Below are 57,671 nucleotides of genomic sequence, written 5' to 3'. Positions count from 1 at the left end.
TTCAGAGATGGGTAGTTTCCCCCAGAAGTCAGGTTCTTTGAACTTTACGAACCATATTCAGGGCATGGCCGTGGACGGAGGAACAGCGCGCCTCACTGATAAGCTCAACGGCGGTTTCATTCCGACATCTGGCATTATCGAACATACGCAAATATACGGTTCTAACTCTGAATGGACCAAAATGGGTTTTTACGTCCAGATGAATTCTGCTCCCGGTGTCCCTGACGGATGGCTTCTCCAATGGATTGATGGAAAACGAATTCTCAATATCAGAGATATTATGTGGGTGCCCTCAGTTGAGCCCGGTCAGTCAATGCCAAAGTGGAACTTTTTCTCTATCGGAGGAAATGATTATTTCAAGAGTTATTCTGAGGCAGAGAAGCGCCAAGAGTGGTATTCGATCGACGATTTAGTTGTCAGGACCGACATTCCGGACAATATGGGAAGCGAAATAGCGAAGCCTCAACCACCTGTTGATTTGAGGGTCGAGTGACTCACGGAGACGCCTTAGGGCGTCTCACACGTAGATCTATTTCACTCGCTCGAGAGCTATTCTTAAAAGGCCCCATGCTCTGCCAGTAAGATACAGGGCGTCCAGATAATAGGAACATAATGCCTCCTTAATGTTGTGGGGGCCTCGGTTCGTCCTGAAATACCTCTTAACGGTAAGTGCGGACGGCGCCACGGCAAGGAGGATAATGCCAAGAAAGGTTTTGGTGGAACCAATTGGAAGCAAGACAAGCGTAGCTACAGTCGAGGTGCAGAAAACTAAAGCCAATAGAAAAATAGGATCTTTGATATTGGATCGCCAGCTTTTCTTGTATTGCTCAGCATGCCAAGCTTGTCTATTAAAGAAGTCGAATTGGGTTTTTGCGTTACCCCAGTGGGTGACGTTTAGGCATCGCGTCATGTTAACTATGTAACCCGCAGATTTCAGTCTTGCCGAAAGCTCGCTATCCTCCCCAGAGGCCATGCACTCATCGAAACCACCGATATCTTTAAACACTTTTCGTGGGGTAACGATTGAGCAACCAATTAACTCTTTGGGAAGAGTGTTCCCGTCGCGCCCCTCTAAAAGCCAGCACTTTTCAATCCAGCTGGCGTTGGGAGGAAGCAAGCAGCCACCTCCAAACGCCGTGTTTGCATCGCGGCTAAGAAGCTTCAGAGCACGATTCAGCCAGTCATTGTCCAATGTGCAGTCGGCATCTATGAAAACGAGGTTTTGGCCTTTTGCTTCTGATGCTCCTTTGTTCCTGACCGCTCCGACTTTACCATCGGGATACACAATGGTTCTATCAGCCAAAGCCTGGCTTATTTCTACAGATGCATCTTCGGACCCATTGTCGACAACAATAATCTCAAACTGGTTTCTCGGAAAATTCTGATTGTTTAGCGATGAAAGGCACATGCCGATATGCTCTGCCTCGTTGAAGCAGGGGATAACTATGGTAAAAATGGTCATGTTCGACTATGCCTTCGCTGCCCGAACAACACTTTTGAATTTCCCGTTTGCAGCCCTTGGGATTTGACCGGTGTATTCAATAAAGAGCTTCATTTCCGGACCTATTCGAGCGTGGAAGTTTTCCTGGAGAACGTGCTCGTTTAATGATGATTCCGCAGATTCTTTTACAATAAGTATTCGGCAATATTCATTGGTCTCCTGAATAACCTGAGCCTCCTTAATGCCAGTTAGCCCCTTGAAAATATGGTCAATTCGACCAATTCTTCGACCATCCGGCGTCTCAATATAGTCATCTAGCCGACCGTTTATCCCTGCGAACCTGGTCTGAACGTTTCCTTCACTCTCACTGATCAGTGTCGCAGAATCACCTACTCGGTAGCGTAGTAGTGGCATGCAATAGTTAGTAAGAGAGGTTGCAATAATATCGCCTTGTAGCTTGTTTCTTTCATCCGTTAGCACTTCGGTGATTCCCAAAGTTGGATTTACTCGATAAAGACCTTCTCCGTCCTGTCCCGCAAAAACAACGTACTCTGCGGTTCCATAATAATCTCGTACCGGGCACTGGAAGACGTTCTCTATTCTCTCTCGCTGCCAGGAAAGAAGGGTTTCGGAGTTTGTAATAATGGCTTTGGGTCTGAACTGCGGCCTGGTTTCAGTCAACTCGTAGTATCCTGCAATGTCCGAAATGGCGGACGGGTACCCGATTAACTCGAGCGGAGCAAATGAATCGAGATCCTTTTGATAGAACGGGAACGTGGCCCTGTTCAGGTGGTAACTGGAGTAAAGCCGTTGGTTTTCGGCGCGATTGAAGCGCCAGAACGGTGGGGAAAGGTCATCGGATCTCTGGACCATTCTGCCGGCGAAGGTGGCTCTGCGGGCACCAAACGGAACCCCATGGAACTCTTCATGATCCACTACTAACGCCATGGCCATTTTATATGTCGTTTCGTCCACTGCAAGGGTTAGCGGCGTACCTGTACTTCCACTGGTATTCTGTAGGATATAGGGCTTTGAGCCCACAGCTCTGAAATTCCCTTGGTCCTTGCGTAGGGTATCTTTGTCCAGAACCGGGATTTTGTGGAGATCGTCAATGTGGGTGATGTCCTGGTCACGCAGTCCGTGTTCGGCAAACAGTTTTTGGTAGTAGGGCACGTTCTGTTTACAGAAACGAACCATCTCATAGAGCCTTTCATTTTGGTAGGCGAGCCGTTGGCTCGCAGTCCAGTGACGCGCCTCCGAGAGAAGGGCGCGGATCTGATGATAGCGGCCAGTGTACCGTTTCATGTAGAGGCGATAGCCGAGTGCGCTGACAAGCATGTTTTGCAACCACACCGGGCTTGAATAATAGAGGCTTTCGATTCGACCACCCATGTCAGTTTTCATTCTCCCCTTGTGAACCGGATGGCTGTTCACTGAAGCGTGAACGTACCTTTTTTGCCGGATTGCCTGCGACAATACATCCAGGCGGTGTTGCCCTGGTCACAATAGCGCCGGCCGCCACAATACTGTGGTCGCCGATGTCACTCATCACAACGGACGTGTTTCCAAGCCAACAATCCCGTCCAATCCTGATTTTTGTAAAGGTCCCACCCTGTTCCTGAATGGGACGTTGGGGATCGTTGAATTCGTGTTGCTTGCTGCCGCTGAGCACATGTACTCCGCTGCCCAGCAGGGTGTTCTCTCCAATGAAACACTTCCCAATGTTGCATTGAGGGCCCACGTAGACCCCTCGTTCGATAGTCGTGTCCCAGTGGGACAAAACGGTCAGAAAACCAATAGAAATCTCGCTGGATGTGTTGGGGCAGGCGAGGCTGTAAAAACTGGCTCTCAAATAGATTCCCGGTTTTCCTGGAACCAGGCTCAATAACTGGGAAACGGACTGAAACACTGAATCCTGGTTGCCTATGATCGAAAAACCGCGATAGACCAGCCATAAAGGTGAAGCCAACAGTGTGAATATGATTCGTGCCAAGGTCTTGATCTGCGATTTCATGTCAACGCTCCAAACGTATCTTTAACCAGGAACTCTCTCTGGAGGGACGAAACTGCAGCAAACCGCGGCCAATTCGACGGCCTATCTGGATAAGAACTCTCAGGGTAGATCTGGCTTTCGTTAAGGCCATCCGGTTGGTGTTTGGCGATGACAGAAGCTGCCCCTTCTCTGGTATCGGCGTTTGGAAACTGTGCGGGCCGTAATTTTGAAGCAGTATAATAAGGATTCTGGTAAAGAATCGCTCCTCACTGGCCTGGAGTTTTTGAGTCACATAGCGAGACCATTCAGATGCCTTTTCTTCGTATATTTTCCGGTGGGCGGTATCAAATAGTGCCGCCTGCTTCATTAACACTGCTTTCCTGAAATCTTGTGCGACCCAGGTGTCGTTTGGAAATTCAAGGTTTTCAGAATCATCCTTAAACGGACGTTCATTTTTAACCATCCAACGCCAGTAGTGCCGGAGGCTGGCCAGGGTGTAGTGATAAGGTTCGTCTATCGTGTTGTTGTCCAGTTTCATCCAGAGGTAGCGCGTCATTGCCGAAAGCAACACAAGGTAGTGCCAGCCCGTTTCTGCGTCCAGTAGGCCACGCTCTTCAATGTTATCCATTGGGCCAATAGTGCTGCGAATCACGCTTTCGGCAAGATCAAGCCAGCCTTCATCTGGTTCCAGCATACTGGCGTCCAGCAATGTGTTTATGTAGTTTCCCGTGCCGCGTGTGAACGGATACCGATAAACCCCGTTCGTATTGCCTCCCAGAACCTTTTTTAACCGTGGGAGGTCCGTTTTCTTTACAGCGAGCACCTGCGCCAGAAGACCTTTTGATCCCTCATGAGCATTTCTCATCCAGGTCGCGAGTTCAATAACGGCCGAACGCGACGATTCAGACCCGGTCATCCAGAAATGGTAGAGCAATCCCGTGCTGTAACAATGTTCCGCCGCGGGTCCTCCGCCGGTTTGGCCTGGTATTGAGCTGGTTGAATTAAACCTTGAATAGGTGCGGTGCGTGGCGGTGTGGGCATCAAGGTAGTGATCTGTGTGCCAGAACATACCATGGTTGTATTCAGTGCGGTCTTCGTCTGTGTGATAAATGTCGATATCTGCCACGTGTTTTGCGAGATCATCCATTAACTCGAACCAACGTCGATCTCCCGTCAAGGCAAACTGGCGTGCGAAGCCGTAGATGGCGTCGTACTGATTATTGTAATGGGTAATAAACCTTGGATGATCTGATGGCAGGTACATGCATTCATGATCAGCATAGAGGTCGCCAAAGTTTCGCCATCCGTATTCGTCAATGATCTCCCGTTTTTTCAGGAAGCCTTCTTCCGGGGAGAGCGCCAGCCCTATGAGCGAATCAACCTCGTCGGTCTCCTCCGGAGGAGAAAAGCACGAGAATGCTTTGGTGTTGGCATAGTGTTCGGCCGGAATCACGGGCGTCACGGGTGACTGGAGGTTCAACAAGGTTTCTCCAGCGGGTGTCAATTGGATCCAGCCTGTTTGACACTTTTGTTCGCCTCCCTGGAGCTCGTAATCCTGGGCGGTCTCAGGAAAGAAGCCGATAGTCACACAACCTCTGTCGGCCTTGATTGACGACGGGAAGTTTTGCCAAAACCCGGACAGCAGCGCACAGGTGCCGGAGTTTTCTCCGGTTACCCCTGCGACCGGAGATGCACGATATCCATCGTCTATTACTTCAGATTTTCGGAAAAGCCTGAAGCCCCGGTACCTGGTTGTCACCACGCCATCCCGATTGAGATGGTTGTTGCTGTTCCAATTCTCTCCGCCGCTGGACTCCTGGTGGAGGATAAGCGCTTCATTCTCGCTGAAAATCGGCTCGACACCAGGCTGGGGCCTGATCCACTGGGAACGGCTGTCCATTTGTCGAACACTAAGCGAGAATGATTTGAAATAAACTGAACCAGGGTCGCCAAGATCCCACAAGCCGCCCTTGTGAACAGCCCTACGGGGATTATGAAGACCTGCGTCGACACGAATCAGTTCGCCTACTTTAAAGAATTGGATATCAATAAAGAACCGGACGAGATCGGTTCCCGCTGACGTCAGGAAAACGCCTTCTGAACGGCTACGTGAGAAGTAGGTGCCGTCTTCGACAACAGCCCACTTCTTCTCGAATTGTACCGAACACGAGGTGTTCAACGGATCCTTCAGATCGAACTCCAGGTCGCGATAGTCGCCGTTTGGCAGCATAATCCTGATGCCAAGGCCGTTATCAGCTGGCTGAACAGGTGGAGCGACCTGGGAATTTGGATAATTGAGAGAGGGCTCTTCCTTGAAAAGCTCGACGACGCGAGTTTGGTTCGGGGCAAGGTCGGCCGGAAAGGCAACCTGAAGCCAACGCACGCTGTTATCTGGCCAATAACTGAGCGGGCGGGTCTGAAAAGGTATAACCAATTCCCCGTCAGAATACTTCAGGAAATGAGGTTGCTTATCCTGCAGATACCCTTTGGCAAGCGGAATTCCAAGTTGGATCGGTTCAGAGGTCCTCGAAAAACCGTGGTTTTCTCGGAGTACAACGCTGGGCCTCGGCATGCTTACTGCTGGTCTCCTTTGACCGCCAGGGCAGCGATATTTCTATACTGTTCGTCAAGCGCCTGGATGTATCGTGAGTGCTCCTCAGAAAGCGTGAGAGAGCCGGAAGAAATTCGTGTGGTCAAGGCCTTATACTTTTGGCGTAAGGTCTCATCATCGAAATCATCAATGTTGACGAAGTAATCGCCCAGCCCCACATCCACAAGAAGCTCTGCGGCTTTTCGGTAATAGCAAATACCCAGCACGGGAATGCCAAGTTGTAGTGGTAATACGGTGGCGTGGAACCGGGTGGCAACTACGCAGTCTGATTGACTGAGCGTCTCCATCAGTTCGGCGACCGTTCTGCTGCGGGCAATCGAGGGCGGAGCGGCAACCCCCATGGCTTCGATCACATCGTCGATAACGTCCTCATCTTTTAATTGTGTGCTGAATAACGTGAGATGAGCTCCCTCCTGGACAATGTGTTCACAGAGTCTTGCCAGTTTCTGGACATAGTCTCTATATAGGGTGTCGTCCGGATGGTGCCAGTAACGCCTGTCAAAGACCGGCATCGGGTTGACAGCAACCCGCAGCCTGTCGCTTCGCTCTGCTCGACTTGGCCTGGCCCCACTTTCATAAAGACTGTGGGCCAGGTCTGGAAAGACTGCCCCCTCTATACCTACCTTTTCACGAATCAGTGCTTGCGAGCCTTCGTCCCTCAATGAGAGGTAATCGGCCCGCTTCAACGCCCTGCCAAGCATCCAGTAACTGAGAGGGTGAGTGAGCGGGCCGGCACCTATGCTCAAAAAGGCCACCTTTGTGCCTGAACGCTTTGCGAGCCACGTCCACTTCAGCAAAGTGTATGGGAACCCCCATGGCCCACCAAAATTGTCCAGGAACTGGTTTGAGCCGGTGATCAGAAGCAGGTCGACGGTTTCCAGTCTCATGCTGGCGGCTCGAAGAAACACAACTTCCTGCTTCAACGTGTGGCGGAACTCGACTACGTTCTGGCCTGTGCGGAGTAGGCTGCCCAAAAGTGGGAAAGACTTGAGCCTGGTCTTCCAAGATTTTGCTAATGGAGTGGCTACTTCATTTACAGCCGCTGGTGCAGGGGTGTCTTCCTGTGCAGGCGTTTGGGTCCGGGGCGGATTGAAATAATCGGCACGATACCGGATCGGGAATGAATCGACACCGTGTCTGCTGGCGCTGTCCAAAGGATTAATGGAAAAGCAGGAGAGTTCCGCATTGGGTAGGTGGTGACGAAGATTCTTCAATACAGCTTCGATAATGGCCTCATCACCAAGGTTCTGGTTCCCATAGTGACCAAAGACAGCGATTCTGGGGGAAGGGGAGCGCGTTGACATCAGACCGACAGGACCAGTTTGCGAGAGTAAAACGCTTCTGCGATGCTCTCAGACGCATTCGCTTCCATACCCCGGATTCTCATCAGGCTCCAGAACAGGTCCTGACTAAACCACGCCTTTTCTACCTGCGAGGCGTAAGCCTCGTGCAACAGGCGGATCTTTTTCTCACCAGTAGCCCTGGAAATTGGCAAGAACACGTTCGGTTGGCCAATGTCTCCATCCCATTTTGGAATTTCATACTCCAGAATCAGATGGTCTCTGAATGTGTTCCAGGTGAGGTCTGAAACCGCGCGATGATCCTGGTGGAGGTCGTGTCGATAGTGAGTGAAAATGACATCAGGCTGTGGGATCTCATGCTTTAGTTTTTCAAAGGCCTCCTTTAAACGAACGGGTTCTGTCGGGAGGAAACCGTCCCTGAAATCATGAATCTTCAAGTCTAGAGATCTGGCGCCCTCGCTAAACATTGTTGCGCCGGCTTCTGCCTCTTGTCGACGGACAGGGTTGGACGCAAATACCACCCAGTTAACGTTTACGTTGCTTCTTTCTCCAAGGATATGAAGCAAGCTACCACCGCAGCCAATTTCAATATCATCGCAGTGGGCGCCGAGGCACAATATGTTCAGTGGTTTCTTTGCGTCACCAAGCACACTATTTAACACGGCTGCTACACCTTTTCCCGCCAAACCTGCCATGGGCAGTCGCCAGTTGCATTAAGCTCGTCAAAGGCCTGCTTGTCCTTGAACGTGTCCATGCATTTCCAGAAACCATCGTATCGGTAAGCCACCAGCTCATTTTCCGCAATTAGTCGCTCAAACGGCTCGTGAACGAGCTCTTCTCCATCCTGTATGTACTCATAGATGCGTTTCTTGAAGATGAAAAAGCCGCCGTTGACTGTCAGTCCGGTATTGGTCGTGTCCTGGATGCTGTGCACTGTGCCGTCGTCGTTAAGCCGCACGTAATGAAATGACTGCTGTGGCTGCACGCAAAGAAAGCAGGCTGTTTTTCCGCTTTTCTTGAAGAACTCGAGCATTTCGTCGAGTGGGACATCCGACAGGCCATCCGCATAGTTGGCCATGAACATGTCGTCAGGGCCGAGATCATCAAGATACTTCTCAACCGCTTTCAGGCGCATTCCGATGTTCGATTTGAGCCCGGTATCGGCAAACGTGATTTTCCAGTCGTGGATGTCGGTTTTGGTCAGATGGGGTTTGCCACCCTCAAGCACGAAATCGTTGGTAAGGCACTCGTCATATTTCAGAAAATACTGTTTGATTACATGGGCGTTGTGGCCAAGGCAGATAACGAAATCCTTGTGTCCGTAATGGGAGTAGAACTTCATTAGGTTCCAGACAATCGGCCTGTGGCCAATGGGAACCATCGGCTTGGGAATGTTTTCTGAGAATTCACGCAGGCGCATTCCAAGTCCGCCACAAAAGAGTACAACCTTCATAACTCTGACTCCCTTCAACTGCCGCTATGAGCAAAGTGTAGCAATCATTTCTTCTCTGAGTTGGTCAATCAGGCGTCCGCCGGGCAACTCAACATCATCGTAGGTAAGTGCCTGGTCCATAGGCACGTGGCGCTTTACTTTGCAGTTCTGGGCAACGCCCATTGGTAACAGATTGTCCCGCAGGCTGGTTTCAAAGTTGTCGATCAGGGCGTAGTTGGTGAAGCCTCCTATGCCATCAAGAATGTCGCCTTCATTGAGGTCTTTTTTAGCGATTGCGACAGCTTCGCAATAAGGCTTATCAAGGGGAGTAACGGCAGCATCATTACATAGAACGCCACGACAAACCGTGATGGGTATTTCCAGCTGGGGGAGATGGAAGGGGGTATAGAACACGTAGAAAGGGCCTTCGCCCATCTTCAGATACTTAAGGTATTCCTGCTTCATCGGGTTGTCAGTGTAACCGACAATAAATGCGCCGGTGTAGGGAGAGGCGCCGAGAAGAAAGTCTACGATACCTTTGCCGGGCGAGAAGGCATCCTCGGGGAAATGGCTAAGGCAGGTTCGTACATCGTCACATGCGGGCCCGTACATGCCACGCTTGCCCACACCAAAGCCAAGTGCGTTCGCAGTAACCGTAAGCTCCATGGATAGTTTGGTGCCGTCCACGAAAGAGGTCATCATGTGCGGTTTCTGGTTGTTGGCATCTGCAAACGCTTTTTGGGTTTCGGGCGTTCTGTGAACATCGTAGAAGCCTTTGAGATTGCCTGCGCCCACAACCTCCAGCCCCATGGTGCGAACGTGGCGGGCCAGGTTGGACGCTACACCGGGTTCGTCGCCGTCTGAGTTTGAATAGACTACGCCATTCTGCTTGGCATAGTGCTTCATCAGAGGACCAACGGTTGCGTCCATTTCGCAGTTTAGTACGAAGGTGTGCTTGCCGGCCTTGATGGACTCCAGGGCGACCCATGCGCCATACTCCACTTCGCCAGTCGTCTCCAGAACAGCGTCGATGGTAGTGGCGTCAAACGCAACTCTGGCGTCGTCAGCAATACAGGGGTTGCGGGTCTCAATTGCTTGTTCCAGTTCGGCGCTTGTAGAAACAAACTGAGTGTTTTCGACGCCCGCATTGCGAAAAACCGCCTCGGCGTTCTCGGGGGTTCGGTTGACAATTACCGCCAACTGAATCGCCGGGAATGAACTTTCGATTTGTGCGGCGATATGCTTCGCGCTGTAACCCGCGCCGACCATGGCCAGTCTGATCGGGCGGTCTTCCTGTACCCGCTTTGCAATCTCTGTGTCGACTATGATCATTTTGCTTCCCTGTCTTTCTATTTATTGTCAGAAATTTTTCCAGTTCTTGTCGTTATCCGAGATCGCTGCGATGGGTAGCGGCCACTCAATGCCAAAGGCTGGGTCATCGTGGCGAACGCCCGTTGCGGATTCCGGATGGTAAAACTCACTAGTGTGGTAATAGATCTCGGTGTCGTCTACCAACGTCTGATAACCCGTAGCGCAGCCTTCGGGGACGTAGAGCATCCGGCTGTTTTCCGCTGTCAGTTCTACTGCAAACCATTTTTTGAAAGTAGGTGAATCAGGGCGCAGATCTACAATGACATCGTAAATGGCGCCGCGCGGACAGCGAATAATTTTCACTTCCTGATGTGGGGCTGTTTGGTAATGAAGCCCTCTGAGAGTGCCTTTCAGAGGGCTTACACCGATGTTGGATTGCTTAATTGAGGATACGAGGCCCATCTCTTCCATTTCTCGCTCGCACCACAGACGGCCGAAGAAACCTCTATCATCGCCAATGCGCTTGACGTCTATCAGGTAGGAGCCCGAAATTTCCGTTTCAGTAAAGATCATCTGTTCGACCCCTAGATCTGCCATACCAGGTTGCGATCGAGTTTGCCTTCCTCAATCAAATTCATGATGTGAGCAATACGTTTGTAACGAATGCCCTCGTAGTCGTCTTTACTGAGTCCGAACCGAAGATAGGATTCATAACACTGCTCAACACCCTTGCGCGCCGTCCACCTGGTTTTGAATTCCGGAAACACCCGATGAATCTTGTCAAAATTGACGCGGTAGGAGCGTGGGTCCGGACCGGCATCTTCTGCGTATTCAACCTCGCAGTTCGGTACGGTTTCCTTAACGAACTGCGCCAGATCCCGCATCTGGTAATTTTCTTCGTTACTGCCGACGTTTACTGCGAGGTTATGTATCACATCGCGTTCGGCTTTTAGGGCACAGATTACCGCCTGGGTGATGTCTTCAATATGAACGAGAGGGCGCCAGGGTGTGCCATCGCTCTTCAGGAGAATCTTGCCGGTTGTGTGGGCCCAGGCGACGAGGTTGTTGATGACAAGGTCGAACCGGATCCGCGGCGATACCCCGTAGGCGGTTGCATTGCGAAGAAACACCGGGCTGAAACTCTCACTGGCCAACTTGGAAACGTCTTCTTCTACCAGCACCTTGGACTTGGCGTAGGGAGTAACCGGGTTGAACTGGGCAGTTTCATCAAGAACGTCTTGTCCCGCTTTTCCGTACATGCTGCATGAGGACGCGAACAGGAAACGTTGCACACCAACAGAACGCGCCAGCTCTGCGATTCTTACAGAAGCGTGGTAGTTGATGTCATACGTCAGATCGGGATTGATATTTCCGAGAGGATCGTTTGAAAGTGCTGCCAGATGCACAATAGCGTCAAAGCCCTCAAGGTCTTTGGCTGTAACGTCCCGCACATCTTTGTAGATGGAGGGCACGTCCATGGGCTCGTCGCCATACGTGCAGTAGCGATAGAGATCGGTATCCAGGCCGGTGACATCGAATCCTTCCTCAAGCAGCATCGGCACCATAACCGTGCCGATAAAACCTCTGTGGCCTGTAACTAATACCTTCATAATCTCTCCTTGCTGATTCAGGGGCGTTTGATGAGCCCGTATTTGATGACATCCATCAGTTCATTCTTCATCGGATCCTTGTTCCAATAGGCCCGTTTAAGAAGAAACATAGACAGCACCCGTTTGTCCTCAAGCGATATAGGCGCCCTCCAGACCGCTTTGTAGTACTCCTTAATGCTTCGCCAGGTCTGCATCACCAGCTTTCGCTTTGCCGGGTCCCAGAAATTCTTCTGGCGCTCGCTATCATCGCGTTTCCAACTGCTTGCCTCTGGATGCATTCGTCTATTGAAAAGATGGACCGGAATCTCTTGGAATTTTCCATAGAGTGATAATTCCCCAACAAGATTAATGTCAGCAGCAAGGTAGTTTCCGAGCAAGGCTGTATGGGCGAGGGAATCCCTTCGAATGAGACCGTAGATTACATTCTGCAGTCCGAGCTTCCTGAGGCAATCTTTAAATCTTATGGATGGCGATTCGGAAATAAGTTCGAGGTTGTCGTCATATTCTTCAGTTAATTCGCCTTTTTCATCTATTATGTGGGTCTTACCGTAAGCTAGAACGACCCCGGGATCCGCTTCCAAAACCTCAAAACATCTCTCGATTAAGGTTGGCTCAATAGGATCATCGGCGTTCTGCCACCGAAAATATCGGGACCGGGCCGGTTCAAAACAGACTGTATAGTTTTTCGACGCACCCAGATTAATGGGATTACGAATATATTGAATTCGCGAATCTCGCCCAGCGTAATCTCGGCAGATTTCTTCGGTACGGTCTGTGGAGGCGTTGTCGGCGATGAAGAGGTCAAAGTTGTTGAAAGTCTGGTTGAGTACGGAACGAAGGGTGTCTTCCAGATATCGTTCGCCATTATAGACAGGCAGGCCGATAGCCACCGGACTGGTTTCGTCGTACTGCTGATTCATGGTGCTATCCCTCGCCGAACCAATGACTTCAACTTAATGTTAATATTAGTACATTATTGTAACGAAGTGTAGCGAGCACCCCGAAGTTTTCCGGCTCTGCGAGGCTACGCTTCCTGCCCCCACACGGACGTTTCTCGGACAACGGATTATGCAGCCTTTACGCATTCTGACACTGGCAGTTTTCGTCGCATTAACCGGGTGCGACTCATCCCATCCAACAGATTCAGGGCCTGAGAACTCGTTTTTCGAACGCGAAACCATCGACCCGCGTGGTCCAAATGCTCCCTGGGGCAAAACGATTGGCGATATTGATGGCGATGGCCTTTTGGACATCGTTATCGGGGGGCATAGGCCAAGGCATCTCACTTTTTTTGAGAGGGTCGGGCGCAAACTCGGCATAACCGATTCTTTAAATCGTTTGGGCGAACTGGTCTGGTATGAAAATCCGACGTGGAAGCGCCACACAATTACCGAATCGCTGGCAATCAGGACAGATCTTGAAGTTTCTGACATTGATGGCGACGGTGCCAACGATATTGTCCTTGTTTCCGACAGTGGCATCGTGTGGTTGAAGAACGGTGACTGGGATAGCCATTTGATTGGTGAGGGAAAATATCACGATGTTGAGGTGACCGACCTGGACCGTGATGGTGCGATTGAAGTAATCGTTCGCAATCAGTCCCTGTTTGGCTACAAGAACGGAAATTTCATAAGGATCTTCACTCAGGAATCCGGTGATCAATGGAGTTATGAAGATCTGTCTGTTCCGCACGGAGAGGGACTTACTCTGGCAGATTTGGATAAGGACGGATTCAGCGACATCGTAGCAAGTGATGTGTGGCTCCGAAATCCGGGTGAATCCGGTAATTCGTGGGCAAAAATGCAGTACACCGGTGCCGGCGAAGGCGGCTGGCACTGGCATGATGTCTACATCGATACCGGAGACATCAATGGTGACGGTTGGCCGGATATTTTGCTTTCCCCATCCGAACCGGTTGGCGCTTTCTATCAGATCGCCTGGCTCGAGAATCCAGGAGGGGAAACGGACCAATACTGGTTGAAGCACGTGATTGTCGAGGACGTTGAAACCGTTCATCACTTTGTAGCAGCGAGGGACGTGGATCTCGATGGCGATATGGATGTACTCACTGCCGAAATGAACCAGGGCGAGGGTGAAAATCCGGTTTCAGTTTACCTGAACGAACCGAACGGTTGGGTTCGACAGACGCTGTCCCTTGGGGGTGGGCATAGTCTCAGAGCTGTGGATATTGACAATGATTTCGATGTTGATCTGATCGGGACGAACTGGCAGATCGAGAATTTCCAAGGTGATTACCCGGTCTGGATTTGGCGGAATCAATTGGATTCCCGCCAGGGTTGGGTGCGGCATGTTATTGATGACGAGAGACCCGGCCAGGCTACTGCCGTTTTTGCGGAGGATCTTGATGGGGATGGTAAGAAAGATCTGGTGAGCGGAGGGTTCTGGTATCGAAATCCAGGCGCTTTGGATGGCCAATGGGAGCGCTCGGAGTTGGGAGCTGGTGCAACAGATGCTGCGCTCATTCATGATTTTGACAGGGATGGAAAGCCCGATGTTCTTGCCACAGGGTGGCGTGCCTATGGTTATCAGACACCCATTTGGGAAAAGTTGGCGAACTGGGTTGCTGGTTCCAGGAATAAAGAAGGTAATCACGGAGAGCGACTTGTTTGGGCCAGGAATCTCGGCAATGGTGAGTTCGAACTTCTCGAGAACATTCAGAGGGCAAGCGGAGACTTCCTGCAGGGTGCCGCAGTACTACCTGCTGTGGGCGACGGGGAAGAACGTGTGCTCTTGTCCTGGCATGCTGCAGGGGAGGGTATCCAATCGATCACTGTTCCGAAAGAGGCTAGACATCAGGAATGGGCGTGGAGTGAGTTCAGTTCCCTGTCATTGGATGAGGCCCTTACCGTCGCAGATTTGGACGACGACCTAAACCCGGACGTCATTCTCGGGACAGTCATATTGTTTGGAAGAGAGGGCGGTGACTGGGAAACCGTCTGGATAGACGACGAGGGTCTGAAGCCAGACCGTCATGTGGTTTCGGATTTGAACAGTGACGGCCTCCCGGACATTGTCGTGGGGTTTGAAGCTGTAAGTGAGACAGGTGATTTGGTGTGGTACCAGCAATTGTCTCAGAAGGGCGGCTGGGAAAAGCATTTGATTGCGCGATTAACAGGGCCAATGAGTCTTGGCGTGGCGGATATGGATGCCGATGGCGATCCCGATGTGATTGTAGGAGAGCATGACCTCCCGAATCCGGAGCGGGCGAGGCTCCTTTGGTTTGAAAACCGGAACAACGGAAAATCGTGGTTGCCGCGGTTGATACATCAGGGTGACGAACACCACGATGGCGCGCTGGTCGTGGATTTGGATGGCGATGGCGATCAGGATGTTGTTTCGATTGGTTGGGGCCATCACAAAGTGATTGTTTATGAAAGTGTCAATGCTTTGGGAGCTACTTCTGACTAGCGCTTGAACTCTTTCAGTATGTATCGAACCTGATGCCACTCTTCGGTTCTCTTCAGGAGTAGTATGGCTGCGCAAATGGCGGTGAGTGCCGAAGTGATCACGAATAAGAACCCACGAATAGCCAATTCCCAGAGTCCTTGAATCTCTCCGAAATGGATAACCATCATCAACCCCGTACCTGCGGCCGTTCCCATTACACCGGGTACTATAAGAAATAGGAATTTCGTTTGGCTGAACCCAGTCCAGTGGTTCAGAAGTATCAGTAATGCGATCGTGGTTGCTATAGCCAGCCCTCCGCGGAACCACGCCATGTTTGTCAAAGAGTCTGTCGCAAAGACAAGCAAGACAGTGATAATGACGACAGTCGAAATCAGATCGAAGGTAAACAGCGCCCGCACTCGCCCAAGCGCAATAATGGCATCGCTGATCAGCGCGAAAAGGCAGAAGGTGAGGAAAAAGAGCCCGAATGGTCGCAACAGGTGGCTGTATGCCTGCCATTGTTCGCCAAGAAGCGTTACCACAATTAGGTCTGGGTACAGCATCAGAAAGGTTGTGAGAGGCGTGAGAACGGTCACCATGATAGCCAGGCTGAATCTGACCCGGTAGGCCAGTGAGTCAGGATCGTCTTTTACCCGGGCAATCGACGCCAGAAGAGGCTCGCTCATTGGAATGATTGCAGACAAAGCTGGTAACAAGCTGATTTCACGGACCAGGTTGTATCCTCCGAGCGCAGAGGTGCTGAAGTGCTTGGAAACAATCAGGTTGTCGATTTGCGAACGCGTAAACCCGACAATGCCCCGCAGCAAAAGCCACTGTGAAAAATTCCATTGTTCCCGCGCTTTCTCAAGGCTCCATTTGGGCCGGTATGGATGAACCCGATAAGAACCGATGGCAAACACGGCTGCGGAGAGCAGGCTTCCCAGAATGATTGCCCAGTAACTCTGGTCGATCCAGGCGATGGTGATTACGGCAACAAAGGATAGTCCCTTTTGCCAGAGAGTAAGTCGAAACAGAGGGCGGTAATTTATCTCTCTGACGGCTTGCATCATTCCCGGGGTACGAAGCGCTCGGAGGGGAAGGGCAAGGGTGGCTATGGCCAGAGCAAAGGCCAATTCCGGTGTTTCGAAAAAAGCGGATAAGAGCGGTGCTGAGCAAATAACGGCGAGCGCGACCAAAGACTTGATCAGAATGTCCATTGTCCAGGCAGTATTAAGATCGCTGTCGTCAAGTGTTTCTTTCTGGACAATGTACTGTTGGTTTCCGATCTCCGCCAGCAGCTCAAAAAACTGTAGGACGATGGTTATTAACGCAATAATCCCGAAATCATCAGGCGTTAAGAGGCGAGCGAGGATCAGGGTGCTGATGATACCCAGTCCGCGCTGAACGACCTGCATACCCAGTAGCAACGCAGCACTCTTGATAACTTTCAGGCTGGCGGACATAGAGGATATTCAATCTGGTAGAGGGTTTGGCGTTTACTATAGGCACAAAAAAAGCCAGCGCAAGCTGGCTTTTCCTGCCTGAGAACTAGGAGTAATCAGGCTTTACGGCGGCGGGCAGCGCCCAGGCCGGCGAGACCAAGACCCAACAGGGCAAGTGTGCCTGGCTCGGGAACAGCTTCGGTAATGACCGTCAGCACTGAACGACCAACGTAAAAGTCACCATAAAGCGATGTCACGGTAACGTCCAGGTAGCCATCAGCATTCAGCGCGCCAAGCGCCTGCGCTTGGAGATTATTGCCGAAATTCGCTGTACCGAACTGAATACCACCGGTGTCAAAATCGAAGGCTTCGATGACAAACAGAATGGTTTCCCCAAAATCCCACCACCTGCTGCTGTCATCTGCAATATCGATACTGAGAGAACCGCTTACTGCGCTACCCAGTACGAAACCATCGTCGTTAATGTTGTGCGTGTATGAATGGCTCCCGTACCAACCAACGTACTGACTCTGGTTGACGGTGTCTGTGATCATTCCCGCATTTGCGCCGGATACAGCCAAAAGCGTACCAGCGACCACCCCTCCAATTGCCTTGTACATAGCATCACCTTCCTGTGTTTAGTGTCGTGTTGCAGTGATTCACTAAGCAATGGTGGGGCCAAAATGAGTAAAGTTATATAAAACAGTAAGTAAGGAATTCATGAGTGAGGCACTAGCCTGTCAGGTGTAAAACGGGTTGACAGGCCAGAACTGGCTTCAGATATCGGTTGCTGCCTCAAAGGCTGCAAGTCGGTCCAAGCCCTCATCACAGGTCGAGGTTTCGCATAGCGTTTGCAGTGATATCAGTGCGAACCGCGTTCTTCCGCTGTAAATTGCTGGTAGCTGCAATAGCTTGGCTTTGACGTAGGAGTCTGTGCGGTACCCGCCAATGGCGTAAATATGCGAGACAACAACCCTCTGGGGTGTGTTGATGCGCCTCCATATTCCCTTGCCTGGGGCTGGTGTAGCCTCCCTGAACCACATGTCGCGATCCACGAGTGGCGGTAAGTAGGGGACGATCTTTTGTTCCGGAGAGTGACGTTGGATCTGTGCCAGAGATACGTAAACTCCCGTGTCTTCCTCCACATAGAATTTTTGTTCCAGCTGATCAGGCACCTGGAGCGGTAATGGAAGAGCCTGAGCACTTATTTCGCTGAAGTCAGAGCTTGTGATCGAGAGTGGAGGCTCCTCTATCTCCCTCGCCTGAACCAGGAAAACCACCCCAGTTCCGGCCACCAGCGCTGTAAGAATAAAACCAAAACCGGAGTGGCTGATCACGTGATCATTACCAGTCTGTAAAGTTTTTCGGCGCCTGACCGGAGCCAGAACAAGCGCCGGTAGAATAAAGGCGGCAAAGACGATCCATCCAAACAACTCGTGTTCACGAACCAGGGAGCTTTCCATATTCGTCCAGTCAGCTATCAGCACCAATGCAATGATGCGGACCCAATTAATAACCAGAGCCAGGACGATGGAGCTGGACATTATTATTGCCCAGCCTCGCCACCGATAGTCGTTCAGGATTGCCGTGAACGCTCCAAGCAGCATTGCGATTGCGAGGAAGCCGATTCCGGAACAACCATCTGCAATAACGAGTCTGCCGTAGGCGAGGGTGATATTGCTGCCTTCAATCAATGCAGTTATCCCCAAGGCGCTGACTGCGTTCCCGACGACGATGGTGGCCATATCCACCAGTATCGGAATGAGGTCAGCCCATATAGGCAGCGATAGACTGAGCAGGAGAAGGTACGGAACGAGCTTCAGCGCACCCCCCAGCCCGAGCAAAGTCCACGTGATTGCAAAGAGGCTGACTGGCAAGCTGAGATAGGCGAGCGTATCTATTCGAACCAGTTCAAGTGCCGCCCACGCGAATGTGACAAGAATGAGCAGTATGCCTCCAACAGGCCGACTCCACAGCCCCCTATCAGACCAGCGGGAGCGGCTACCCAGAGGTGGGTGAATAACAAGAAGAGCGAGATAAGCAATAGCTGTGGGGAGGCCGTGTGACATGGTCTGCTCCCACTTCAGCCAGATTTCAACGAGCCTGGCCCATGAGGGATAGAAAAGTACAACGGATGCGAGGGTGGCCAAGAGAAAGGGCCAAGCATGAGAGAACCGGGGAGCCAGAGTCATCCGTAACCTGAGAATCCTGTTATTGATTTACTGCAAAGAGTATCGCCTTAGGCGTCGTTCGTCATCAGGTCTGTTTGCAAGGCCCCCGCTGCATGTGCGGCGGGGGCGTTCGGCGTTTGCTATTTGGCTTTAGGCTTTGCGGCGTCGAACAACACCGAGGCCGAACAAACCAATACCGAGAAGGGCAAGCGTTCCGGGTTCAGGAACCGGTACGATGTCTTCAACGTAGACCAGCATGTCGTTGTAATCCATGTCTGATCCGTCCTCGAAACCGAGGATGTAGTCATCGTTTTCCCAGAGTACGCATTTTTCAGGAGTCTGCTCAGAGCAGCCGTAAGTTATTTCGCTGCCGAGATTGATCCGTTGCCCCTTGCCCTGAATCGCAACAAAGCGCTCAACGCCGCCATTACGCTCGGCATCCGAGTAGATTACCGGGGCGCCACCGTAGCCCAGGTAAAATCCGAACTCCTCGCTGGCGAAGGTTCCCTTTTTCTGGTTGTTGACGTAAACGCTGTAGCTACCACCAGAGATGTCGAAACTGACTTGGGCGCGGTTGGCGTTGTCAGTTACGGGTCCATTGTAGCCGCCACTTGTTGTGAAGCTGCCTTCGTCCGCGCCGTTAAACAACTCGACATAATCGTCGCCGTTGTAGATGCCGAAAGACTGTTTGGACAGCATGGACGTGATTTCAATCAGAAAAGTTGCTGTGCTGTTGCTTCCGTCCGGGGATGATGTGAAAAAAGGTTCAGTGCTTACATCGTTGTTTTTCGTATCGCCGAGCACATTAACGCTGGGTCCAGAGACAATGAGATTGTCGTTGATAATCTCACTGAGGTTCGCCTCAGAACCGTCGTTAATGAATGCTGCTTGAGCAGACATGGCGCTCAGACACGCTACAGCTAAAGTCGTTCTGGCCAATTTCATTGTACTGATACTCCGTCAAGGTGTAGTGCGTTCCGTGCAACCCGGCTATCTCAGAGAGATCCGTGGCTTTCCGTCCCCCTCTCGCGAGAGGTTTGGCGGCGGGGACGTGTCCCCACCTTTGTAGATATCAACATCTGTGCCAGAACGGGAAAATATATATGAAACAGTGGGGTGGAGAAGCCATTAGGTTGGTTGTGTAAAGCGGCTATGCATGAGATGTAAAAAAACCAGACACGCTTTCGAGTCTGGTTTTTTATCGAAAAGGCGAGACGGCTATGGTTAGAGTGCCCTGCGAACCTCGTCGAGGTGCTTTTTGAATTCCTCGTTATCTGGTGCCATGGCGAGCGCTCGTTGAAGTTGATCCATTGCTGCACGGTGTTGGCCATCAAGGTGAAGAATCCAGCCATAGGTATCGAGAATCGCGGGGTTCTCCGGCTCGATCTCGGCAGCACGAGCTGCGAATTCAAGGGCACGGGCGGTATCTGTATCCCTTAATGCCCAGGCCAGATTGTTCAAAGCCGTTGTATGGAGTGGATCCTGCTGTAAAACCTTTTGATAGTGATTTGCGGCAGCCATGATGTTCCCTTCGGTCATCAATTGATTTCCGCGGGAAAGGTTGGCAGGAACGCTATCAGGGGCGAGATTAACCCATTCTGCCGTGAGTTCGTTGGTCTTCTCATTGGCAACCTGATTGGACAGCTGAACGAGCGCAGGAAGCACTGCAGGGTCTCCGTTGTCACTCCAAAATTCATAGAGGGACTGAAATGCTTCTTCGGCGCGATTTTCAGCCTGCAGGATGGCGGCACGTGCAACGGTCACCGCGGCCGTTGTTCCGAAAACCTGTTCGACATCCAGTACCGCAGTCTGAGCTGCGTCGATATTACCCTGCTGGGTGAGAATTCGTGCCGGTAGCAGAGCAAAAGCCTGGTTTTCGGGGTTCAATGCAAAAGCCTGTTGGGCCTTGTTGACCGCTGAATCCCATTGTTCTGAGAGTGCGAGTTGTTGTGCTTCTGCAGCAAGCAGGCTGGCTTCAGCGGTCTTGAGTGGCGTTGATTCCATTCCCTTTCCGGCTTTTTCGAGACGGGAACGGGCTGTTTCCAGGTTCTCTTCCGATACTAGCCAAAGGATCTCTGTTGCGGCGAGGGCATTGGCCAGTTCCGGGTCAGCCTGACTGACCGATCTGGTCCATTCCGACACGGCTGAATCGCTTTGACTATTGGCGGCATGGAGCCGTGCTGCCCTGAACAGCAGCGGTAGTTTTGGTTCGGTTTGTTTGGCAGCGGCGACAAAGCTGTTGACGGCTTTATCTGGTTGACCCGTCTCTTGGTATAGCTGGGCAAGCGTAACGTGTACCTCAATGCTTTCAGGGTTGCTGTCACGAAGGCCTTCCAACTTATTGATTGCGTCTTCGGTATTGCCAGCGCCTGCTGATGAGATCGCTGCAAGAAGCTGCGCAGAGCGGTTCTGGGGATACCCGTTCTCAAGGGATTGTTGCAGCTCTCTGAGTTCTCCGGTTTGGCCCTCGCGGATAAGTAACCGCACATAGGCCGCTGTGGTGGGCCAGTCGTCCGGTTTGTTTGCAAAGGCAATCCGGAGTTGTCCGAGCGCTTGCTCGGGCATCGCCTGACGTTCGTAATAATTGGCCAAGGCCAGTCGAAGACGAACGTTCTCGGGATTGAGGCTCAGGGCCCGGCTCAGGCTTGCGACACCCTCGGATTGAGTGTCTTCGAGACTCAGCGCCACCATGCCGTGCATGGCCAGCAGTTCCGTGTCATCGGGGCGGGCCTCGATTGCTCGAGCTAGCGTTGCATAGGCTTCCCGACGCTCTCCCTTGTCGATCCGAGCCATTGTTGTGAGTCGAATGAAGCGTGTGGGGGACGTTTCCGGATCAATATTCTGGGAAAGTAGGTCCAGGCCCTCTTGAAGCCTTCCTTGTTGCAGGTTAAGCGCGCCAAGGGTAAGAGCGATTCTTTCGTTATCGGGATTTAACTGGAGCAGATCCTGGAGGGTCTCAGAGGCCTCGTCGAAGCGACCCTCCTTAATCGCAGAAATCGCTGACTTTGCCTGATTCTCAAGATCGGTATCGGTGTTCTCCGCAAGAACCCGATTGTATACCTGTGCTTCGGTAATACGGCCTTGTTCTGTAAGGACGCGGGAGAGCAGGGTCAGAGTCTGTCTTCGCACCGGTAGAAAAAAATCAGAGGTGGGAAGGGCGTTCACAGCCGCCGTTAGCGTCTCTACGGCTGGTTCCAGGCGATTCAGGGTGTAAAGGGCGCGCCCCTTCAGCATCAAGACTTCAGAGCTGGCCGGATGTTCCGCGAGATAGGCATCAGCCTCAGACACCGCTTTCTGAGGATTGTTCAAGTGTAAGTATGTTTTGACAATTCCTGCGGTGGCCTTTTCCAGTTGCCATCCCTCGGTCACTGCTTTTTCGAATTGCTCAATGGCTGCCTGATAGCTGCCAGCGAGTCTCAGCGCTTCGCCCTGCACAACGGCGCCACGACCTTTTTCTTCTGGGGTTTCAAGGTCGGCCTGTGCCAATGTTTCGCGCGCGGATAAATGCTTGCCCTGCCCAATGTAGGATTCCGCCAAGGGGAGGGCGATCTCGCCAGGCTGTTGATCCAGTCTTGGAGCCAGGAGTGTCTCGACTTCTGGATAGGCGCCCACACGAAGATAGAGATCGGAAAGGCGAAGAATGTAGTCCAGATTATCAGGCTCCTGCTGGATGGCATTCCTTATTTCCAGCATGGCGGACCTGTACTGTCCTTGCTCTGCGTAGGTTTCACTGCGGTTAATGTGAGAAAGACCTTCCGGCTCTGTAGAGCCCCCGCCGCACCCCGGCAGCACGAGAGCGGCTGCTAGTCCGATGCCGATACACCGCCCTCTGAATAAGGTAATCAGGCGCGCCTTCGGTTGGCGCCGCTGGATTTGGGCGGATTTTGGTGCATGGTTCATAAATATTCCTACCTTGCTCTCTAGCTCTCTGGTGAAGCTTCAGAGGTTTCGATGTTGTATTTATCGGTAAGGCTATAAATGGTGGGGCGTGTTATGCCAAGTAATCGGGCCGCCTTCGCCATATTGAATCCGCTTACCTGGAGTGCCTGGTTAAGGGCGCGCCGCTCTGCGGTTTCACGAATCTGGCGAAGATTCAGGCATTTCTCATCTTGCGTTGAGCTTGGTTGCAGTGACAGGTCTTCGGCAGTCACTCTTTTGCCTTCTGCCATTATGATCGCCCGCTTAACCTTGTTTATCATCTCTCGCACATTGCCTGGCCAGGGATAGTTATTAACAGCGTTTATGGCGTCTTCGGCAAATGACAGGTGGGGGCGGTCGAGCTCCTTTCCGATACTTTTCAAGAGGGACACGGCGAGAACGAGGGCATCACCATCGCGATCTCTCAAAGCAGGCACGTCAAGCGTGATTTCGCTGATGCGATAATACAGATCCTCGCGGAACTCGCCGCTTTCAATGAGATGGTTCAGATTCCGGTGGGTCGCGCAGATAACGCGTACATCAACTGAAATCGGTTCGATTGCGCCAACGCGATCAATCATCCGTTCCTGGAGAAATCTCAGCAGTTTCGCCTGCAGCGCAAAGGGCATATCACCAATCTCGTCCAGGAAGAGAGTCCCTCCGTTGGCAGATTCGATCTTACCTTTCTTGTTCTGTGTTGCGCCCGTGAACGCGCCTTTCTCGTAACCGAATAGCTCGCTTTCCAGCAGGGTCTCTGGAATCGCTGCGCAGTTAATTGCCGCGAAGGGCTTTGAGGCGCGAGGGCTGAGATCATGCAATGCCCGGGCAAGCAGCTCTTTGCCAGTTCCGGTTTCTCCGTTTATAAGTGTCGTTACATCAGTCGGCGCGATTTTCTCCAACGTTCGGCAAACCTGGAGCATCTGAGGGCTGGCGGCAACAATGCCTTTTATATTGGTGGCACTTTGCTGGCTCGCGAGTTCACGGTTCTCACGCTCCAATTCGTACAGACGGAAGGCACGGTCAACAACAAACGTGAGGATGTCCGCATCAAGGGGCTTCTGGTAGAAGTCAGAGGCGCCCATTCCAATGGCCTTGACAGCATTTTCCTTATCTTCACGACCCGTGACCACAATGACCTTGGTCAGTGGCGCAAGCCGAAGAATCTCTTCCAGCAGGCCGAAGCCTTCAGAGGCTCCCCCCGGGTCGGGTGGCAGGCCAAGATCCAGGGTAACCACGTTGGGCTCTTCACGCCTCAGCACCGCCAGAGCCGATTCTCGGTCCGATGCGACGCTTATTTCAAGGTCATCGCTGAAGCACCAGCGCATCTGGCTTTGGAGTCCGGGATCGTCTTCTACGATCAAGAGTCGTCTAGTCACAACAGCATTAAATCCTTTTCAAACGTTTCCCTTACCGAGATTCTTAACTGAACGTTGGCACTTTGCAATGCTCGAAGGAAACAATCGAAAAAACTGCCGATTAATTGGCGCTTTCTTTCGGCTGCTCAGCGTCATGAATTGGTCGATACGTTTGTTCGGTCATCGACCCCGATCTCTCGGATGCGAGTGGAATCCGCACAGAAAAGCATGAGCCAATCCCGGGTTCGCTTGTAACATCGATACTGCCACCAATTTTCCGGATGTATTCCCTTGCCTGATAGGCCCCAATACCCATGCCTGTCAAACCTTTGGTACTTTCAAAGGGTTTGAACAATTGGTCGCTGATGAATTCCTCGGTCATTCCTGAGCCCGTGTCTTGAATGAACAGAACTACGGAGCCTTTGGATGTCTTGATTGTCAGTGTGATTTCGCCGGAGGGAGGCGTCGCATCCTGCGCGTTTTGAATCAGATGGCCCAAGACGCTGCGAAGTTGTTCAAGATCAGCCTTAACGATCACTTCTGATGGAGCGTCATCGACATGCGGCGCTGGCGCACGGTGTTGGTAATGTGTCACCAACTGCTGCACGAGGTGTGTCAGGTTGATTGGTTCAAGATTGACCTGTTCTTCCGTGTGAGGTTTGCGAATGTGGTCCACCAGGTTCGACATTTTTCTCACAGCGTGTTCAGTCGTATTAATCATGTCGTCGATGAAAGCAGGGTTATTGCGGTGCTTTGGCGCATTCTTCACTAGCAGTGACAATTGGGCGATAACGGTCTTGAGGTCATGAACCATGAAAGAGGAAGCCTTACTTACGGCTTCAAACTGCATTGCGCGGGATAGCCTGTACTGGGCATCTGCCTGGGCGAGCAGGTTGCAGGTTTGCCGAGCCACCACTTTTATCAGGTCAAAATTTTCCCAATTGAGTTCTACTTTGGCGTATGGGTTGCCGACGAGCGCCATGCCATAAAGATCATTACCTAGATAAAGCGGGATGATCAGCCAGCAATCAGGCGTTTTTGCTATTGCGTCAGGAATCTCCAGGAGGTTGTAGCTGACTGGATCAGCCTTGTATTCATGGAGGTCAACAATCCATTCTCGATCCCGAAAAAAGCGAACCAGTTCGGAGTCGCCCTCAATCATGGTGTATTTGGGTGTTGAGAGGTTGACCGAAGCTTTCAGTATGTAGGCGTCCTGCTCGCCTATCAGCCAAATCGCGCCGGCATTACTTTCAACAAGTCCCGCAAGTATCCGAATAACCCGCTGGGGCAGAGGAGGGTCATTGCTCAGGTCGGCCAGTTCCCTCGTCATCTTCAACCATTCGTCGCGGTAGTCATATTTGTAGTCAAAGAAGTTTTGACTGATGAGCACCATCAGTTTGGATCGGATGCGCCTTGAGAGAAGGAGCGTTGTCAGGAACACGAGAGAAATGGTGAAGAACAGTACTTGTAGGGCGTCGCCCCATTCGCCGCCTAGTGTTCGGACGTAGTATCCACCGAGGGCGAGGAACAGAAGGTAGCCGCCGGCGAATATCAGGGTTCCGCCATGAAAAACCGCCGAACGGGATAACTGGAAATCAACAGGCTGCCTGCGTGTGTTGATGACATTGACTGCAAACAATGGCGTCAGGAGTGCATTTACAAAGCCTCGGGCGTTCCAGAAGGAGTCCGCTACATGGCCAAAAAGAAGTGCATCGGCATACATGAAGAAGTCGAACGCGAAAACGGTACCTACGCCAATACACATATACTTGATGCTTGATCGGCCAAAGCTGGGCGAATTGCGCCAAATTTGTTCGATCAGAGACAAACCAAGCAGAGAAAGGCCGATTTGGCCCAGAAGTTTAATCTTCCCGCCGGCTAAATCCAGGTCAGTGAAGTTTTCTACAAGTCCGATTCCAAGCAGAACGAAAAGAAGAACGCCAGCGCTGGCGCCCAGAATCTGTTTTACCTTGCCCGTAAACCTGTTTTCCTTGAAACCATCTTTTAACAGGGCAAATAGCAGATAGATCCAGGCGGCATCCCGGAGGAGTTCAATAAGGTATCGAAGATTAAAGCCCGGGTAGCCCCAAAGACTCTGGCTCACAAGGGAAAGGGCCCAAATGGCTGAAATGGTTGAAGCCAGCGCAAGGGCGCGGTCCACGCCACGCCGGAGGTACCGTGCCGCAACCAATATCGTCAGAAGCCCGAACGTAATCGACGCCAGGGAATAGCTGAGTACGTCCATGTTGCTGAACATGCCAGAGTGCCCCGTTAAGAAGTCCTTTTCCAAGAATAGCTCTGTTTAGCAATGAGCGTAACTTATGTAGCCAGCGTTTACCTAAACTGGCCTCTTATTCTCCCGATAAAACCGGAAAATCTCCTTCAGCGGCCGCTTGGGCTCAAACCCGAACTCCTTCACAAACGCCCGCCCGTCGATTACCACCGGATACTTGAAGAATGCCATCAGGTAGGACGGAAAACTCTTGAGCTTCAGGGTGCCGAGGATCATCTTCGGAACCATCGGCGGAATTGAGGGCACAGGAATCCGTTTGCAGCCGCAGAGCTTCAGCGCGTGCTGGTACGCTACCCAGTCCTGCGGTGCAACGTTGTATACGCCACGTGTCGGTTTTTTATACGCCAGTACAATGGCATCGGCCATGTCATCAATATGGATGAACTGCATCATGGGGGAAAAGCCCGCCAACACCGGTGCCCGTTCACTGGCCAGCAGCGTGCTGATGGTATTACGCACCCCGGGGCCCACGATGTTGCAGGGCCGCAGGATGGTGATGTTCAGCTCCGGGTAGCGCCACAGGTAGATGTTGGCAAGGTTTTCCAGCTCAACCGAGTCGATCAGATCGGCACTGAGCCCCGCACTTTTCAACGGGGCAGATTCATCAATGAGTGCCGGGTTGTAGGCCACGGCGCCGTATACGTGGAAGGTTGAGAGCACCACCACCCGTTTGATGCCGTACTTGTGGCTCAGGTCCAGGAGTTTCTGGGTGCCCAGCACGTTGGCGTTGTAGCGGCGCATCCGGGTGAGCTGGCTGGACATGATCCGGCCCATGTGGATCACGCCATCAAACTGGTAGCGGCGGAACAGATCCTCGAAAACCCTTTTGTTGAAATCGATACAGTAGCTGGGAATGTCGTCGCCCAGGTAGACCTGTTCCCGAAAATCCACGGCGACCAGGTCGCAGGTGTCGCGGAGTTGCTCAATAACCTGCTGGGCGAGGGCGCCGGCGGCACCGGTAATCAGAATGTGCGGTCTGCGTTGTTCGGTCATCAGAAAAGCCTTTTCCTTTCGCTCAGTCCTTTGTCGATCAGCCGGCTGATTTCCGACTTCACCTTCTCCACGCGCTCGGTGACCTGTTCTTCCGGGATTTCCAGATCGTCAAAGTACATGGGGGCTCCGAAATTCAGGTGTACCTTTGCCGGTAGCACCACGGGCATGGCGACCGGGGCGTAAGGGATGCCCAGAGCCTTTGCCAGGGGCTTGATGTTGGCGATGGCCGGGATGGTCTCCTCGCAGCCCACCACACCAACTGGCACGATCGGCGCCTTGTACTTCATGGCCAGGTGCATGAAGCCGTTGCCGAAACGCTTGAGCTGGTAGCGGTCCTGATAGAGTTTTCCGGAACCGCGAACGCCCTCCGGAAACACGATGACCGCTTCATCGTTGGCGAGCATCTTGGCGCAGTTGACCGGGTCTCCAAGAACTGCGCCTACTTCATTCAGCAGGTTTCCCAGCCAGGGCACAGTCGGGAAGAAGCGCTCGATCATTGCTCTTGGAATGCGGGCATCTTTTTCCCGGGAGGCGAGGGCGTAACCGATCAGCAAGCCATCAATGGGTAATTGCCCGCTGTGATTGGCAATAATCAACACCGGACCCTCGGCGGGAATGTTCTCGACGCCGTGAGCCTGCACCCGGAAGTATTTTTCGTAAATCTGTTTGGTAATCGAAAGCCCGTATTTGATGGCTTCGTTGTTATAGCCCCAGGGATCGTAGCCCAGGCTTCCAATGGGTTTGCGGATGCGGTTGATATGTTCGTCCAGCTCCGCGGGAACCAGTCGGGTTTTCAGAAATGATGCCAGGCTCATGATTTCCTTCCGATGAATACGCCTAATGTGTGGCTTTGTCCTTCATTTAGCACCCGATAGTCGCTGGCGGCATTGGCGGTTTCGACGCAAAGCATGGACTGCCAGGCCGTACCAGGAAAGTCCGACAGTTTTGCCGCTTTCGCTGGCCCCGGGTTCCATACGACGGTCGAATCGCTACCCACCGAGGTCAGTTTGCGGCCGGTTCGGGGTGTGACGATGGTCAGGGGCTCGCCGCTCTCATAGATCCGGTCCGTCTCTCCGTCAAAATACACTGGGCCTTCCTGGTTGCGGTATTCCCAGTTATCCAGGGTGTCGATGTACTGGCTGTTTCCGAGGCCCAGTACTCGTGTGCGGCTTATGTCACTCGTTGGCAGATAAGTATGGAATGCCTGGGTAAACGCGAGGGGGTCTTTCCCCAGATTTGTGGTGGTCAGAGCCAGTTGGCAACCCCGAATAGAAAAGCTGAACGTAAAAAGCGCAAGTGCGTGGCCGACCCAGACATCACTGAAGTCCTCGTTGGCATCCAGAGACAGACTGATTTCCACTTCGTGCGCGTTCTCCCGGACATCCTCCAGTTTCCAGAGTGCGGTTCTGGCAAAGCCGTGGGCTTTGTCGGTATGGATCCGCTTTCGGACTTCCGGCGCATTGCGGGCAGGATCCCCGAACCAGGGCCAGCAGACCGGAATGCCACCCCGGATTGCGCGACCAGGTTCGTAGCGAGCGGTTTGGCTCATCCACAGCCAATCGGGCTCATCCTGGGGCTTGAAGCTGGCCAAATGGGCCCCCTGGAGAAACAGGGTTGCCTGAAAAAGAGGGTGGTGTACCTCAAGGGCTTCCAGTTGCCCGATCGTTTTCCAGCGCGTGAAGGACCACTGGCCCGGCGATAGCGAGAGCGGTGGCCTGTTACTGCTTTCTGACATGATTATCTGCTAATGGGAATCTGCTGAGTGAAACCGGTTAAGTGTATTTGCCTACACAGAGAGTAAATTAAAACTGCCGCTCCGGCGAGAATTGCGCCTAAAATACGCTCAAATTAAGCACGAGGCCCGACGATGGAAACGCCGGTAATAGTCCCAATCAACGATCCCCTGAACACCCTCTCGAGTAGCGCCTACGATGCGGTGGCAGGCAGTGATGTTCAGTCAACCGACCTTGCGCCGGATCAACGTGAGCTGTTGTCCGAGGAGTGGCTGGACGAACTGGCTTCGGGACTCAGTGAGCATGGTTGGATGTCGTTCGATGTCCGCTCACGGCTGGGAGAAAACCTGTTGGCGGCGCTGAAGCAGGAAGTGCAGATTCTTGATCGTACTGATGCCATGAAAAAAGCCGGCATTGGCCGTGGCAATGATCTGGTGCGTGACCGCTCGGTTCGACGCGACAAGATTGCATGGTTGCAGGGGGTCACAGCACCCCAGGCTGCGTTGTTTGAATTTTTCGAGACGATTCGCCAGGGGTTGAACCAGAGGCTGTTTCTCGGGTTGAAGCGATTTGAAACCCATTATGCGACCTATCACCCTGGTGATTTCTACAAGCGGCACCTGGACAGCTTCCGGGGCAGGGCGTCTCGCGTTGTCAGTCTGGTGTTGTATCTCAACGAAGATTGGCAAGCAGCCGATGGCGGAGCTCTCCAGGTGTTCAATCGCGACAACGATCAGGAAGTTTGCGGAACCGTATTGCCCGAGGCCGGGCGCATGGCTTTGTTCATGAGCGAGGAAATTCCGCACGAGGTGTTACCTGCAAACCGCACCCGTTACAGTCTGGCTTGCTGGTTCCGCCAGGACGAGGTGCCCTTGCCCCTCTAATGCCGATGCGGAAGGGCGCGCTGATTTGTCATTGTAGTGTGCAAACCCTTTTGTTAATATGCGCGCCGCTTTCAGGGAATTGTTCTGAAACGCCGTTATGGTGGCTCCATTGGTGCCCCCGCAACATGAAACCGTGAACCCGGTCAGGCCCGGAAGGGAGCAGCCGCAGCGGTGGAATTGTGTGCCGGGGTGTCGCTGGTGGAGTCACCCCCAGTTTTCTCTCCCTTTCTCGTTTTTATCTTTCTGATTATCCTTGATTGCCATGAACTTATGTCCGGACCTGGCGTGCCCGTTTCCGAGACCAAGTTTGCTTCTTCTGAAACCTCGTCCGTGCTAAGGTTAAACCCGTTTTCACTGCAGTTGGCGGAACATGAGCTACCAGGTACTTGCCCGTAAATGGCGCCCACGCACCTTCGAGGATATGGTGGGCCAGGAACACGTGCTCCAGGCGTTGATCCACGCCCTGGAAAGCCAACGTCTTCATCACGCCTATCTGTTCACGGGTACCCGTGGGGTAGGCAAGACCACCATTGGTCGGCTTCTCGCCCGCTGCCTGAACTGCGAAACCGGCGTAACCCCGAACCCCTGTGGTGAATGCTCGAGCTGCCAGGAGATTCAGGAAGGCCGGTTTGTGGATCTGATTGAAATCGACGCCGCGTCCCGGACCGGCGTTGATGATATGCGTGAGCTGACGGATAACGTCCAGTATGCGCCCACGCGTGGCCGCTACAAGGTGTACCTCATTGACGAGGTGCACATGCTGACGAACCAATCGTTCAACGCTTTCCTGAAGACCCTTGAAGAACCGCCGGAACACGTCAAGTTCCTGCTGGCAACGACCGATCCCCAGAAACTGCCGGTCACAGTGCTCTCCCGGTGCCTGCAGTTTAATCTCAAACGGATGACGCCGGAGCACATCGCAGGCCACCTGCGTCATGTACTGGGTGCCGAGGAAATTCCATTTGAGGAACCGGCCCTTTGGCTCCTGGCCCGGGCTGCGGACGGCAGTATGCGCGATGCCTTGAGCCTCACCGATCAGGCTATCGCCTTTGGCAACCAGAAGCTGTCCGCCAGTGATGTCAGTAATATGCTGGGGACCATTGATCAGCGGGATATTGAACGCATTGTGAATGCACTCGTTGAAGGCGACGGCCCGGCATTGCTGTCGGAAATCAGCCGGATTTCCGATTTTGCGCCGGATTACAGTGTGATTCTTGCTGATCTGCTGTCGCTCTTCCACCGGGTCACCATGGAGCAGGTGGTTCCGGGCAGTGCCGATAACGCGCTGGGTGATGCCGAGCAAGTCCAGGCCCTGGCTCGCAAGCTCAGTGCCGAGGACGCCCAGCTTTTCTACCAGTCTGCACTGATCGGCCGGAAAGACCTGACCATTACGCCGGATGCACGTATGGGTTTCGAAATGACCCTGCTCCGCATGCTTGCCTTCAGGCCTGGTGCTGACCGGCGAGAGCCGCCCGCTATAAGTTCTGGTGGTCAGTCTGTCGCCTCCGAGCCACGGGATGAGCCCGACCCGGCGCCGAGACCAGAAGCAGAATCAGAACAGCCTGAAACGCAGCAGCCACAGTCTGAGCCGGAGACGGAAGTAGCTGAGGAGCCGGTTCGAGAGGCCAGCCAAGCTCCCGCACAGCCAGAGCCGGAACCGGAACCCACACATGAGCCCGAGCCCGAAATGCCGGCCGCCCCGCCTGTTGCGGAGGAGGATGCATCCTGGCTGGCCAGTCTTGATGCCCAGGCCGAGACAGCTGGAGAATATGAAGAAAACTACCCTCTAAGCGATGACGCGCCGGTGACGGAAGAGCCGCCACCTGACGTCGCCGACGAGCCGGTTGATCAGCCTGCGCCGGCTCCGGAGCCCGCGTTTGTGGAGCCGGAGCCAGCGCCCGAACCAGCGATAGAATCAGCAGTTGAGCAAGAGCCTGTACCGGAGGGCGAATTTGTCTGGCACCGGGATTTCCGGAGTCTGGGCATTGTTGGTATGCCCGGTAATCTCGCCAGTCACGGCGCCATGTCGCGGGATGGGGATGTAATTACCCTGACAATCGACGAGGGCCACGCCCGGCTGCTGAACAGCCGGCACGAGGAAAAGATTCTCGCTGCCTTGAGAAACCGCTTTGGCGACTCCATTCAGTTACGTACCGAGCACGGTAATCCCGGCCCCCATACGCCTGCGGCTTATGAGGAACGCCAGCGGAAGGCCCGCCAGGAAGCGGCGGAGGCGTCCATTCGCCAGGATCCGGTCGTAAAGTCTATTGTTGAACGATTCGAGGCGCGGGTAGTCGAAGAGAGTATCCGACCGGCCGAGACAAGCAGGAGATAAGTTATGATGAACAATATGGGCGATATGATGAAAAAAGCCCAGAAAATGCAGGAAGAGATGCAGAAGGCCCAGGAGGAAATCGCCAAGGCAGAGGTGACTGGCGAAGCCGGTGCCGGTCTGGTCAAGGTTACCATGAATGGCCGCCACGACGTTCGTAAAGTGGACATCGACTCATCGCTGATGTCAGAGGAAAAGGACATCCTGGAAGACCTTCTCGCCGCTGCAGTAAACGATGCCGTTCGCCGCGTTGAGGAAAACCAGAAGGAGAAGATGTCCGGTATGATGTCGGGCATGGGCCTGCCACCCGGCTTCAAAATGCCGTTCTGAATTTTACCCTGCCGTCGTTTGAGGACCTTTCATGGCGTTCAGCCCGCTGGTTGATGAGCTTGTAGAATCCCTTCGTTGCCTCCCCGGTGTTGGTCAGAAAACTGCCCAGCGCATGGCTTTCCATTTGCTCGAGCGTGGCCGCTCGGGCGGTACCCGGCTTTCCGAGGCATTGAGCCAGGCCATGACCGGTGTACGTCGCTGCGAAAGCTGTCAGAACTTTGCGGACACCGAAGTCTGCGGCATCTGTGAAAATCCTCAGCGCCGCACCGGGACGCTGTGTGTGGTGGAAAGTCCCTCGGATTTGCTGGCCATCGAGCAGGCGGGTGATTACCGGGGTGGTTATTTTGTCCTGATGGGACACCTGTCGCCCATCGATGGCGTGGGGCCTGAAGAAATCGGCATCGAACGCCTGCTGAAACGGATCCGCGATGAAGGTGTTACGGAACTGATCCTGGCGACCAACCCGACCGTGGAAGGCGAGGCTACCGCCCACTACATAGCGGATCGTCTTGATGGCCAGGGGATCCTGATTACCCGGCTGGCCCATGGCATTCCGGTGGGTGGCGAGCTGGGCTATGTTGACGGATTTACCCTGACGCACGCATTCCGTGGCCGCAAGCCGCTCTCCGATTGAACCAGAACAAATAATCCTACCAGGCACGTTTATGGATATTTCTGCCCACGCCTCGATGGCTGTTGACGTTCCCCCGGCCCCGGCCAGCATTCATTGGGTCCGGGAGCCGCAGGCGCTGGACCAATGGCTGGAACGATCACCTGGCAAACCTCTGTCTCTGGACACTGAATTCGAGAGGGTAAACACCTTCTATCCGATTCCGGGCCTCGTTCAGCTGGGACTTGGTGGTGAGTTCTGCCTGGTGGACCCTTCCGTTGCGGAGAAATCCCGACGTTTCCGGGAAATACTGGCAGATCCGGGCACCCCTAAGCTCCTGTACGCCATGAGCGAAGACCTGGAATTGTTCCGCCAGTGGCTCAACATTGAGCCTGCCGGTGTGATAGACCTTCAAATTGGTGCTGCAATGGCCGGAGCCGGGTTTTCCCTCGGTTACGCCAGGCTGGTGGAAACTCTTTTTGGCGAGACGCTGGACAAGTCCGCCACCCGCTCCGACTGGCTGGCAAGACCATTGAGCGACGCCCAGCAACGCTATGCGATTGACGATATCCGTTTTCTGGAGCCGATGTACCAGTGGGTTAGCCAATTATTGCGTGATCGCGGGCTAGAGGCGGCCCTCGTGGAGGAGTCGGCTCGTTTTGCCGATGAGCTGGCGGGGCAGGAAGATCCGGACAACCATTACCTGAAGCTGCGCGGAGGCTGGACGCTTTCTGCCCAGCAGCAGGGGGTGCTCAGAGAACTGGTTCGTTGGCGCGAACTGGAATGTCAGCGGCGGGACCGGCCGAGGAACAGGGTGCTGGCTGACCCTCTATTGATTGCCATTGCGGAAAGGCTGCCCGGTTCACTCAAGGAGCTTTCCAACATTCAGGGTGTCCCTTCCGGCGCTGTCCGCCGATACGGTGAAACCATCCTTGAGCTTGTTAGCCGGGGGGCGACCGCGGATAATTCCTCCCTTGAGAGGATCGCGCCACCATTGTCACGGGATCAGCAGGGCTTCTTCAAACAGTTAAAGCGTCTTTTCAGGAAAGCTTCAGAAGATGCTGATATTCCGATGGAATTGCTGGCGCCCAGGAAGCGTCTTGAGAAGGTTGTGCAGCATCCCGATCTGGCGAAACATGAATTTTTCCAGGGCTGGCGGGCGCAAGTTCTCGCGCCGGTTCGCGCTGATATCGAGGAATTGCTGAAGTCATGAAAGAGCGAGAGTTCGTTTCCGTTTTCCGCAGCAGCAAGAAGAACGACACCTACCTTTTCGTTCGCCGCGGCCAGAACTGGGAGGATCTTCCCGAGAGCCTCCGGGGTATCTTCGGGCAGCCGGTCCACTCCATGGACCTCGTGCTGACACCCGACCGTAAGCTGGCACGAACCACTGGAAAGCAGGTTCTGGAAGCGATCGACGAGAAGGACTTTTTTCTGCAGATGCCGGAAGAGCAGGAAAGCTATGTGGTGGACTTCAAGCGTAAGCTGGAGCAGCGCAATCCATGATTGCCCAGGTGCCGTTCTGGCAGCGTAAACGCCTGAATGAGATGACGGCGCAGGAATGGGAGTCTCTCTGTGACGGTTGCGGCAAGTGTTGCCTCAACAAACTGGAAGACGAGGACACCGGTGAGGTTTACCACACCGACCTTGTCTGCCGTTACATGGACGAGGAAACGTGCCAGTGCACCGTTTATGAAGAACGGCTAAAGAAAGTGCCGGGCTGCACAGTGCTGACACCGGATACCGTCAGCGACTACCATTGGTTGCCATATACCTGCGCCTACCGAACGTTGGCTGAAGACCGGCCGCTGGCCGACTGGCATCCTCTGCGAAGCGGGGATCCGGGCTCCGTACACGAGGCAGGTGTTTCGATTCGCCACAAGGTCATCTCAGAGGACCGCGTGCCGGAAGAAGACTGGGAAGAACACATCATTCACTGGATCCTGTAATGATTGATACTGATGCACAACTGGCCTACGGGATATTCTGGGCCGCCTACGCCATCGCCTTTGTCGTATTCTTTTACATGATGAAGAGCCTTGTGCGTTTCCTTCCGTTTTACGGGGTTCGTACCCTGATTCTTGCCGCCCTGGTGGCCTTGCTGCTTACCCCGGTGGAGTCGCCGGAACTGGCCGGCTGGTGGATTCCGGCCTGGCTGTTTGGCGGTTACGAAATGATTCTCGGCGACGCCGACGCTTCAGGCCGGGCGCTGTTCAATCTCGGTCTGGCTGGATTGGTAATGTTGCTGGTCTGGGTACTGGATCTGGTTCGTTACCGCCTGGTTCGCAAGTAAATCGGGAAAACAATAAAAGGATGGATGCCTTGAGAGAGATGACATCGAGATGGTTGGGCCTGTTCGCGGCTTTTCTCGCGCTCAGCTTGTCTGGCGGGCTTGGCGCCCAGGAGAGCGACGACGTTCAACTGCCAGAACAGTCGGACGTGCGGATCATTGTCGATATCTCGGGTTCCATGAAAGAGACCGATCCGGAGAATCTGCGTCAACCTGCCGTTCGTTTGCTCGCCCGGCTGTTGCCAGAGGGAGCCAGTGCCGGTGTCTGGACGTTCGGACAGTACGTCAACATGCTGGTGCCGCACCAGGAGGTGACCGATACCTGGCGGGATATGGCCATCCAGCGTTCCGCGCAGATCAATTCCGTTGCCCTCAGAACCAACCTTGGCGCGGCTATTGAGACGGCAAGCGATGACTATTTCACGGATGGCGATCTGGGGCAGACCCACTTTATCCTGCTAACTGATGGCAAGGTCGATATCTCCGACGATGCCGCCGCCAATACGGCAGAAGAAAAACGGATTCTGGACACGATTGTGACGGATCTCATCGAGCGGGGCGCCACGTTTCACCCTGTAGCCCTGTCAGAGGCTGCCGATACTGACTTTCTGAAGGCGTTGGCGACGGAATCCGGTGGCCGTTTCCAGGTGGCCGATACGGCGGATGCACTGAACCTGGCGTTTCTCCAGGCCCTGAACACCGCGGTACCCCAGGAGCAGATTCCGATTGAGGGCAACGGTTTCACTGTAGACGAGGGAGTCAGTGAATTTACCGCCCTGATTTTCTGGGGCGAGTCCGAGACCTCGGCAACACGGGAGCTTGCCCTGGTGCGCCCGGATGAACAGACCGTCAATCTTTCTGAATTTCCCGATAATGTCCGCTGGGCCAGGGAAGCGGGCTATGACCTGATCACGGTCAATGAGCCGTTGGCCGGGCAATGGCGTATCAATGGCGAGTTGGGCGAGGGCAGCCGGGTAACGGTGGTCAGCGATCTCAGGATGGTGGTTAATCCACTACCACCGTCGTTTACCGCAGAGGACCCGCTGAACATCCGGGTTGGTTTTTTCGAGGAAGGGGAGAGAATCAGCAATTCTGATTTTCTGGGTGTGATTGAGGTCAGCCTCAGTATCACCTCGGAAGATGGCCGCAGCGGAACCAAAGTATTGTCTGGTGAGCAGCCACCGGCAGATGGCACCTATCGGGATACGGTGAGTCGATTGCCAGCTGCTGGCCTCTATACCTTTGATGTCGTTGCCGACGGCCAGACCTTCAGCCGCAAGTTCAGTGCGACTGTCGGCTTCACAGTGCCTGAAGGGACGGAACCTGCCGATCAGCCATTTGAACAGGTGGAGCCCGAGGTAATTGAATCGGAGCCCGCCTCCGAGCAATCTGAGCCGGAGCCGCCCGTATCCGAGCCCGAGCAATCCGAGCCTGAACCTGCGATATCATCGCCCATCGATGTAAGCCAGGCAGAGGAGCCGGTGACGCCGCCGGCACAGGAGCCTGAGCCGGCGCCTGAGCAGTCGGAAGATACGGAAACCGCCTTTGCAGTACCCTTGTGGATGGTCGCAGCAGCTGGCGGTGGTGTGGTTCTGATCGGCGGCCTGGTGTGGTTTGCATTTCGACAGCGGAAGCAACGCCAGCAGGAGCAGGCAGAGGCCGCCGCAGAACGAGAAACGCTTGAGGACCTGCAGGAGGAGCCCCAACCAGAGCCTGAGGAGATAACTGAGCCGGAACCCGAGCCAGAAGCTAGCGTCGATCTGGAGGAGAGCCTTCAGCCGGACGAGGATGCCGAGACCGAGGAGATTCCGGAGGTCACCGAGGAGGCGCCAGAAGATGATATGTCCGAGCTGGAAGCCGTGATTGATGAGCATGAGGCCACTCTGAAAGCGGAAGATGAAGCGCTTTCTGAATCCGGGATGGAATCGGCCGATGACCTGGAAGAGGACATCCCGGTGGCCGATACGCCGGTGGAAGAAGAGCCTGCAGAGACGGATGAGGATATCCCTGAGTTAGAGGATGTCGCCGATCCCTCCGACGCTGATGAGCCGGAAGAAGATGACGAGGAAGAGTTCGGGCTTGAGGATTTCGATTTGTCCGAGTTCGACGATTTACCCGATTATGATCAGGATGAGTCCGGATTGCCCGAAGACGATTCAAAGAAAAAGCCTGATCAGAAAGACCAGAAAAAGTAACCAACAGGAACCAGAGCATGAAGTTTACCGGTACCGAAAAGTACGTAGCCACCGATGACCTGCAAATGGCCGTCAACGCAGCAATTGCGCTTCAGCGCCCGCTGTTGATCAAAGGCGAGCCGGGCACCGGGAAAACCCTGCTGGCGGAGGAAATGGCCGCCGGCCTGGGCATGAAGCTTATTCCCTGGCACATCAAGTCCACCACCAAGGCACAGCAGGGTCTCTACGAATACGATGCGGTTTCCCGTCTGCGGGATTCCCAGCTGGGCGATGAAAAGGTCAAGGACATCAGCAACTACATCGTCAAGGGCAAGCTCTGGGAGGCCTTCGAGGCGGACGAGCAGGTGGTGCTGCTGATCGACGAGATTGACAAGGCCGATATCGAATTCCCCAATGACTTGTTGCTGGAACTCGACCGGATGGAGTTCTTCGTCTACGAGACCCAGCAGTCCGTAAAGGCAAAGAAGCGTCCGATCGTGGTGATCACCAGTAACAACGAGAAGGAATTGCCGGATGCCTTCCTGCGCCGGTGTTTCTTCCACTACATCAGCTTCCCGGACCACGACACCATGCAGAATATCGTGGACGTACATTTCCCGGGCTTGCAGCAGGAAATCGTTCGCGATGCCCTGGAGGTTTTCTTTGATGTGCGTAAGGTGCCGGGCCTGAAGAAGAAACCGTCTACCTCGGAGCTGATTGACTGGCTGAAACTGCTGATGGCGGATGAGCTGTCTGCGAAAATGTTGCAGGAGAAGGATACCAGCTCGGCGCTGCCACCGCTTTACGGGGCCCTGGTGAAGAACGAGCAGGATGTGCACCTGCTGCAGAAGCTCGCTTTCATGGCCCGTCGTCGCAGCTGATTCTCGGCAAGCTCATTGGCAAGAGTCACGTTTTATGTTGATTGATTTTTTTCTTGAAGTCCGGCGCGCGAGAGTGCCTGCCAGCCTGAGAGAGTTTCTGGACCTTCTGGAAGCCCTGCAGAAACGGCTTGCCTTTGCGGATATGGAGGAGTTCTATTACCTGTCCCGTCTTTGCCTCGTCAAGGACGAGCGCCACTTCGACAAGTTTGACCGCGCGTTCCAGGCTTACTTTGAAGGAATCGAGAATCTCGACGACCTGCTTGAAGCCCTGATTCCGGACGACTGGTTGCGGGCCGAGTTCGAGAAGCACCTGTCTGAGGAAGAGAAGGCAAAGATCGATTCTCTCGGAGGCCTGGAGGAGCTGATTGAGACCTTCAAAAAGCGGATGGAGGAGCAGCAGGAGCGTCACGCTGGCGGGAACAAATGGATCGGTACCGGCGGTACTTCACCCTTTGGAGCTAACGGTTACAACCCGGAGGGGTTCCGGATCGGCCAGAAGAATGGTCGTCACGGCAGGGCCGTGAAAGTCTGGGAAAAGCGCGAATTCAAGGATCTCGACGACAGCGTGACCCTGGGCATCCGCAACATCAAGGTGGCGCTGCGCCGACTGCGGAAGTTCGCCCGCCAGGGCGCGGCGGACCAGCTGGATATGGATGACACCATCCGTTCGACTGCTCGCAATGCCGGCTATCTGGACCTGAAAATGGTGCCCGAACGACACAATGCGGTGAAGGTGCTGATCTTCTTTGATGTCGGCGGTTCCATGGACCCCCACGTCCGAGTGTGCGAGGAACTGTTTTCTGCTGCCCGGCTAGAGTTCAAGCATATGGAATATTTTTACTTCCACAATTTCATCTATGAGAGTGTCTGGAAGAACAATATCCGCCGCATGAACGAAACCACCAGCACCTGGGACATCCTTCACAAGTACACGCCCGACTACAAGGTGATCTTTGTGGGTGACGCAACGATGGCTCCCTACGAGATCTCCCACCCCGGTGGCTCCATCGAGCACTGGAATGAGGAAGCGGGCGCCACGTGGTTCCAGCGCATCACCGAACATTTCCGGAAGGTTGTGTGGATTAATCCGCTCCCGGAGAGTTATTGGGGCAATGGGGGATCGTTGGGAATGACGAAGCAACTCGTTAACGACCACATGTACCCGCTAACGGTTGAAGGCCTCGAATCGGCCATGAAGCAACTGAGTAAATAAAAAAAGCCGATGCGGTTGAGGGCATCGGCAAAGCTCGGCATATCAAGCGGGGTTGCCTGAAGGCTTTCCCGCCGCTTTCCAGAGAGCAAATACAGGGCCAGTTGGATTAAAGGCTGTTAAAACAGTCGTTTAAAAATCCAGTTACGCGAATTCCGGGTTCTGATTTTTCTCCCCTCCTGAATACCGTCAAATAACTCGACACTCTTCTCAATTTCGAACTGCCGAACTCGCGTTTTTCATTTGGTGATCTGGATACCGTTCTTGGCGGTTACCAAGTGTTACGCTTTCTGCCGATCTGTTACAGAAGTTTTCATGAGTTACAGAGGCTGCAAAGGCAGGAGGCTTATGTTCGGCACACAACAAACACAAAGGCGCCGGATAGCACATCGAAGGGTAGTGGCCATCGGATCCGTTATTCTTGCATTGCTGACCGCTCCAGCAATACCAGAGGCCGGGCTTGATGAAGAGCTCGAACGCCTGAGCGCCGAGGTCGCCAGTCACTCCGAGCGCGTGTTTGCCCTCGAACAAAAGGTGCTGCACCCAGCCAATACCCGGCTGGCAGTTTTTCTGACACTTCAAAGCCGGGATGCCCTCGATCTCGATTCCGTCGAGCTGTTTGTGAATGGCCAGCCAGTGGCCTCCCACCTGTATTCCGACAGAGAGCGGGCTTCACTTGAACGGGGCGGAATACAGCAGTTGTTCACCGGGAATCTGCAAAACGGCGAGCATGAGTTGAAAACGGTCATTACCGCTCGCTCTGCCGACGATGATTTTGTGCGTCGGGAATCCACGCACCGGTTCAGAAAACGCCCCGGCGTTCTGCGTCTGCAATTGAGCCTTGAAGCCCGGGCTCCCGATTACGAACCCCGGGTTTCTTTCGTGGAGTGGGAGTAGGGCGTCATGGTGTTGCGGGTCCTGCTGGTTCCGGTCCTTCTGACTGTCTGCGGGTTTACCTTGGCGGCTACGTCGTCAATGCCGGACGAACTTCGTTCTGGCCTAACGGAATTCCGACAGGCCGGGGATGTTGGCGTCAACCTTGGTGATGGCCGACAGCAAGCGCTCTTCGAAGCCGCGGAAAAGGCAAGAGCTGAGGGTCGTACCGATGCGGCCGGGCGAATCCTGGCCGGAATGAAAGAAGGCTACTGGGCGGCTCTGGGATACCTCAATCTTGCCAGCGATTACGCGAAAACCGATCTTAACCCGGCCAGGGCGCTGGTTGCTTTGCGGGTAGCGTTAGCCATGTCCGAGGGCGACGACAATTCCGGCCGCAGCGAGCACCTGAAGAATAATCTGCTGGTTCGGGCGGGCTACCTTGCTTACCAGCACGGCGAGTTTGACAAGGCGATAAGCTTCCTGGAGAAGGTCGATCTCGATAGCTTTAACATCCCCAGGGCACTTTATCTTCATGGTCTCGCCCTGGCTGAAAGAGGCAATCATCGGGCCGCGATGCAGAGCTGGCATCGGGCCCGGAAGTATCCTCTGGCGTACCCCGGTGTCGCTGACGCCTGGATTGGCATGGGCAGGGGCTACGACCTTTCCGGCTATCTGGGGCAGGCCGGTGAAGCCTATCTGGCCGCCAACGCCGCCTTTGAGAGTGAACGAGTGACTCTCCGCAAACTGGCGGGGAAGATTCGCGAACAAGGGGCCTACAAAACCCTGGTGGAAGATGCCCGGGAAACCGGGATCGACTGGTTTCTTGCAGACAGCCGCACACTGACCCAGCCGCGGATGGCCTACCTCCTGGGGTTCCTGGAAGAGACGAATGCCCAGACCGCTGCGGGGAGGGTGGCAGCTCTTCGCTTGATGGCCGCGAAACTGGAACGTTATGGGCACGACCTTGAGGTATTTCAGGAAGCGCTGACCGAACAGCTGGTCGGCATTCAGGAGCAGGGCTCCAGGCAACGCACAGCTGATCTGATTGCTAAAGGTGAAGAGCTCGGTGCACGGCTGCAGCGGCTCGCGGATAACGCCAGTCCTGGCGGGCAAGCCCGTATCCAGGCCCTCCGGAAAACCCTCTCGGACGCCCAGACGCGGTTGAATCAGGTCAGGAGCAATGCATCGGGGCAACCTGAAATCCTGGAACGTTTACGTCACACAGCTGCCGTGCTGACAGAGCGCAATGAAGCGCTGGCTTCGTCTATTAACCAGTTGCTCAAGGCATCTGAAGCGGCGCTGGACGACCTGGCTCTGGATTATGTCGAGGCCAGGGACCGGCAGATGGCCTTTGCACTGGACAAAACTGAACAACAGATTGCTCACCTGTATGAATATCTTGCCCTCCAGAATCTGGAGGAAACAAAGCCATGATCCGGCCGATCCAGAGCCTCTGTCTCTCCCTGCTTCTGGTTGCGCCGGCTATGGCTCAGGAGTCCTTCCGTGTGGAGCTGGGCAGGGACGGCGAGACCATCGGGGATATGCGTCCGGTTTTCCTGACCTTTGAAAGCCGGCCCATGCCGGCTATCTCGCCCTCGGAAGTTGCCCGGCGTTATCACCGCCTGTTCCGGACATCTGACGAACCGGAGGTGAGGATTGATGCCCTTAACCGTCTGAGCAATATCCGGGATCGTTCAGGTGAAGATATCGGGTTCTCTCCGGCTGAAGAGGAAAGGGTCTACAGCGAGGCAATCAGCAGTTACGAGTCGATTCTGGAGCGCGGCTCCTATGGTGGCCGGCTGGATGAACTGCTTTACCAGATGGCCAAGGCCCATGCCCTGACAGGACAACAGGATGCGTCTATCCAGAGGCTGAAACAGCTGATCGGGCTATACCCTCAATCGCCTCTGGTACCGGAGGCAAGGTTCCGATTGGCAGAATCCGCCTTTGCCGCTGGCCAATACGCCGAGGCAGAAAACGGCTACCGGCACCTGGTTACATCTGATGACAGCGAAGAGTTCAGCACAACGGCCAGATACATGCTTGGTTGGAGCCAGTTCAAGCAGGGGCCGTCTGCCTGGAACAGGGCTGCCGCAACCTTCGTTGAGGTTCTGGATGAGTTTTTGCCGCAGGAACAGAGCCTGGAGTCGGTCAGTGAGTCCAGCGTTGATACCATCGACGATACCTTTCGTGTCCTGGCATTGATGGCCGCACGAAACAGTGGCCCGGACACCCTGATTTCCTGGCTGGATAGAGAACGGCCGCGTCCCTGGGAGCATCTTCTGTTTGACCGCCTCGCTGACTATTACGCCATCCTTGGAGACACCCGGGGCAGTGTCGCAGCCAACACGGCCTTCATTGAGTATTCTCCCAATCACAACTCGGTTCCAGCCTTCCTGTTGCAGGTGGTGGATGTCTGGCAGACAGCCGGTGACGTTGAGCAGGTTCGCGCTGCCCGGGCTCGATTCGTTGAGACTTATGGGGCGGAATCGGCCTTTGCTGAGCTGAGTGGGGACCAGAGCGACAAATGGCGGAGTTACAGCAAGCGCCTGGCCGACTATCACTATGACCTGGGTGGCCGCGCGGCGGAACAGGGGCAGGTTGCAGCTTCCGGTAAGGCCTTTGCAATTGCCGCTGCCTACTATGAAGGACTGTCGCCCAGGGTAGCTCAGAGTGGAGAGATCCTGCGCCTAGCCGGAGATGCTCGACTTCAGGCAGGGCAGTTTGCGAAGGCGCTGGTGAACTTTCGAAAGGCTGCCTACGAAGCGCCCGGTTACAACGAGGCGGCTGATGCTGCCTGGGCCGCAGTCATCCTGTTAAGAGATGGTGTCGACCAAAAGCTCCCGACTGCTGAATTCAGGCCCGAACTGCAGGATCTATCAAACGAGGCCAATCGCTTTGAAAAGCGTTTCGCCGATGATGCCCGGATTTCAGGCCTCATGGCGGATCTGGGCTCCCGCTGGCTTGCAGTAGGCAACCATGAGCGGGCACTGCATTACGCGTCGCAGGTTCTCACGGCAGCCGGGGCATCGCCGGCGGAGCAATATACAGCCTGGCAGGTGACGGCCCGGATTCGCCAGAAGGAAGGTGAGTATGGGTTGGCAGAGCGGGCCTGGAATCAGGCGCTGGATCTTGCGGAGGGCGATCAGCTAGAAGATGTGACCGACGAACAGCGGGCGGCCGTTCGCCGGCAACTGGCGACGGCGGTCTATCGCCAGGGAGAGATGGCAGCCGCTCGCGGCAGGTTCAGAGAGGCTGTAGGTCACTTCCGGCGGGTTGATTCAGTGTTACCCGGCTCGGAAATCGCCATTCGGGCACGGTACGACGCCGCCAATACCTTGCTGAAGGCATCAGACTGGGCAGCCGCTGTGGCGGACCTGCAGGAGTTTCGTGCCGACCACCCGCAACACGAACTGGCTGCGGGTATCAGTGACAAGCTGGTACATGCCTGGATTCAGTCCGATAAACCAACCCGGGCTGCATCAGAATTACTTCAGGCCGCTGACAATAGCGCCAACCCCTGGGGCCTGCGGATGCGCGCCGCAGAATTGCTGAATGAGGCCGGAAATATTGCCGAACGGAATGCCCTGTACGTGGATTACCTTGCAACGGGTCCGGAAGCTGCCGACGGATCTGAGCATGAGCGGCTTCAGACATTCCGTTATCGCCTGGTAGAGACGGGTGACGATCCGGACTCCTGGCGGGAAGCCCTGGTTCAGGCAGAGCTGGACAGTGCCTGGCACAGTGCAGACACACTTGAGTGGTCATCCCGTGCATCCCTGGTGCTTGGCGCCCGGGCAGCAGCGGTGTTCACCAGTATCAGCCTGAGCCAGCCTCTGGAACAATCATTGGACCGCAAACAGAAGGCCCTGGAAGCGGCCAGACAGCGATTTCTCGATGCCGAAGCCCTCGGTGGAGCGCGCGTTCTGTCTGAGTCTTTGTTCCGCAGGGCAGAGCTCTACCGGGGCCTGGCCAAAGACCTGATGACCTCAACCATCCCTTCGGACCTGAATGAGCTTGAGGCCATGCAGTACCAGATGTTGCTGGAAGAGGAGGCTTACCCTTTCGAAGAAAAGGCGATTCAACTGCACACCGAAAACCACCGCCGGATCGCATCGGAAGGCTACGATGCCTGGATCGGGCGAAGCCTTGGCGTTCTTGCGGAACTGCATCCGGGCCGTTACGAGCGAAGCGTCAAATGGCTCAGTTGGAACATGAGGTCGAAAGATGGCGTTTAATCCATTTCCTAAAACAGCACTGCGCTCAGTACTCCTTTTGCTCTTGGTGCTGGGTGGTTGTGCCGGTCAGGAAATCCGGCAGCCCGAGGAATCCGTCAAGACGGATCCGGAACTGGCCGCAAAGTTTGAAAAAGAAGGTCGCACGGCTTTCGAAGAGGGCCGGAAAGGGACGGCTGTAAAGGCCTGGAAAAAAGCCGTGGAGTTGGACCCGACCAACGCTGTAACCGTGAACAATCTGGCGCTCGTGCTCAAGGACCAGCACCGGTTCGCAGAAGCGGCCAAGTTGTTGAAAGCAGGCCTCGTCCATTCACCAGATGTGGCGGAGCTGCATTTCAATTTGGCGGTAATCGCTGAACTCTATCTGCTGGATCTGGAAACAGCCCTTGTGCATTACAGCCGTTACCGGGAGCTGACGGAAGAAGACGACCAACAAGTGGCCGGCTGGATTGCGGATCTGGAACGGAGGCTGGAATAAATGGTTGAAATCCAAAAAGCCGCCAAAGCTGTCTTTGCCGCACTGGTGTTTGCAGGCCTTCAGATACTGGTTATTACGCCGGTACAGGCGGATCAGGGTGACACGGTCCGGCTCAGTGTTGAAGGCCTGTCTGCAAGTCTTGGCGAAGACGAGCCCCGGGTACTCTACATATTGCCCTGGCAGGCGCCAAGCTTGCCACGGAGACCAAGGGCAGATCTGAATGATGAAGCGCCGGAACTGGTGCGTCCGGCTGATCCGGTCGCCCTGGAGCGACACCGTCTGTTCCGAGAAAACCTCAACCCTCTGATCCTGAGTCCCCTTGGGGGCTCAGCGGTGACTGCGCAGTAATAACGGGAGAATAATCATGCTGGACACCATCGTACGTTTTTTCCAGGAAGGCGGGCCTTTCATGTACCCCATTGCCATCGTACTGGCGTTGGGGCTGGCCATCACTCTGGAACGGTTCTTCTATCTCTCGGCGATGAGACGGCGCAACCGGATTGCCTTCGAGCAAGGCATCCTGCCGCTACTCAGGAAGCGGGATTATCAGCGGGCCATGAAAGCGGCCACTAATTCCGATAGTGCGATTGCCTCGATCATCGGCGCCGGGATCGGCCGGTTGCTTAGCAACAGCCGGCGAGAGGATATTGAATGCGCCATGGAAGAAGGCTTGATGGAAGTACTGCCGCGCCTGGAGAAACGCACCCAATACCTGGCGACCCTTGCCAATATCGCCACTCTGCTTGGCCTGCTGGGAACCATTATTGGTCTTATTGCGGCGTTTACCGCAGTGGCTGCGGCAGACCCTTCCCAGAAAGCCAGCTTGCTGTCCGAGAGTATTTCAGTGGCCATGAATACCACAGCCTTCGGTCTGATGTCGGCTATCCCTCTGCTCATGTTCCATGCAGTACTGCAAACACGGACCAATGAGATTGTGGACAGTTTCGAGATGGCCGGCGTGAAGTTGCTTAACATGGTCTCTGATTCTGGTTCGACCCCTGTTGCGGGCAGTGCCGCCCGGCCATCCGCTGCCTGAGTCGATGCCATGAGACGCCGTCACCGCAGGTTAAGTACATCGCCGGAACTGGATATCACCGCCTTTCTAAATCTCATGATTGTGTTGGTTCCGGTTTTGCTGCTTGGCATGGTGTTCAGCCAGGTCCGGATGATCGAGCTGAATTTTCCGGGTATGGAAGCAGGGCAGACACCGGAGCCAGAGGAGTTACGGCTTGTTGTTACCCTCATTCCGGAAGGTATCGAGATCGCAGATAGCAGTCGAGGTCTGATCCGGGTGCTTCCCGTGGATCAGCAGGGGCAGGATTTCGAGGGTCTCCGAGCGGTTCTACGCCAGATCAAGAATCGGGTGCCGGATAAAACCGACGTGGTGCTGGAGGTAGGACCGGACATCGATTACCAGACACTGGTTACGGCAATGGATACCGTTCGCTCGTATCCCGCCGTTGTTGCGGCTAGCGTGGTGGAGGGGGAGCTGTTTCCTGATGTCTCTCTGATGGATGCGCCTGAAGACAGACAACTTGCGGCAAACGCCAGTGCCCAAGCAGGAGAGGGGGCATGAAAACGTCCCGCAAGGCGAAAAGAATTCATCGGCATTACGGCCGGATGCACAAGCCCGGTGGTCTGAACCTGGTATCGCTGATGGACATCTTCACCATCCTGGTTTTTTTCCTGATGGTGAATTCCTCGGATGTGAAAGTGATGCAGAACACCGCAGATGTGCCATTGCCCAAGTCCACGGCCCAACAGGAGGCTGTTGAGAGCCTGACAGTTCAGGTAACGGGCAATGCCATTCTGGTCCAGGGCAGCGAAGTGGCAAGACTGGAGGGTATCGAGACCGGTGACACCTATATCTCCGGCCTTTCGGAAGAGCTTTCCTGGCGCCGTAATCGCTGGTCCGAAATCCCGGAGGAGGGGCTTGAGGTGACCATTATGGCTGGGCGGGATACCGATTATCGGCTGCTTCGCAAGGTCATGCAGACCTGTGTGGATGAACAATATCGGCGGGTGCGTCTGGCCGTGGAAGGGGAGGTCCGCAATGGCTGAGAACGCACATTCCCCGTTGGCGGGTTCGGGCCTGCCATGGAACAGTGACCTCGGCGAACGTCGAAGATTCGCGGTTATCGTGGTGGTGATGCTGGCGCTGTTTCTGCCGCCGGCGTTGCTGGTCCCGATGCTGGAAGTGCCGGAGATTGAACGCAGTGAGGCCGAAAAGGTGCCGCCCCGGCTAGCGCGCCTGGTGGAAAAGCCGAAACCTGTCATGCCACCGGAGCCGGTCCAGCCGGAACCTGAGCCCGAGCCCGAGCCAGAACCGGAAGTAGTGAAAGAGAAGCCAAAGCAGCCGGAACCGGAGGTCGCGAGGGTTGAGCCGGATCCTGCGCCTGCCCCGAAACCGGAAACCAAGCCTAAGGCTGAATCCGTGCCGGAGCCGAAACAGACCGCCGAGCAGGCGCGGGAGAAAGCATCCCGGTTCGGCCTGCTTGCCATGAGAGACAAACTGGCTTCACTGAGGTCGCCCGAACAGGCACCAGCCAGGGAGTTTGAGGTCAATACACAGACGGACGCCGTGGAACGAAACAGAACAACCACGGACTCGAAGCAGGTTCTGGCTGGCAGTGGTGGTGTTGCCGACGCCACCGCCCCGGAGACAAGCGTCGCTGTGGCCGAACATGAAGTCAAAACAGTGGATGCGCCGGTGGAGGAACCCCGGGAAGTGGCTGCGAAACCCGTGAAGGCCCAGCCATCGGTCGGCGAACGGGCAATGAGCAATATCCGGAAGGTCTTCGATGCCCAGAAATCGGCGCTCTATTCCATGTACCAGCGGGAACTGCGGCAGGACCCGACTCTGGAAGGCAAGGTTTTGCTCGAACTGGTCATCGAGCCTGATGGCTCCGTCTCAGCCTGTGAGGTGGTCAGCTCAGAGCTTGAACATCCCAAACTCGAGCAGCGGATTGCCATGCGGGTGAGGCTGTTCAATTTCGGGGCTGACAGTGTTGAAGCCCGGAAGGTCAGATTTCCGATTGACTTCCTGCCCGGGTGAACCGGCTGATCGGGCAGTCAGTGAGAACTGCCCGATGCAAGAAACTCAGTTTTCGATGGTAATTTTGGGCAACCGGGGCTTGTGCAGAGACACTTTCTCCGATGGCGCAATCACCTTCGCTTCTCCTATGACCACCTGCTGATCGTTCTGGTTGCGTACATCGCACTCGACCACGACCCGGCCTTTCGGTTCTTTCCGAAGGACTTTCAGCTTTACGGTGAGTGTGTCATCCAGTTTCACCGGGCGCTTGAAGGACAGGCTCTGATCCAGGTAGATGGTACCGGGGCCAGGCATCACCGTTGCCAGGGCAGCCGAGATCAGGGAGCCGCTCCACATGCCATGGGCAATCCGCTCTTTGAACATGGAGCCGGCTGCAAATTCGGCGTCCAGGTGTACCGGGTTTACATCACCGGAGACCGCTGCAAACAGCACCAGTTCATCCTCGGTGAGGGTGCGCGTGAAGGTGGCGGTGTCGCCCTCATTCAGCTCGTCGTAGGTGATATTCTCCAGAGTATCAAGGGTATCGCTCATCGCGTGCTCCGTGCTGTTGGCATTAAAGTACAGGTGTTCAGGTCGGTGTTCGGGTCAGAGTCTCGAAAACTACCTCATCGGTTACAAAACTGCTATTCTCTCCCCACTTTTTTGAGGCTGATACTTTTGTAGGGTTGATTTTTTAAACAACTTGACATTGGTAAATCATTACAATCAAAAGCGCCAAACAGGAGATGGTGATGGATTTTGAGCAGTTCTATCAGGATAAATACCCCGCCGGCGTGCCCCGCGAGGTGGACCTGAACAAGTACAAAAGCATGGTGGATGTGTTCGAGCAGTCGGTCAAAAAATTTGCTGACCGTCCCGCATTCAGTGCTGTTGGCGCAACGCTCACTTACCGTGACCTCGACACCCAGAGCCGTAACTTCGCGGCCTGGCTCCAGAACAAGACAGATTTGAAACCTGGCGACCGTATTGCTGTGCAGATGCCGAACGTCAGCCAGTATCCGGTGGTTGTATTTGGTGCCATGCGAGCTGGCCTGATTGTGGTGAATACCAACCCGCTGTATACCACGCGGGAAATGGAACATCAGTTCAATGATTCCGGTGCCAAGGCCCTGGTGGTTCTGGCCAACATGGCCGAGAACGCCGAGAAGGTGCTGCCGCACACCGGCATTGAGCATGTCATTGTGACTGAAATTGCGGACATGCACTCGCCTATCAAGCGCACCCTGATGAATGCGGTGATCAAGCATGTCAAAAAGATGGTTCCGCCCTTCAATCTGCCCCAGGCGCACAAACTGCCGGCAGTACTGAGTGCGGGCGCCCGAGAGAAATTTACTCCGGTTGAGTGCAAACAGGACGACATTGCCGTGCTCCAGTACACCGGTGGCACTACCGGTGTGGCGAAAGGCGCGATGCTGACCCACGGCAACCTGGTTGCGAATCTACTGCAGACCCGTCCGATGATGGAAGACATGGTGGTTGAGGGGCAGGAAGTGGTGATTGCCCCCCTGCCGCTCTATCACATTTATTCCTTTACCCTGAACTGCGGCATCATGCTTGAGGCGGGTGCTCACAACGTCTTGATTCCAAACCCGCGGGATATCCCGGGCTTTGTGAAAGAGTTGAAGAACCACAAATTCTCCGCATTCCTTGGCCTGAATACACTGTTCGTTGCGCTTTGCAACAATGAAGAGTTCCAGGACCTGGATTTCAGCAGCCTGAAACTGACCTCATCAGGCGGCATGGCGCTGACCAGCGACACCGCCAAAATGTGGGAGCGGGTAACCGGCTGTGAGATTTGCGAAGGCTTCGGCATGACCGAAACGTCGCCTGTGGTGACCTTCAATCCGCACAGCGCTATTCAGATCGGTACCATTGGGCTTCCGATTCCGTCCACGCAGGTTAAAACCATTGATGAAGAGGGCAATGAGACGCCCCTGGGCGAGCCCGGCGAACTGTGTGTCAAAGGCCCCCAGGTCATGCGCGGTTACTGGCAGCGTCCGGAAGATACCCAGAAGTCCTTCACCGACGATGGCTACCTGCGAACTGGCGACATTGCGCTGATCCAGGAAGACGGTTACATCCGCATTGTGGATCGCAAGAAAGACATGATCATCGTCTCGGGCTTCAACGTGTTCCCTAACGAGATTGAAGATGTGGTCAGCAGCCATCCCAAGGTGGTCGAGTGTGCGGCTGTTGGCGTACCTGATGCCAAGAGCGGCGAGGCGGTCAAGGTTTACCTGGTGCCTACGGCTGAGGGCGTGACAGAAAATGAACTCAAGGAGTTCTGTCGCGAGCGGCTCACCGCCTACAAAGTGCCCAAACAGTTCGAGTTCCGGGACGAACTGCCCAAGACCAATGTAGGCAAGATCCTTCGCCGTGAGCTGCGTGACGAGGCGAACAACAAGTAAGCCTTTCCAGCAGCTGATCAAGGAGAACCCTGCTTCGGCGGGGTTTTTCCGTTTTTCAGATACCGACTTTCCCGATAGACTGTCGCCCAATCGAATCCGAGTGAGCGCTATTCCGGCAATTCAATGACAGACACCCGTTCCGATAATCCGAGCACACCGACTCCGAAACCTGATGCCGAGGCGGCCGTGAAGGCCATGATGGAGCAGCTGGACGCCTGCAACCAGCAGGAGGCCGCCCGCATCGTTAAAACGGTTGCCCGCACCAAAGGGAAGCCTGGCCAGAAAGACCTGGAAAAAATGGCGAAATGGCTCGAGCGTGGGCTGGGAAAGGTGCAGCAGCGACACGCATTGCACAAGCCGGCCAGTTTTCCGGAGGGCTTGCCGGTTTCCGAACGGGTCGACGACATTCGTGAGGCCATCGAAAATAACCAGGTGGTGATCATTGCCGGGGAAACCGGCTCCGGTAAAACCACGCAGATTCCAAAAATCTGCATGAACAGCGGGCGGGGGATCCGGGGGCTGATCGGTCATACCCAGCCCCGACGCATCGCGGCGCGGAGCGTGGCAGCGCGAATTGCCGAGGAAATCGGTGAGCAGACCGGCCAGCAGATCGGGTATCAGGTTCGCTTCACCGACAACACCTCCGAGCAGTCCCGGGTAAAGGTGATGACCGACGGGATCCTGCTGGCGGAGGTTCAGCACGACCGGTTTCTGGATCGCTACGATACGATCATCATCGACGAAGCCCACGAGCGCAGTCTAAACATCGACTTTCTGCTCGGTTATCTGCGTCAGCTCCTGCCCAAGCGCCCGGATCTGAAGGTGATCATTACCTCGGCGACCATCGAAGTCGAACGGTTCAGCGAATTCTTCGACAAGGCGCCGGTGATCGAGGTGAGCGGCCGGACCTATCCCGTGGACGTGCGCTACCGACCGCTGACCGGAGATGAGGACGACCGGGATCAGGGCTGGACGGACGGCGTTCTGGGTGCCCTCGACGAGATCGAGCAGCATGAGCGCAGCCAGAAACAGCCGCCGGGGGATATTCTGGTGTTCCTGCCCGGCGAGCGTGAGATTCGCAATCTTAGCAAGGTGTTGCGCCATGTGGATCTGCGGCATACAGAAGTGCTGCCGCTGTATTCGCGGTTGAGCAATGCTGAGCAGAACAGGGTGTTTCAGTCCCACAAGGGGCGAAGGATTGTGCTCTCCACCAACGTGGCGGAAACCTCCTTGACGGTGCCAGGCATCCGTTACGTGATCGATACCGGGGTGGCCAGGATCAGCCGCTACAGCGTGCGCTCCAAGATCCAGCGACTGCCGGTGGAACCGATTTCCCAGGCCAGCGCCAACCAGCGGGCGGGCCGTTGTGGGCGGGTCGCGCCGGGTATCTGTTTCCGGCTTTACGATGAGACGGATTTTATCAATCGCCCGGAATACACCGATCCGGAGATACTTCGAACCAACCTGGCCTCCGTCATTCTGCAAATGGCCACGTCAGGTCTGGGCGAAATCCGGCAGTTCCCGTTCCTTGAGGCGCCGGACAAGCGCCAGGTCAACGATGGCTACAAGCTCCTGGAAGAGTTGGGCGCGGTGGATGATAAGCGCCGCGTCACCCGGCTTGGCCGAACCATGGCCCGGCTGCCCCTTGATCCAAGACTGGCCAGGATGCTGGTCACGGCCGCAGAGCTGGGCAGTCTGGCGGAAACACTGGTGATTATTGCCGGGTTGAGTATCCAGGACCCGAGGGAGCGGCCCCAGGATAAACAACAGGCAGCGGACCAGGCTCATGCACCGTTCAACGACAAGGAATCGGATTTCGTCACTCTGCTGAACATCTGGAACTTCTATGAAGAACAGCGTCAGGAACTGTCCCAGAATCAGCTCAAAAAGGTCTGCCAGAAAAGTTTCCTGAGCTGGATGCGAATGCGGGAATGGCGGGATATCCATCGCCAACTGACTCTGATCTGTCGTGAACAGAAGCTGACGGTGAACAAGGACGCCGCCAGTTACGAAGCCCTGCACAAGGCGATTCTGGCCGGTCTTCTGGGCCAGGTCGCAATGAAAGTGGAGAAGAAGGAATATCTGGCAACACGAAACCGGAAAGTGCTGATCTTTCCCGGTTCCAAGGTGGCCAAAACGAGTCCGAAGTGGATCGTCGCGACCGAGATTGTGGAAACCAGCCGGGTGTTTGCCCGGGTGGTGGCTTCCATTCAGCCGGAATGGATCGAGCCCCTGGCCGGTCACATCGTCAAACACCACTATTTCGAGCCGCACTGGGAGCAAAAGCGTGCCCAGGTGATGGGCTACGAGAAGGTCACCCTCTACGGCCTGGACATTGTTGCCAAGCGCCGCATCCCCTACGCCAAAGTGGATCCGGCGGAATGCAGGAATCTGTTCATCCGCCGTGCGCTGGTGGAGGGTGATTACCGGTCGAAGGCGCCTTTTATCGCCCGTAATCGCGAGATGCTCGATACGGTTGAGAATCTCGAGAAGAAGACCCGGCGCCGGGACCTGCTCGTTGATGATGAGGTACTGGTGGCTTTCTATGACGAACGCCTGCCCGCAGACATCATCAGTGGTCGGCATTTCGAGACCTGGTGGAAGGGGCTCTCGGGCGAACAGTTGAAGGAACTGGAGCTCACCGAAGCCGACATACTCCAGCGGCCGGTGGATGCCCAGGCCGCCGACCTGTATCCGGACTTTCTGGAATGGGAGGGTGTTCGTTATCCGCTGAGCTATGAATTCGAGCCCACCAGCGAAAAAGACGGTGTCACGCTTCAGGTTCCGCTGATGGCTCTCAAACAGATTCCGTCCCGTCGTTTGGAGTGGCTGGTTCCGGGACTGTTGAGGGAAAAGTGTATTGCCCTGGTGAAATCTCTGCCCAAGGCTCTGCGCCGGAATTTCGTGCCGGTACCCGATTTTGTGGATGCGGCTCTTGAGAATCTTCAACCCTCCAACGAGCCGCTGACGCTTCAGCTCGGTGAGCAGTTGCGCCGCATGACCGGTGTGCAGATTGATCCCGAGGCCTGGTCCGACTCGGAATTGCCCAAACACCTCCGAATGAACCTGCGGGTCATGGGCGACGGCGGTCGCACCATCGCTGAGAGTCGCGAGACCGACGATCTGCAACACCAGCTTGAAGGTCAGGCCGAGCAGGCACTGGCCTCGGCAACACAGGATGATTCGCCAGCAGAACCGAGCGGCGAGTACACCGAATGGCAGTTCGGTTCACTGCCGGAAGAGGTCCAGACGGAAAAAGGTGGCATGCAGGTGACCGTGTATCCCGCCCTGGAGGATCTGGGCAAACAGGTGCGCCAGATACGCTGTCTGGATCGGCTGACCGCTGAAGATATCACCCGCAAGGCCATTGCCCGCGTGATCCTCAACCGGTTCGGCAAGACGCTTGATGATCTTGAACGCAAACTGCCTCGTTTCAAGCAGTCGGCGCTGATGTTTGCGCCGGTGGGCCAGTCAAAAGTTTTGTTGGACGACCTGCTTTTGGCGACGGCCATGCAGCATTTTCTCGCGGGCGAAATTCCAAGGACGGCAGAGGATTTCGACAAGGTGTTCAACACTCACCGGGGTGATTTCATTCCGGCTTTGGAGCAGGCAGACGAACGGCTGTATCAGGCCATGTCCGGTTACCAGAAAGTGGCGAAGCAATTAAAAGGCAAAATCAACCTGGCGCTGGCTAACAGCATGGCCGACCTGAAGTTCCAGTTGCAGAACCTTGTCTATCCCGGTTTTCTGGTGCAAACGCCGCCAGAGTGGTTGGCGGAGTTTGGTCGTTATTTTGAGGCCGCTCTGATTCGCCTTGAGAAAATGCCCCGGGAAATGGGCCGTGAGCGGGAGTTTCTTCACACCATTGAGCCCCTCTGGTCCCGCTACGCGGTGAAGCGGGACGAACAACAGCGGCAGGGGATTCGAGATCCGGAGCTTGTCCTTTACCGCTGGATGCTGGAGGAGTTCCGGGTGTCGTTCTTTGCACAGCAACTGGGCACGGTGATGACGGTATCGGTTAAACGCCTGGACCGGCAATGGGAGAAAACCCGAGTTTAGAGAACACGGCGCGCACCAGACTGGTGCCCGTGACTGATACCTGACGGGCAAAACCCAGAGACTGTGTTAGTATTTCCGGCAGTGGGTCAACGAATTAACCAAACGGGACGCTTGGTGTCCCGTTTTCACAATCATGACGTGGGGTTAGCGTGATTAAAGCCGTTATTAGCGGGACCGGTCTCTACACACCGCCAGCAACCATTGATAATGACGAACTGGTCGAAGCCTTTAACCAGTATGTTGAACTATTCAACGCCGAGAATGCAGATGCCATCGCCAGCGGCGATGTGACACCACTGCAGCCATCGTCCTCTTCTTTTATCGAGAAAGCGTCCGGCATCAAACGACGCCATGTGATCGACAAGGATGGCATTCTCGATCCCAAACGCATGAAACCCTATATCCCCGAGCGCGGCAACGAAGAACCTTCGGTGCAATGCGACATGGCAGTGGCCGCCTGCCGTGAGGCCTTGGAGCAGGCGGGCAAATCGGCACAGGATGTCGATGCCGTAATCGTTGCCTGCTCCAACCTGCAGCGAGCCTATCCGGCCGTGTCCATCGAGGTTCAGGAAGCGCTTGGTATCGAGGGGTTTGCCTATGATATGAACGTGGCTTGCAGCTCAGCTACGTTCGGCCTCCAGGCAGCGGTCAACTCTGTCGAGAACGGCAGTGCCCGTTCCGTTCTGGTGGTCAGCCCGGAGATCTGTTCCGGCCACCTGAATTTCCGTGACCGTGACAGCCACTTCATTTTTGGTGACGCCTGCACGGCCATCCTCGTTGAGCGTGAGGAAGATACGTCCAAGGGTCAGGGTTTCGAAATTCTTGGTACCAGCCTGAAGACCAAGTTCTCCAATAACATCCGGAACAATTTCGGGTTCCTGAACCGTGCAGACGATTCAGGCGTTGGCAAACCGGACAAGCTCTTCGTGCAGCAGGGCCGGAAAGTGTTCAAGGAAGTATCGCCTCTGGTTGCCGAGACCATCCAGAAGCAGCTTCAAAGCCTGTCTCTGGCCCCGGATGATCTCCGCCGCATGTGGCTGCACCAGGCCAATCTGAATATGAACCAGCTGATTGCCCGGAAGGTGCTGGGTCGGGATGCGACCGAGGAAGAGGCACCGGTCATCCTCGATGAATACGCCAACACCAGCTCCGCCGGTTCGATCATCGCCTTCCACAAACACAAGGGCGATCTTGTCAGTGGTGATCTCGGGGTTATCTGTTCGTTCGGTGCCGGTTATTCCATCGGCAGCGTGGTGGTACGCCGCCGGTAGACGTTCTCTGGTTCAAGACGTTGCCAGGGCCCGGAGGGTTTCTGGCAGCGGAGCCGAGGAGCGTGTTTTACGGTCGAACCAGACGATCTTCGCATAACCTTCCGCGTAAACAGCGCCGGTATCGACATCGGTCAGTAGATGGTAGGTGTCGAGGCTGGTGTTACCTGCCTTGTCGGCGTATGTTTTCACCTCAACCGTTGCCGGGTGATTCAATTCCTTTAGAAAGGTGGCACTGGTCTTTATAATAACCGGACCGGTCGGCTCCTCGGGACCGCCCAGCTCCAGTGAGGCCAGCCAGACAATACGGGCTTCCTCAAAGAATCGGAAGTAGACTGTATTGTTGGCATGGCCGTATGCATCCATGTCTCCCCAGCGAAGGGGCATGGTAATCGTGTTTACAAGATTTCCCGGTACTGACATCGGTGTCTCCGGAACAACGGTTTAATAATAAAAAAGTAGCGCCGGTATTTTCGACGAATTGAAACGAATTAAACAACCCAAGAGCAGATGATGAAACACTTTTTTATCCGGCGCCGGCTTGTTACGTTTTGCCTGTTGTTGTCCCTGGCTACCGTTGTGCCATCGGGTCAGGCGATTGCCCAGAATATGCAAGAACCGCCGCCCGAAGGTTCGGTACCGGTTGATCCCAAAGACCCCTGGGAAAACTGGAACCGCAAGGTGTATACGTTCAACGAAACGATCGACCGGTGGTTCCTGAAACCGGTGGCTCAGGCCTATCGGACGTTTACCCCGCAGATCGTTGATCGTGGTATCACCAATTTTTTTAACAACCTGACTGAACTCCGGAACTTCACCAACAGCGTGCTGCAGCTGAAAGGGGAGTCGGCAGTCGTTGCTGTGGGTCGATTTACCTACAACACTACCTTCGGTCTGGGTGGCCTGATTGATGTGGCAACCGCCTTTGACCTGCCTGAACGGCCCGAGGACTTTGGCCAGACTTTGGGCTACTGGGGTGTCGGTTCGGGGCCATACCTTATGCTGCCGTTTCTCGGGCCTTCCACGCCAAGGCACCTGACCGGGTTTGCAACTGACGGCTTTGCGTTGCCATCCGCTTGGGATACTGTGGACAGTCCGGAAGTTTATTACGCCCGCGCCCTCCAGATTGTTGATAAACGCGCGGATTTGATTCCTGCGGAGAGCTTCATCTCTGGCGACAGTTACGTGTTTGTTCGAAATGCCTTCCTGCAGCGTCGGGAATTCCTGATCAATGACGGGAAGGTGGTCAACGATCCGTTTGCCAGCGGTGATGATGAGGATCTGATGCTCGAGGATTTCTGAGCGTCATCCGGATTGATAGGAGGTCAGCGGTGCTGAAGGATCCAAGAATAGCCAAATTCCGGAAGATGCTGGCCGAGGCGCCGAATTATGAAGTCTGGAAGGCAGCAGCGTTGGAGTTGGATTTTCTGGAAGGTAACGCCGAGTGGAAAGAGGATTTCGCTTCCGATCTCTATCACTACGAATTGATTTATGACCGCCTGAGCAACCTGAAACAGTATCGCCAACAGAATGATGTCGAACGCCTGAAGCGGGCCCTGAGGGAGGGACTGC

At 54.7% G+C, this 57,671-nt stretch carries 49 protein-coding genes, 1 other RNA gene, 1 pseudogene and 1 riboswitch (2 of these 52 running past the window's edge); of the genes and pseudogenes, 28 read left to right on the top strand and 23 right to left on the bottom strand.

The window, feature by feature from the left end:
* On the top strand, positions 1-493 hold the end of the coding sequence (locus GJU83_RS01040) for a hypothetical protein (protein WP_153633516.1). It extends 665 nt beyond the left edge of the window; the window shows 493 of its 1,158 coding nt (coding positions 666-1,158); the start codon falls outside the window, past its left edge; it ends in the stop codon at positions 491-493.
* Between the two features lie 36 nt (positions 494-529).
* Here the strand turns inward: GJU83_RS01040 and GJU83_RS01035 are convergent, their stop codons facing one another.
* From GJU83_RS01035 to GJU83_RS00985, 11 genes are read right to left on the bottom strand one after another with little or no spacing between them, the layout of a single operon-like run.
* Positions 530-1,462 (bottom strand): glycosyltransferase family 2 protein, encoded by a 933-nt coding sequence (locus GJU83_RS01035; RefSeq protein ID WP_069183473.1) that lies wholly within the window; start codon positions 1,460-1,462, stop codon positions 530-532.
* A 6-nt stretch (positions 1,463-1,468) separates the two neighbouring features.
* Positions 1,469-2,845 carry a phenylacetate--CoA ligase family protein gene (locus GJU83_RS01030; protein WP_141697200.1) on the bottom strand — a complete coding sequence of 459 codons (1,377 nt, stop codon included), beginning with the start codon at positions 2,843-2,845 and terminating at the stop codon, positions 1,469-1,471.
* The gene (locus tag GJU83_RS01025; RefSeq protein WP_069183475.1) at positions 2,835-3,455 is read right to left on the bottom strand and encodes an acyltransferase; all 621 of its coding nucleotides are present in this window, start codon (positions 3,453-3,455) and stop codon (positions 2,835-2,837) included. The genes GJU83_RS01030 and GJU83_RS01025 overlap by 11 nt, the downstream gene beginning before the upstream one ends.
* Position 3,456: 1 nt before the next feature.
* A complete protein-coding gene (locus tag GJU83_RS01020) occupies positions 3,457-6,006 on the bottom strand; it encodes an RIFT barrel domain-containing protein (RefSeq protein WP_153633515.1) in 2,550 nt (849 codons plus the stop codon).
* A 2-nt stretch (positions 6,007-6,008) separates the two neighbouring features.
* Entirely contained in the window at positions 6,009-7,349 is a 1,341-nt protein-coding gene (locus GJU83_RS01015) for a polysaccharide pyruvyl transferase family protein (protein ID WP_069183477.1), read from the bottom strand.
* Positions 7,349-8,041: a PIG-L deacetylase family protein gene (locus GJU83_RS01010; RefSeq protein ID WP_083231782.1), complete on the bottom strand. Its 693-nt coding sequence runs from the start codon at positions 8,039-8,041 to the stop codon at positions 7,349-7,351. The genes GJU83_RS01015 and GJU83_RS01010 overlap by 1 nt, the downstream gene beginning before the upstream one ends.
* The gene (locus tag GJU83_RS01005) at positions 8,014-8,799 is read right to left on the bottom strand and encodes a sugar phosphate nucleotidyltransferase (protein ID WP_069183478.1); all 786 of its coding nucleotides are present in this window, start codon (positions 8,797-8,799) and stop codon (positions 8,014-8,016) included. Before GJU83_RS01005 ends, GJU83_RS01010 begins: the two co-directional genes overlap by 28 nt.
* Before the next feature lie 24 nt (positions 8,800-8,823).
* Positions 8,824-10,110, bottom strand: coding sequence for an NAD(P)H-dependent oxidoreductase (locus tag GJU83_RS01000; RefSeq protein ID WP_069183479.1), 1,287 nt, complete (start codon positions 10,108-10,110; stop codon positions 8,824-8,826).
* Between the two features lie 27 nt (positions 10,111-10,137).
* Positions 10,138-10,662, bottom strand: a complete 525-nt coding sequence (gene rfbC, locus GJU83_RS00995) for a dTDP-4-dehydrorhamnose 3,5-epimerase (RefSeq protein ID WP_069183700.1) — start codon at positions 10,660-10,662, stop codon at positions 10,138-10,140.
* An 11-nt stretch (positions 10,663-10,673) separates the two neighbouring features.
* Positions 10,674-11,699, bottom strand: coding sequence for an NAD-dependent epimerase/dehydratase family protein (locus tag GJU83_RS00990; protein WP_069183480.1), 1,026 nt, complete (start codon positions 11,697-11,699; stop codon positions 10,674-10,676).
* A gap of 17 nt (positions 11,700-11,716) precedes the next feature.
* On the bottom strand, positions 11,717-12,619 hold the full coding sequence (locus GJU83_RS00985; RefSeq protein WP_069183481.1) for a glycosyltransferase family 2 protein: 903 nt from the start codon (positions 12,617-12,619) through the stop codon (positions 11,717-11,719).
* 148 nt (positions 12,620-12,767) lie between these two features.
* Between GJU83_RS00985 and GJU83_RS00980 the strand changes: the two genes are divergently transcribed.
* The gene (locus GJU83_RS00980; RefSeq protein WP_153633514.1) at positions 12,768-15,128 is read left to right on the top strand and encodes an FG-GAP repeat domain-containing protein; all 2,361 of its coding nucleotides are present in this window, start codon (positions 12,768-12,770) and stop codon (positions 15,126-15,128) included.
* Here GJU83_RS00980 and GJU83_RS00975 read toward each other — a convergent pair.
* The 10 genes and pseudogenes from GJU83_RS00975 to GJU83_RS00930 all read right to left on the bottom strand — a co-directional run bounded on the left by GJU83_RS00975 (position 15,125) and on the right by GJU83_RS00930 (position 29,014).
* Positions 15,125-16,570, bottom strand: coding sequence for a lipopolysaccharide biosynthesis protein (locus GJU83_RS00975; protein WP_069183483.1), 1,446 nt, complete (start codon positions 16,568-16,570; stop codon positions 15,125-15,127). The genes GJU83_RS00980 and GJU83_RS00975 overlap by 4 nt on opposite strands.
* A gap of 95 nt (positions 16,571-16,665) precedes the next feature.
* Positions 16,666-16,746, bottom strand: a pseudogene (locus GJU83_RS19230) (PEP-CTERM sorting domain-containing protein); the annotation flags it as partial.
* Positions 16,747-17,325: 579 nt separating this feature from the next.
* Complete coding sequence (locus tag GJU83_RS00965; protein WP_475587839.1) at positions 17,326-18,618, bottom strand: archaeosortase/exosortase family protein; 1,293 nt, start codon at positions 18,616-18,618, stop codon at positions 17,326-17,328.
* A gap of 252 nt (positions 18,619-18,870) precedes the next feature.
* Positions 18,871-19,665 (bottom strand): PEP-CTERM sorting domain-containing protein, encoded by a 795-nt coding sequence (locus GJU83_RS00960; protein WP_227514495.1) that lies wholly within the window; start codon positions 19,663-19,665, stop codon positions 18,871-18,873.
* Positions 19,666-19,697: 32 nt separating this feature from the next.
* A riboswitch (cyclic di-GMP riboswitch) is annotated at positions 19,698-19,772 on the bottom strand.
* A 172-nt stretch (positions 19,773-19,944) separates the two neighbouring features.
* Positions 19,945-22,620, bottom strand: coding sequence for a tetratricopeptide repeat protein (locus GJU83_RS00955; protein WP_083231783.1), 2,676 nt, complete (start codon positions 22,618-22,620; stop codon positions 19,945-19,947).
* A 20-nt stretch (positions 22,621-22,640) separates the two neighbouring features.
* A complete protein-coding gene (gene prsR, locus GJU83_RS00950; protein WP_083231784.1) occupies positions 22,641-24,014 on the bottom strand; it encodes a PEP-CTERM-box response regulator transcription factor in 1,374 nt (457 codons plus the stop codon).
* A gap of 100 nt (positions 24,015-24,114) precedes the next feature.
* On the bottom strand, positions 24,115-26,250 hold the full coding sequence (gene prsK / locus GJU83_RS00945) for an XrtA/PEP-CTERM system histidine kinase PrsK (protein ID WP_069183488.1): 2,136 nt from the start codon (positions 26,248-26,250) through the stop codon (positions 24,115-24,117).
* 81 nt (positions 26,251-26,331) lie between these two features.
* A complete protein-coding gene (locus GJU83_RS00940; protein WP_069183489.1) occupies positions 26,332-27,279 on the bottom strand; it encodes an SDR family oxidoreductase in 948 nt (315 codons plus the stop codon).
* Positions 27,279-28,094 carry a lysophospholipid acyltransferase family protein gene (locus tag GJU83_RS00935; RefSeq protein ID WP_069183490.1) on the bottom strand — a complete coding sequence of 272 codons (816 nt, stop codon included), beginning with the start codon at positions 28,092-28,094 and terminating at the stop codon, positions 27,279-27,281. The genes GJU83_RS00940 and GJU83_RS00935 overlap by 1 nt, the downstream gene beginning before the upstream one ends.
* Positions 28,091-29,014 (bottom strand): D-hexose-6-phosphate mutarotase, encoded by a 924-nt coding sequence (locus GJU83_RS00930; protein WP_069183491.1) that lies wholly within the window; start codon positions 29,012-29,014, stop codon positions 28,091-28,093. Before GJU83_RS00930 ends, GJU83_RS00935 begins: the two co-directional genes overlap by 4 nt.
* A 132-nt stretch (positions 29,015-29,146) precedes the next feature.
* Here GJU83_RS00930 and GJU83_RS00925 point away from each other — a divergent pair, with 132 nt between their 5' ends.
* The 21 genes from GJU83_RS00925 to GJU83_RS00825 all read left to right on the top strand — a co-directional run bounded on the left by GJU83_RS00925 (position 29,147) and on the right by GJU83_RS00825 (position 48,364).
* On the top strand, positions 29,147-29,896 hold the full coding sequence (locus GJU83_RS00925) for a 2OG-Fe(II) oxygenase (protein ID WP_069183492.1): 750 nt from the start codon (positions 29,147-29,149) through the stop codon (positions 29,894-29,896).
* Positions 29,897-30,003: 107 nt separating this feature from the next.
* Positions 30,004-30,100, top strand: an RNA gene (gene ffs, locus GJU83_RS00920) — signal recognition particle sRNA small type.
* A gap of 166 nt (positions 30,101-30,266) precedes the next feature.
* Positions 30,267-32,231, top strand: a complete 1,965-nt coding sequence (dnaX, locus tag GJU83_RS00915) for a DNA polymerase III subunit gamma/tau (protein ID WP_069183493.1) — start codon at positions 30,267-30,269, stop codon at positions 32,229-32,231.
* Between the two features lie 3 nt (positions 32,232-32,234).
* Positions 32,235-32,558 (top strand): YbaB/EbfC family nucleoid-associated protein, encoded by a 324-nt coding sequence (locus tag GJU83_RS00910; RefSeq protein WP_053115401.1) that lies wholly within the window; start codon positions 32,235-32,237, stop codon positions 32,556-32,558.
* 31 nt (positions 32,559-32,589) lie between these two features.
* Positions 32,590-33,192 (top strand): recombination mediator RecR, encoded by a 603-nt coding sequence (recR, locus tag GJU83_RS00905; protein WP_069183494.1) that lies wholly within the window; start codon positions 32,590-32,592, stop codon positions 33,190-33,192.
* 31 nt (positions 33,193-33,223) lie between these two features.
* Complete coding sequence (locus GJU83_RS00900) at positions 33,224-34,381, top strand: ribonuclease D (protein ID WP_069183495.1); 1,158 nt, start codon at positions 33,224-33,226, stop codon at positions 34,379-34,381.
* Positions 34,378-34,671, top strand: a complete 294-nt coding sequence (locus tag GJU83_RS00895; RefSeq protein WP_069183496.1) for a YcgL domain-containing protein — start codon at positions 34,378-34,380, stop codon at positions 34,669-34,671. The genes GJU83_RS00900 and GJU83_RS00895 overlap by 4 nt, the downstream gene beginning before the upstream one ends.
* Entirely contained in the window at positions 34,668-35,114 is a 447-nt protein-coding gene (locus GJU83_RS00890; RefSeq protein WP_069183497.1) for a YcgN family cysteine cluster protein, read from the top strand. Before GJU83_RS00895 ends, GJU83_RS00890 begins: the two co-directional genes overlap by 4 nt.
* The gene (locus GJU83_RS00885) at positions 35,114-35,458 is read left to right on the top strand and encodes a hypothetical protein (RefSeq protein WP_069183498.1); all 345 of its coding nucleotides are present in this window, start codon (positions 35,114-35,116) and stop codon (positions 35,456-35,458) included. Before GJU83_RS00890 ends, GJU83_RS00885 begins: the two co-directional genes overlap by 1 nt.
* A 38-nt stretch (positions 35,459-35,496) precedes the next feature.
* Complete coding sequence (locus GJU83_RS00880) at positions 35,497-37,650, top strand: VWA domain-containing protein (RefSeq protein ID WP_227514496.1); 2,154 nt, start codon at positions 35,497-35,499, stop codon at positions 37,648-37,650.
* Positions 37,651-37,667: 17 nt separating this feature from the next.
* Positions 37,668-38,510 (top strand): AAA family ATPase, encoded by an 843-nt coding sequence (locus GJU83_RS00875; RefSeq protein WP_069183500.1) that lies wholly within the window; start codon positions 37,668-37,670, stop codon positions 38,508-38,510.
* A gap of 34 nt (positions 38,511-38,544) precedes the next feature.
* Positions 38,545-39,723, top strand: a complete 1,179-nt coding sequence (locus GJU83_RS00870; RefSeq protein ID WP_069183501.1) for a vWA domain-containing protein — start codon at positions 38,545-38,547, stop codon at positions 39,721-39,723.
* A 345-nt stretch (positions 39,724-40,068) separates the two neighbouring features.
* Positions 40,069-40,617, top strand: coding sequence for an AraC family transcriptional regulator (locus tag GJU83_RS00865; RefSeq protein WP_069183502.1), 549 nt, complete (start codon positions 40,069-40,071; stop codon positions 40,615-40,617).
* Positions 40,618-40,623: 6 nt separating this feature from the next.
* Positions 40,624-42,030, top strand: coding sequence for a hypothetical protein (locus GJU83_RS00860; protein ID WP_069183503.1), 1,407 nt, complete (start codon positions 40,624-40,626; stop codon positions 42,028-42,030).
* Positions 42,027-44,834 (top strand): tetratricopeptide repeat protein, encoded by a 2,808-nt coding sequence (locus GJU83_RS00855; RefSeq protein WP_069183504.1) that lies wholly within the window; start codon positions 42,027-42,029, stop codon positions 44,832-44,834. The genes GJU83_RS00860 and GJU83_RS00855 overlap by 4 nt, the downstream gene beginning before the upstream one ends.
* Complete coding sequence (locus GJU83_RS00850; protein ID WP_069183505.1) at positions 44,824-45,309, top strand: tetratricopeptide repeat protein; 486 nt, start codon at positions 44,824-44,826, stop codon at positions 45,307-45,309. Before GJU83_RS00855 ends, GJU83_RS00850 begins: the two co-directional genes overlap by 11 nt.
* Complete coding sequence (locus tag GJU83_RS00845; RefSeq protein ID WP_069183506.1) at positions 45,310-45,657, top strand: hypothetical protein; 348 nt, start codon at positions 45,310-45,312, stop codon at positions 45,655-45,657. It abuts the gene before it with no gap.
* A 16-nt stretch (positions 45,658-45,673) separates the two neighbouring features.
* Positions 45,674-46,345, top strand: coding sequence for a MotA/TolQ/ExbB proton channel family protein (locus GJU83_RS00840; protein ID WP_069183507.1), 672 nt, complete (start codon positions 45,674-45,676; stop codon positions 46,343-46,345).
* Positions 46,346-46,354: 9 nt separating this feature from the next.
* Entirely contained in the window at positions 46,355-46,885 is a 531-nt protein-coding gene (locus GJU83_RS00835) for an ExbD/TolR family protein (RefSeq protein WP_069183508.1), read from the top strand.
* Positions 46,882-47,370, top strand: a complete 489-nt coding sequence (locus tag GJU83_RS00830) for an ExbD/TolR family protein (protein ID WP_069183509.1) — start codon at positions 46,882-46,884, stop codon at positions 47,368-47,370. Before GJU83_RS00835 ends, GJU83_RS00830 begins: the two co-directional genes overlap by 4 nt.
* A complete protein-coding gene (locus tag GJU83_RS00825; RefSeq protein ID WP_069183510.1) occupies positions 47,363-48,364 on the top strand; it encodes an AgmX/PglI C-terminal domain-containing protein in 1,002 nt (333 codons plus the stop codon). Before GJU83_RS00830 ends, GJU83_RS00825 begins: the two co-directional genes overlap by 8 nt.
* A 45-nt stretch (positions 48,365-48,409) precedes the next feature.
* Here GJU83_RS00825 and GJU83_RS00820 read toward each other — a convergent pair whose 3' ends face one another.
* Positions 48,410-48,895, bottom strand: a complete 486-nt coding sequence (locus GJU83_RS00820) for a MaoC/PaaZ C-terminal domain-containing protein (RefSeq protein ID WP_069183511.1) — start codon at positions 48,893-48,895, stop codon at positions 48,410-48,412.
* A gap of 200 nt (positions 48,896-49,095) precedes the next feature.
* Here GJU83_RS00820 and GJU83_RS00815 point away from each other — a divergent pair, with 200 nt between their 5' ends.
* The 3 genes from GJU83_RS00815 (at position 49,096) to GJU83_RS00805 (ending at position 56,102) form a co-directional block, all read left to right on the top strand.
* Entirely contained in the window at positions 49,096-50,772 is a 1,677-nt protein-coding gene (locus GJU83_RS00815; RefSeq protein WP_069183512.1) for a long-chain fatty acid--CoA ligase, read from the top strand.
* 123 nt (positions 50,773-50,895) lie between these two features.
* On the top strand, positions 50,896-54,831 hold the full coding sequence (gene hrpA, locus GJU83_RS00810; RefSeq protein WP_174804998.1) for an ATP-dependent RNA helicase HrpA: 3,936 nt from the start codon (positions 50,896-50,898) through the stop codon (positions 54,829-54,831).
* A gap of 149 nt (positions 54,832-54,980) precedes the next feature.
* A complete protein-coding gene (locus tag GJU83_RS00805; protein WP_153633513.1) occupies positions 54,981-56,102 on the top strand; it encodes a beta-ketoacyl-ACP synthase III in 1,122 nt (373 codons plus the stop codon).
* A gap of 12 nt (positions 56,103-56,114) precedes the next feature.
* On the opposite strand, the gene GJU83_RS00800 is transcribed toward GJU83_RS00805, so the two are convergent.
* Positions 56,115-56,522, bottom strand: a complete 408-nt coding sequence (locus GJU83_RS00800; RefSeq protein WP_136629432.1) for an acyl-CoA thioesterase — start codon at positions 56,520-56,522, stop codon at positions 56,115-56,117.
* 90 nt (positions 56,523-56,612) lie between these two features.
* Here GJU83_RS00800 and GJU83_RS00795 point away from each other — a divergent pair, with 90 nt between their 5' ends.
* Both GJU83_RS00795 and GJU83_RS00790 read left to right on the top strand, forming a co-directional pair.
* Positions 56,613-57,401, top strand: a complete 789-nt coding sequence (locus GJU83_RS00795; protein WP_069183515.1) for an MlaA family lipoprotein — start codon at positions 56,613-56,615, stop codon at positions 57,399-57,401.
* Positions 57,402-57,430: 29 nt separating this feature from the next.
* On the top strand, positions 57,431-57,671 hold the beginning of the coding sequence (locus GJU83_RS00790) for a DUF3336 domain-containing protein (protein ID WP_153633512.1). The gene runs 1,247 nt beyond the window's last position; 241 of the gene's 1,488 nt are visible here — the first part of the coding sequence; its start codon is at positions 57,431-57,433; its stop codon lies off the right edge, out of view.

Source organism: Marinobacter salsuginis, from assembly GCF_009617755.1.
GTDB classification, from domain to species: domain Bacteria; phylum Pseudomonadota; class Gammaproteobacteria; order Pseudomonadales; family Oleiphilaceae; genus Marinobacter; species Marinobacter salsuginis.
Note: the sequence above shows the minus strand (reverse complement) of the source record. Positions and strands in the feature narration are given on the sequence as shown.

Bases quoted from the DNA above. Each gene is read 5' to 3' on its own strand.
- GJU83_RS00795 (WP_069183515.1), top strand. From the start codon at position 56,613: ATGAAACACTTTTTTATCCGGCGCCGGCTTGTTACGTTTTGCCTGTTG.
- GJU83_RS00865 (WP_069183502.1), top strand. From the start codon at position 40,069: ATGTTCGGCACACAACAAACACAAAGGCGCCGGATAGCACATCGAAGG.
- prsK (WP_069183488.1), bottom strand. From the start codon at position 26,250: ATGTTCAGCAACATGGACGTACTCAGCTATTCCCTGGCGTCGATTACG.
- GJU83_RS00985 (WP_069183481.1), bottom strand. From the start codon at position 12,619: ATGAATCAGCAGTACGACGAAACCAGTCCGGTGGCTATCGGCCTGCCT.
- GJU83_RS00825 (WP_069183510.1), top strand. From the start codon at position 47,363: ATGGCTGAGAACGCACATTCCCCGTTGGCGGGTTCGGGCCTGCCATGG.
- GJU83_RS01030 (WP_141697200.1), bottom strand. From the start codon at position 2,845: ATGAAAACTGACATGGGTGGTCGAATCGAAAGCCTCTATTATTCAAGC.
- GJU83_RS00815 (WP_069183512.1), top strand. From the start codon at position 49,096: ATGGATTTTGAGCAGTTCTATCAGGATAAATACCCCGCCGGCGTGCCC.
- recR (WP_069183494.1), top strand. From the start codon at position 32,590: ATGGCGTTCAGCCCGCTGGTTGATGAGCTTGTAGAATCCCTTCGTTGC.
- GJU83_RS01000 (WP_069183479.1), bottom strand. From the start codon at position 10,110: ATGATCATAGTCGACACAGAGATTGCAAAGCGGGTACAGGAAGACCGC.
- GJU83_RS00870 (WP_069183501.1), top strand. From the start codon at position 38,545: ATGTTGATTGATTTTTTTCTTGAAGTCCGGCGCGCGAGAGTGCCTGCC.
- GJU83_RS00875 (WP_069183500.1), top strand. From the start codon at position 37,668: ATGAAGTTTACCGGTACCGAAAAGTACGTAGCCACCGATGACCTGCAA.
- GJU83_RS00800 (WP_136629432.1), bottom strand. From the start codon at position 56,522: ATGTCAGTACCGGGAAATCTTGTAAACACGATTACCATGCCCCTTCGC.
- GJU83_RS00975 (WP_069183483.1), bottom strand. From the start codon at position 16,570: ATGTCCGCCAGCCTGAAAGTTATCAAGAGTGCTGCGTTGCTACTGGGT.
- GJU83_RS00880 (WP_227514496.1), top strand. From the start codon at position 35,497: ATGACATCGAGATGGTTGGGCCTGTTCGCGGCTTTTCTCGCGCTCAGC.
- GJU83_RS00940 (WP_069183489.1), bottom strand. From the start codon at position 27,279: ATGACCGAACAACGCAGACCGCACATTCTGATTACCGGTGCCGCCGGC.
- GJU83_RS01005 (WP_069183478.1), bottom strand. From the start codon at position 8,799: ATGAAGGTTGTACTCTTTTGTGGCGGACTTGGAATGCGCCTGCGTGAA.
- GJU83_RS00885 (WP_069183498.1), top strand. From the start codon at position 35,114: ATGATTGATACTGATGCACAACTGGCCTACGGGATATTCTGGGCCGCC.
- GJU83_RS00850 (WP_069183505.1), top strand. From the start codon at position 44,824: ATGGCGTTTAATCCATTTCCTAAAACAGCACTGCGCTCAGTACTCCTT.
- GJU83_RS01025 (WP_069183475.1), bottom strand. From the start codon at position 3,455: ATGAAATCGCAGATCAAGACCTTGGCACGAATCATATTCACACTGTTG.
- GJU83_RS00960 (WP_227514495.1), bottom strand. From the start codon at position 19,665: ATGAAATTGGCCAGAACGACTTTAGCTGTAGCGTGTCTGAGCGCCATG.
- GJU83_RS00990 (WP_069183480.1), bottom strand. From the start codon at position 11,699: ATGAAGGTATTAGTTACAGGCCACAGAGGTTTTATCGGCACGGTTATG.
- GJU83_RS00890 (WP_069183497.1), top strand. From the start codon at position 34,668: ATGATTGCCCAGGTGCCGTTCTGGCAGCGTAAACGCCTGAATGAGATG.
- GJU83_RS00860 (WP_069183503.1), top strand. From the start codon at position 40,624: ATGGTGTTGCGGGTCCTGCTGGTTCCGGTCCTTCTGACTGTCTGCGGG.
- GJU83_RS00845 (WP_069183506.1), top strand. From the start codon at position 45,310: ATGGTTGAAATCCAAAAAGCCGCCAAAGCTGTCTTTGCCGCACTGGTG.
- GJU83_RS00895 (WP_069183496.1), top strand. From the start codon at position 34,378: ATGAAAGAGCGAGAGTTCGTTTCCGTTTTCCGCAGCAGCAAGAAGAAC.
- GJU83_RS00930 (WP_069183491.1), bottom strand. From the start codon at position 29,014: ATGTCAGAAAGCAGTAACAGGCCACCGCTCTCGCTATCGCCGGGCCAG.
- GJU83_RS00835 (WP_069183508.1), top strand. From the start codon at position 46,355: ATGAGACGCCGTCACCGCAGGTTAAGTACATCGCCGGAACTGGATATC.
- GJU83_RS00900 (WP_069183495.1), top strand. From the start codon at position 33,224: ATGGATATTTCTGCCCACGCCTCGATGGCTGTTGACGTTCCCCCGGCC.
- GJU83_RS01020 (WP_153633515.1), bottom strand. From the start codon at position 6,006: ATGCCGAGGCCCAGCGTTGTACTCCGAGAAAACCACGGTTTTTCGAGG.
- GJU83_RS00820 (WP_069183511.1), bottom strand. From the start codon at position 48,895: ATGAGCGATACCCTTGATACTCTGGAGAATATCACCTACGACGAGCTG.
- GJU83_RS01010 (WP_083231782.1), bottom strand. From the start codon at position 8,041: ATGGCAGGTTTGGCGGGAAAAGGTGTAGCAGCCGTGTTAAATAGTGTG.
- GJU83_RS01035 (WP_069183473.1), bottom strand. From the start codon at position 1,462: ATGACCATTTTTACCATAGTTATCCCCTGCTTCAACGAGGCAGAGCAT.
- GJU83_RS00965 (WP_475587839.1), bottom strand. From the start codon at position 18,618: ATGTCACACGGCCTCCCCACAGCTATTGCTTATCTCGCTCTTCTTGTT.
- dnaX (WP_069183493.1), top strand. From the start codon at position 30,267: ATGAGCTACCAGGTACTTGCCCGTAAATGGCGCCCACGCACCTTCGAG.
- GJU83_RS00830 (WP_069183509.1), top strand. From the start codon at position 46,882: ATGAAAACGTCCCGCAAGGCGAAAAGAATTCATCGGCATTACGGCCGG.
- GJU83_RS00925 (WP_069183492.1), top strand. From the start codon at position 29,147: ATGGAAACGCCGGTAATAGTCCCAATCAACGATCCCCTGAACACCCTC.
- GJU83_RS00855 (WP_069183504.1), top strand. From the start codon at position 42,027: ATGATCCGGCCGATCCAGAGCCTCTGTCTCTCCCTGCTTCTGGTTGCG.
- GJU83_RS00840 (WP_069183507.1), top strand. From the start codon at position 45,674: ATGCTGGACACCATCGTACGTTTTTTCCAGGAAGGCGGGCCTTTCATG.
- GJU83_RS01015 (WP_069183477.1), bottom strand. From the start codon at position 7,349: ATGTCAACGCGCTCCCCTTCCCCCAGAATCGCTGTCTTTGGTCACTAT.
- rfbC (WP_069183700.1), bottom strand. From the start codon at position 10,662: ATGATCTTTACTGAAACGGAAATTTCGGGCTCCTACCTGATAGACGTC.
- hrpA (WP_174804998.1), top strand. From the start codon at position 50,896: ATGACAGACACCCGTTCCGATAATCCGAGCACACCGACTCCGAAACCT.
- GJU83_RS00935 (WP_069183490.1), bottom strand. From the start codon at position 28,094: ATGAGCCTGGCATCATTTCTGAAAACCCGACTGGTTCCCGCGGAGCTG.
- GJU83_RS00980 (WP_153633514.1), top strand. From the start codon at position 12,768: ATGCAGCCTTTACGCATTCTGACACTGGCAGTTTTCGTCGCATTAACC.
- GJU83_RS00910 (WP_053115401.1), top strand. From the start codon at position 32,235: ATGATGAACAATATGGGCGATATGATGAAAAAAGCCCAGAAAATGCAG.
- GJU83_RS00955 (WP_083231783.1), bottom strand. From the start codon at position 22,620: ATGAACCATGCACCAAAATCCGCCCAAATCCAGCGGCGCCAACCGAAG.